Origin of the sequence: Gelidibacter algens (genome assembly GCF_001678675.1) — a bacterium.
GTDB classification, from domain to species: Bacteria; Bacteroidota; Bacteroidia; order Flavobacteriales; family Flavobacteriaceae; genus Gelidibacter; species Gelidibacter algens.
Window position 1 is genome coordinate 1 of record NZ_LZRN01000012.1, and the last position, 57,671, is coordinate 57,671.

A 57,671-nucleotide genomic window follows, 5' to 3' on the forward strand; every position below is an offset into this window, starting at 1 on the left:
GATTTAATTTGTATTCTTCCATAAAGACAAATAATAGGTTGATAATTAGAAACAGAATTACAAAAAGTTATTGGTTTATTTTTGAAGATTTACAATTCGAAGAATCAACATTGAGTTTTCGATTTAATTATTATATTAATAATTTATTCTTCTTTAAAATATATAATACACTAGAAAAGGTTTCACCACAGCCTAGTTGGCTAATAGATTTTTCAGAATTTGGAATACATAAGAACTTTAATGATGAAATTATTCCTAACGACCTCGATGGTGATTTAATGGGTTTTGAAGATTCACTTTATGTACCATTACAAGGAGGGCAGTTATTGTGTTTAGATGTTAATACTGGAGAAAAAAAATGGATTCAAGAGTATAATGGAAGATCCGGTTTTTATTCATTAAATAATGATAAAATATACAAACATGATGGGCTTTCATTATTTGAAATTGACGCTAAAATGGGACTAGCGTTAAGATCAAAAATGTTTTCTGAAAGTGATGAGGCTGAATTACAAAAATTTTATGCATTAAATGGATTTTGGACTTATGAAGATGTAATAATTCTTTATGGATTGGACAATACCGTTGTAATGCTAAACAAAAATAATTTCTCTTTATTAGGTTTTATCAGTTTGCCTGCGCCAATTTCTACAGATAAAAACAATGTTATTTGGGATAAAAATAAATTGTATGTACTTGATTTAAACAACACCTTACATATTTTTGAAAAGGAAAAACTACCTCACTAGGTATGTGGCTACCCAAAGTCCTGCTCTTATAGAGGTACATAGTTTTGAGAAATCAAGAACATGAAATTTTACAAGTAGAAAAAGATAACAATTCGCATAAATAATGGAATTTTAAAAAATTGAATTCTAAATGTTTTTAAGAAAAAACCACCTCCGAGTCTTAAAATCGAACCGAAGACCAAAACACAAGTAACAAAATTAATGACCAATTAACTAAAATTATGATAACGCCCCTTAAAATCGCATTAATGCTATGCGTAACAAGTATATTCGGTCAAAATGTTAAAGTAAAGAAAGACATTCTATCGATTGATAAAACTGAAGTCTGCAAATTTTCAAGTTCTGAGCGTAACCATTACGAAATACAAGATTTAGAAGGAAACTCTATAATGAATGTAGAGTATGCCACAGAAGATGTTCAAACCCTTTGTGGTAATGAACAATTTAGGTATTTAAAATTCACTAAACAAAATAGTGATGAAGTGTATTATAGTGATTTTGATGTGAGTACTTTTAAGATATCACTTAGTGGTACTAAAAACATAGCGAGACAACTCATAGTAAACGACGAGTTTTTAAGTGAAGCTGGCATCAACTATGACAAGATAAATGCTTTTTTCTCATAACCCCAACCACGTAGTAAAGAGTTAGACGACAAAATCGCCCTATATAAGGCCGGTGTAGAGATCATTGAAGCTTTTAATTTGAAAATAAAAAACAATAGCATTTATAAAGTTGGCGAAAAGGACACTTTAATAGGGACTTATAAAACGGAAGCTATACCCAATTATAGCGCCACACGAATTAGAGTGTATGATGCCCAAAATTTTCTTACCGCAACGTATGAGCTCGGCACGATTTTGTTTTTTGATAGTAATAAAATTAAATTTTCTGCCGAAAAAAGCAGCTTAATTGGAAATGCCGAAAATGTTGCTGATAATGCCAAGAATGTTATTGGACGTATGATTATTGCAGGTTATACCTTAGGCGATATGCAAGCTGTTAAAGCGGATATTAGAAGAGAAAATCATAAGGAGGCTGTAAAGGCTGAAATGAAGACATCGGTTAATATTTACAAACAACTGGGAACCATTACCGATGGAGAAGGCAAGGAGATTAAAGGAGAAATAACCGTAGAATTTGAAGAATTAAAATCAACAAAATCAGGCATGGCTAGCCTTGATAATTATGGCGGAGTTGCAACCTTAAAGACGGTTAATGAAAAAGGTAAATTTACATATACGGATTATAAAGCCAGAAATGGCGTAAAATTCTGTATTGATGCCACTAACAAATGCTATTTAGGCATGCGTGCCAATGATGCCTTTGCCGCTAAGTTTAATGAAGAAATAGAGGTGACAGATAATTTAAGTCTTTATAAATCGCACTTTTTGAACAATGTCTATTATTTTAAAAAAAGCGATAAAGATAAAGCGTTAAAGATTGTGACCTCAAGTCTCCTCAATACTGATACTTCAGAAAAGATGTTTGAGAAGATCTTTGAGTATTTAAAGGACTGCCCTGATTTAAAAAGCACTGTAAATACTTCAGAAATAGATTTAAAAAATGAAACTGATTTAAAAGCTATTGTTACAGCCTTTACCAGTTTTAAATAAAATGAGTTTTACCATTTTGAATAATAAAGAGTCGAAAGTCTTGGCCCCAAATCCAACATCGAATAACCTATAGCCTATTGCAACGACATCTATTTAATTTTATAACCATAAGCATATGGCTATTATGTCTAATATGTTCAGGCGCCGCTTTTTCTCAAGACCTTGAAAATATAGGCAGCAAAACTGTGGAGAAACTAAAAAACAGTCCTTTAAAAATACAAGGGGGGATTTCTGCAAATGGCGTGTACTATAACTCTAATGGACGAAATTCTCGTGAACCGTTCACGTATTTTTTGCAAGGTAATTTAAACATGAGCTGGCTTACTTTTAGCATGCCGTTAAGTTATAGCTTTTCCAACCAAGGTAGTAATTTGGGCTATCAAACCCCATTTAAATTTAACAGGTTAAGTATTCACCCTAAGTACAAATGGATACAAGCCCATATAGGGGATGTGGCCATGACTTTTTCTCCATATACGTTAAGTGGACATCAGTTTACGGGAGGTGGGGTGGAGCTCACACCAGAAGGTGATTTTAGCATCAGTGCCATGGCAGGGCGCTTGTTAAAAGCTACGGAAGATGACGGCCAACAACAAACCCTACCCGCATTTAGGCGGATGGGTTATGGTACAAAGCTAGGGTGGCACAAAGACCGTTATAAAATGGGACTGACAGGTTTTTATGCCAAAGATGATATTCATTCAATCACAGCCATACCTGATGATAGAAATATAGCACCAAAGGAGAATTTGGTTGTTGCTCTGGATGGTGAAGTAACCATTGCAGAACATTATACTTTTAAAGCCGAATATGCTTCAACAGCCATCACTAAAGATTTACGTGCTCAGACCACCGATGAGAAAGGTAGTGGCTTAGCCGCCCAGTTATTTAATAGCAGAGGATCAACGGAGTATTATGATGCATTTAAAGCAGGTCTGGATATGCAGGTCGACAACATGAAGGTGGGTGTGGCGTATGAGCGTATAGATCCGGGTTATGAAACGCTTGGGGCATACTTTTTTAATAATGATTTTGAAAATATTACGCTCAATGCATCACGACCATTATTTAATAACAAACTAAACCTAGCATTCGATATTGGTTACCAACGCGATAATTTAGACAATCAAAAGGCACAAGCTACTAATAGGTTTGTAGGTGCGCTGAATGCTACATTAAGAGCCACTAATAAAATTACTATTACAGGATCCTACTCTAACTTTTCTACTCATACTAACCAACGTTTAAACCAGTTTGATGCTATTAATGATAATGACCTTACCGATGATGCATTGCAAGCCTTGGAATTTAAGCAACTTTCTCAAAATGCCAATGCCAATTTAAATTGGGTGCTTAAGGAAGGAGAACTCAATAGTCAGAATATAAATCTAAACTATAGTCTGGCATCTTCAGCAAACGAACAAGCGGGGATTATCCGCGTCGGCCAAGCCAATAATTTTCATAATGCCAATGCCGTTTATACCATAGGATTTCCAAAGAATAGTTTAAACATTTCAACGTCTCTAAATTATAATTACAGCGATATTGGTAGAGACGATAGTAATGCCTACGGTGGTGGTTTGGATATTAATAAAAAACTTTTTGGGAATAAATTGAATACTACTTTTGGTGTGGCTTATAATACAAATAACAATAAGGAAAATATTACCAATGTTCTCAATTTCCGTGTAAACGGGTCAATGCTTGTTGCCGAAAAACATCATTTTAGTTTAAATGCCATACAATTATTTCGTAGTATCACTGCCCAAGATGCCCTGAATGAAATAACGGTAACCTTTGGCTATGCATATGCGTTTGATATTGGCAAACCAAAACTGAAAATAATAACAAAAGAAAAGGCATTTTCATTTTCTTATAAATTGCACACATTTACCGGAGATCATGAGCTTATCAGTAGAGAAATTACCAGTCTTATACATAGTCAGGAATTTAATGCAATACAAGATATTGATGGAATTAGGCTTGAATTGTCAAAATTGGAAAATGATCTAAAAGCCAGCGAAAATAGTTCTGATCAAGTTTATAAAAATGCGGGTATTGCTTATTTGAAATTAGTATACAGTCATAAAGATTTTTTAAATACCTATCATAATCTGGTTTTTAAAGGACTTAAACGTCTTTCTGTAGAGGCTTCCAATTTTGATTATTCTCTAGAGAAAGATTACTTGGATCAATTGGCAATAATGAACACTGCAAAAGCAAGCGGTAAAAAAATCAGCGAAATTGATACGAAAAACTTAGCTGTTAAAGAGCGAAAACACCAAGCTCATACATGGATGCAGGCGCAGTTAAACGTGTTGACTTTAGGAGATGTTCTAAACGATCAAGAGCCATTAAAGGAATTTAGAAGTAAGTATTTGTCTAAAGTTTTTAAAATGTTAGAAAATAAGAAAACTAATGATGAGGTGGAGTTATACTTGGTAGGTCAATTGGCAGATTTCTATCATAAAAAATCGATTGAATTTCAAGATTAAGAATAATAAAAGATTGTCGGAAGGGGGTAAGGGGCAGGGAATTGAAATTAAGATTAAAATAATTCTGATTTATAGAAAACGGAGTCCGTATGGAACGAAATAAAATAAAGAATTAAATGTAACCCAATATGGGTTTAAAGTATCGTATCATATAACAATGTAGGAATCTGTGCAACATCACTTTAAGTCTTGTGCTAAGAAAAGAGATAGTGAAGTTATCAATTGCGAACCACTCAACCCATTCCCCTATATTCCGCGCTCGCCGGATGGGCAGGAAAAGCTCGATTTTGGGAAAAGCTACTCCTTAAAAAAGTCTTAGACAGAATTCCCGATTTCCATTCCTCATGACTCGCTCCGACCTGGGAAGGTCAGGAAGCGGTCGTATTTTTATGTTAATGATTGGTGTGTTTACAACGAATAACTATATTTTCGCCTTTTAAATAAAATTTAAATCTTATGAAAGAACTTATTGAAAACATGCAAAACACTTTTGAGTCATTTGAAAGTGATGCTAAATTGCAATTAGAAAGTGGAAACAAAGCTGCAGGAACAAGGGCAAGACAATCCTCATTAGCCTTGGAGAAATTATTAAAAGAATTCCGTAAAGTTTCGATTGCTGAGTCTAAGAAATAAACAAAGAAATCATCTCATTAACTAAAAATGAGATGATTTTTTTTTGCCATTATGTATTGAGGGATGATCTTAAAAAGTGGGTTAGTTCAAAATAACTCTTAATCTGAGTCGGTCGTTAGCAGATATATCACTCAGCCCATTGCCACTCCATTCCGCAAAAGCTCCATTACGGGCAAAGCGCTTCATTAAAAAGTCTTGGACCCAACTCTAAAGCTTTCAATTTCCATTACACTTGCCCGCTCATTCCCGAAAAAAGTCAGGAAGCGGTCAAACTCCATTGCAATCTACACCTTTAAAGTTGCGTCCGCTTAACCCCGTCTAAACGAGAACAATCCGTTTTCATAACACGAGAAGCACATTCCCCTACATTTCGTAAAAAACTCCATTACGGGAAAAGAGCTTCTCTAAAAAGTCTTGGACACAATCCCCAATTTTAGCTTTCCATTCCGTTAACCCTTCCCGCTTCGCTGGGCAGGAACACTTCATTCCTTATCTAAAATTGGAAATGGCGTCCGCCAAATCAGAATTCCATTTAATGATTTGATGCCACTTCCTATGTTTTTATACTTCACATAAGCCTTTAGATCTACATCCTCACCCTCGCCGTTATACCCTTTTTTTGAAAGCAAAATACCAACATTTGGAACTTGACCGGACTGCATAAACCAGGCTCGTACCTCGCTCTTTTTTATAAGTCCTCATCAATTCCAAATATTGAAACTGTATCGGCAACAAAAAAAGGTAACAGCGAGGGCGCTATGGGAAGTAAATCTAAAATGAAGCTTATGAAATCTTACAAAAACATCAAAAAGGAAGCGGCACCAACAAAAGCAAAAAAGGAAAACGCTCCAGATATAATAAGTAAATCACTTCAAAAAGTTTAACCACAAACTGCCTAAAGGGTTTAGGTAGTATTTTAATTAATTTTTAAATATTTTATTATGAGCACTTTAAGAAATCATGTACAGTTAATTGGAAATGTTGGGCAAGAACCAACCATTACGAACCTTGAAAGCGGTAAAAAAGTAGCGCGCTTTTCATTGGCGACGAACGAATATTACAAGGATGCCAAAGACGAAAGAACACAGACCACAGATTGGCACACAGTTGTGGCATGGGGGAAAACTGCCGAAATTATCGAAAAATATGTGGATAAGGGCAAAGAAATAGGAGTCTCTGGGAAAATAAGAACGCGAACCTATACCACTGATGATGGCAGTCAGCGCTATGTAACGGAAGTCGAGGCGAGGGAAATTCTTTTGCTAGGAGCTAAAAATGATCAATAACTTTTAAGATTAAAGAGGGCGTACTACACGAAAGTTGCGCCCTCTTATTCATTATTCACTTAAATAAGACCAAAAATGAAATCGAAGATTCACGAATACCAAAACAAGTATTTACCTATGAGTAAAGCACAAGTTAACGAAATCAAAGAAGGATTGCAACATTTTCGCGGGACGGAGATGTTCTATTCAATTCCATTAATAAAAACACGATTTACTGATGGACTTAAATATCTAGCCAATGTAGCAGATTGTTTTTGGCTTATTACGGACACTTCGGTAATTGCAAAAAGTCTGATGAATCGTAGCGAATTTATTTCAATAGAATTTAAAAGGTTGTCCAAGGAAAAACAGGAAGTCACAGGTTATGAAGCTGAAATTATTTACACCGATGGCAACGATACTGTTTTAGAAAAACAAGGATATCGTGCAACCGATTTTCCATTGGATGAACTGCGGTTATTTTTTGTAAATGATACGCTGATGTTACCTGGCGAATACTGAAATATTGGATCATGGTATATCTTAATTTTACGGACTTGAGCGAAGAGGCTCAAAACCGACTTTTAGAACTCTCAAAAAAAGATGTGGAACGAAAATTTGGCGACAGTATTCGCAAATACGTAAGAGAAAATTATACCAGTTTTGAAACGACGGTAGAGGAAGAAGCAATAAGAAATCTATATTCCTATAAGTTCATATTCAACATCTAATTTTCTAAACTTAATAATCACACCTCTAAATTTTGGAGGTGTTTTTTCTGTTCAAGTAATTCCAGTTCAAGAAAAAAACGTATCTTTATTTCGCTGAAATTCAGCACACATAATTTATATAGCTATCCCATTTTTGACTTTCGCTGATAGCTGTATCCATCTATATTTTACATATAGGAATTTCCGAATTCCTAAAAGGGCAATTGGCTTTTTAGCCAGATTGTATGAAATTTTTGTCACGCTTTGGCGTGACGAAAAGGAATAGCAAGAGGGTAACGGGCAGAGCCGCGTTACACATTCCTTTTACTTTTTAAATTATTGATTTTCAACTACTTGAAAATAAATTAATTTATTAGATTTCATCGATTTGCGTCAAATGCCTCGAAACAGCCAGTAAAATGGGATGGATTTGCGTCAAATGCATAAAAAAGCGAAATAAATGGACTCTTTCATCACCATCAGGTTTAAGCGGGATACCGCCAAACGTTTTCAGGAATTTTCAAAAACACACTTCAAATCGCATACCGAGGCAATGGCCGCAATACTCGATTTTTTTCTTTATAATGAGATCTCACCAAAGGAAAAGTTTGGTCCATCGGGACGAACTTTGGAGGCTAATTTAAAAAAGAGGATGAATGCGATTATTGCCATTATGAGAGATATTGAAAAGACCCAAACCAAACCGACTGTGGCAATGTTGGAATCACTTTTTCAAACCGAAGAACCCAAAAACAAACCCTTGATTTTAGAGAAGAAATTTATCGAAGAAAAGAAAGCGGTGCATTTTCAGGAGAAACGACATGCGACGCACGAACCGTAAATTTTTGAGCTATGTATATAACCATTACACCCCAAAAAATGGGCGGGAACTATTCCAAAAGTTCAGCGGATTTTGTAAGCTATCTGGAGAAGGAAAATCTAAGTTTTAACCAAGAAGATTTGGAGGATGGACACCTAGGTATTGAGCATTTTTTCAACCAATATGATGATGAGATTGCAGCAGCAGAAGTGATTAAGGAAATCGATGGCAACACCGCAAAATTGGAAAAGACGGAACCTAGATTCTATTCCATAACGGTCAGTCCCTCTAAATATGAATTGGGAAAATTACAGGACAACAGTATAGATCTAAAAAAATATACCCGCGAGCTGATGAAGGATTATGTAGCCTCGTTTAATCGGGAAATAAACGGTCGTCCGCTTACTATTGATGATATAAAATACTATGCGAAAATTGAGCATCAACGCGCATTTAAAGGATCTGATATACAGGTTCGCGAAAACCAACCTTTTGCCACTAAAATTCTGCAGCTCAAAACGGATATTCGAAAAATTGAAAACGGCACGATGGAAGGCAATATTAAGGGTAAAGCGAAAGAAATAGCAAAATTGGAACGAGAGGCCCCACACCAACAGGACGGGAGACGGATCGTCCAGGGAATGCAGAAGGAGGGAAGCCAAGGTCATATTCATATCATCGTGAGCCGAAAGGATGCTTCCAATAGATTTAGTCTGTCTCCTGGAAGTAAATATAAAGCGTCCAATGTTGAATTGAACGGAAAAGAAATCAAGCGCGGTTTTGATCGGAATAGTTTTTTTGAGAAAGCTGAAAAAACATTTGATAAGACCTTCGGCTACCATAGAAATTTTGCCGAGACCTACCAAGCTAGAAAGGATTTTATCAAGGATCCAAAGATTTATTTTGCAGCGCTGATGAAATTGCCGACCAATGAAAAAGCATTAGCCTTCAAATTGATGGGCAAAGCAGGCGTACCAATGATGCCAAGCATTCCTGTGACACAGGGACAATTAGCAATGAAAATATTTAAGGGACTGAGACGTGGGGTGGAAGTCGCTATCAAATCAAGTTCCATCGGCATCTAATTTTATAACTATGCACCTTGAAAATTTCTTATCAACGCTTTTAATTTTTGGTTTGACCAGTAGTATTTTCTATGGCATGTTTCGGATAAGCAGATATGCTTTTATGATTAATTTTCTGATACTTGGTGTTTTTGTGTTTTATCTAATGGAAGAAACCCAACTCGTTTTATTAGCGCTGTATGTAATTTGTCCTCTAGCATTAATTAATGTAGGGATGTATGTATTCCTGCATAAAACCGACGAGCCCATCAATGGCAACCTCCAATATCAGGTCAACTTTGCCACGGATAAAGGAAATTTCAAACTCGATAACATTAAACGTGGGGCATCAATTATTGGTTCTGCGGGGAGTGGTAAAACGGAAAGCGTTGTCTATGGTTTTCTAAAGCATTTCCGGAAAGAGGGCTTTTGTGGCATCATCCACGATTATAAAGATTTTGAATTGACGGAAATGGCGTACCCTCTTTTCAAGAATGGCAACATCCCATTTAAGATCATTTCCTTTGATAAAATCATCCATAGGGTAAATCCTATTGCGCCACGTTATCTGGAGAACGAGGAGAGCGTCAACGAGGTGTCACGGGTATTGATTGAAAATCTTTTGGAGCAGAGGGAATCTGGAACTTCGGGAACGACCAAGTTTTTTAATGATGCTGCGGAAGGACTAATAGGCGGATTGATTTGGAAATTAAAAACCGACTATCCCGAATTCTGCACGCTGCCTCATTTGATTGCTATATATCAGCACCTAGATACGAATAGCCTTATCAAGTTTTTGGAAACCAATACCACATCAAGAGCAATGGCAGATGCCTTTATCAGTGGTAAGGATTCTGAACGGCAGACTGCAGGCGTAAAAAGCACCTTGGCCAATGCACTGAAACGAATTAGTACACAGCGAATTTTTATGGCATTGTCAGCAGATGAAGTGCCATTGAATATCAATAGTGAGGATAATCCCGCCATCATTTCCATAGTGAACAATCCAAAATTCGAGACTTCCTATTCACCAGTTATCGCTACGATCATCCACACCATCACCAAGCAAATGAGCGTTCGCAATAGCAAACCTTCATTTATTCTGATGGAGGAAGCGCCTACCATTCGTTTATTGAATATGCACCGTATTCCAGCAACATTGAGGAGTTACAACATTTCTACGATCTATGTGATGCAGGACAAGATCCAGAACGATATGATGTATGGCGATAAAGCAAGTAAGGCAATTTTGAGCAACCTTTCATACCAGTTTTTTGGAAAGGTCAACGACCCGGACACCGCTAAATATTACGAACGTTTCTTTGAAATCGTCAAAGATCCGACTAAAAGTGTGAGTCGTGGTTATAATCTGGATTTTGACACGCGAGTAACTACGGGAGAAAAGGAAATACCAAAAATTAGAGCTGATGTTTTCTTTCGGTTGAAGCAGGGGGAGTTTATAACTTATGCGGATGGGAAGGATAAGAGTGTCCAGTTTAAATTGCAGAAGATACAGAGGGAGTTTCCAACAGGCATTAAGGAGTTTTCTAATGCAGATTTAGAAGCTAATTTTGAAAGGATCTATGAAGAGGTGAGGTCATTATTTAATTAACTACAATAAAAACAGAAGCTCAAATAAGTAGGCTTAATATCCTCCCTCTAATTTTGATCGCAAACGCGTGAAGAACTTTAAAGAAAACTGAAAAATTGGACTCAATATCAACGTATAGATAAAGGTTGCCCAAAAGACCGGACCGCCAAGAAGAAATCCAATAGCCAGCACGATGCCTTCCACCATGATTCTTGCTTTAGCTACAGATAACCCCGTTCGTTCTGAAATGGAAAGCATGAATCCGTCACGCGGTCCAGCACCTACACCTCCAGATACATAAAGACCGCCCCCTAAGCCAATCAGCAAAATGCCCAGAAATAGCAGAAGGTAATCTGTCCAAGTATTACTAGCATCTGGCAAGATATCTAACCACAAAAATAAGTCCATAATAGGACCAATTAGCAAGGCATTTAGAAATTTCCCGATATTCACATATTTTTTTCTGACCAGCAATGATATGCTGATGAGAAACAAACCCACGATAATACTCCACGTGCCGATGCTAAGACCAAAATGTTCAAATAATGCTACATTAAGAACATCCCATGGGTGTAATCCCAAATACTTAACCTTAACAGAAACAGCCACTCCCAGTCCAAAGCATATCAGACCGATAAAGAAAAATGTATAACGAATAATATTAAAGTGTAAGATTTTTGCGCTATGAACTTTAATTTAACAGCTTTGGAGAATAAACGTGCAAACTACGAAAAATGAGGTTTTAAAGAAAGGGACTACCATTTTGCATTCATCTAGAATGATAGCCCCTGACCTGATTTGACTTTCGTTCTACAAATTTGTTGGATATTGTTGATAGATCATCAATAGTCAGCCCCAAGGTGGGATATTTTTATGGAAATAAAATTTGTATCTTTTTGGTATGGGAAAGAGAAGAAACACAAGGTTTTTAACTCCAAATGATATAAAAGTAAATGGGAGATGAAAGGGATTTGGGATTCCCAAGTTGGACTTACCTATGGGTTATCCGTCTGAATTTTCAAACCTTTTAATTAGGGAATCCGTTAGTTTGTTCATGAATTTGGTTTTGCTGGATTTCCTCGCCCTGATTTCTATAAAAGTATGGTAATAGTTGCCAAGTTCAATGTTGAACAATTGCTCAAATACGGAGGCCAGCTCTTTAATGTCAGCCGTACCACTGTTTATTGCCCCACTACTATGAAGAGCGTAGATGAGCTCAATTAATTCCGTTTTGTTTCCAGTCCAAAAAAGTTTTGAAGATGAATTTTTCATTGCGTTTTGGTAAGCATTGTTATTTGATTCTAATTTTTCAATTTCCTGTTGTAAATATACGATGAGCATATCGTATGCCATGATCATCGCAACAGTAGTGTCTTGAGAAGTAGCGAATTGATCATCGACAAAAAAATGATACGATTCGGTGGGCGATCGAAGATCGGTCTTGCCCCGAATGAAATATTCTTCATCAAGCGTAGTAGCTCCTCTTCTGTAATAATGGTAAAAATCTAAATTGTCATTGAAATATATCTGCAATTTATTGATGTGGCCATTAAGATATTTGATCTGGAATTTGGAGCTGCTCCGTGGCCGTTTACTTTCAATATTAAACAATTTGACATAGTAGATGAGTTTGCTGAAAATTTGGGGCTTAATATGCTTAAAAAAACAGATCTCCTCCTCTGTACTCTTAAATCCCATTTCCAACACCTTTTGGCGCAAGAGCTTGATACTATTTTTCAGTTTTGGTAATCCCATTTTCGGCCTTGTAAAGGACATCCTCATTTTTAGATTCCAGATGCTCCAACTGGGTCTCGAATTCAGATATCAACTTTTGATATTTCATCTGCAAAGGATTAATCGTTTGATAAAATTTGCCCAGATTTCGATTGAAAACATGGCCAATTATTTTTATGGGATAGAAATTAATATGTTTTGGTATAATTTAACCTCAATTATCCATTATAATCCCGATTGGTCAAATCTTTTTACATTTTAGTCAACTACTAATTCCTATTGTTCAACTTGTTATCCGTTAAAGTCAACTTTTTCTGATGTTAATTTCTTAATTTTGTTAATGCCAATTTTCAAATACTCTACCATGCCCTTTCAGAATGACTTTGCGACTTATGAATTTAATGATGGGATTCTACACGTCAGGTATAAGCACATTGTTTTGGAACATAATGCAGCCCTATGCATTGTCAGGGATAGGCTGGAGATCCAAAAGGGACTGGGCATGCCGGTACTTTGTGATATCAGGGCGGTCAGGGAAATAACGAAATCTGCCCGCTCCTATTTCTCGTTTGAAGGTTCAACCCTTCTGACGGCCGTCGCCTTTGTGGTAGGGCCACCTGTATCAAAAAGCCTCTCCTCATACTATCTTCATACGAACCCTCATGCGGTACCTTCCAAAATCTTTGTGGATATCGATACCGCAGTGAAATTTCTTAAAACGTTTATACAGGACTAAAAACTATGATTAATTTTTTACAATATGGACCGTGAAAGCAGACTTAGAATAGGCTCCATCCATCAGATCTTGTTGCAATTGGCCACTGGCAATTTCCAATATCGGATAGAACGCTCCGAGCGGAACGACGAAATCGAGGGGTTGGTCGTGACCCTGAACATGCTGGCAGAAGAGCTTGGAGATTCCATTGTACATCATGGACGCGACAACAGGGATTCAGAAATACTGGAAATCGTACAAATGAGTTTCATCCTTGACCAAAATGGTCTGATTAGGCATACAAACCAAAAGGGACTGGAGATCTTGGGCATGGATTGGATAGCTGAGGATAAGATGGCATTTGTGGAATTTCTGGACAGCAGGTCGAAGAAAATTTGGAAAAAAATATGGAGCACTTCGGAAGAAAATTTACTTGATGTTGATGTGGAGCTGTCGTTCAAAACCAACTCAAAACTGCTATTGCCAAAGAAAGTGCATGTTGCCCGAATGGTCGGCAATAGGGATAATGGGACGCTTACCTTGGTCACACTTGTCCACCATACAACCAATCAAAAAAAATTACAGGATGACGTGAGGGACAAGGTCATTAAGTCAAAGAAACTAATGGTGAGACAAATTGAGAGCACCAAATTTGGAAATCCAAAAAGACGCGTCACATTGGACCACATCAAGCGTAATCCCAATGTCAGAGACATTGGGATTTTTGTTTGCGGAAAACACCAAGCCGTAGGCTTAAGCGTTTTCCGCAAACAAAAATCAGAAGTGCTTTTTTGCACTTTGGGAGTACATTTGCAGGAGTGGTTTCTATTGGATCAACAGAGTCAATCCAAAAGGGAGATTAAATTTTGATAGTACTCTTAACCGTAGGCTTAAGCGTTTTCCGCAAACAAAAATCAGAAGTGCTTTTTTGCACTTTGGGATTACATTTGCAGGAGTGGTTTCTATTGGATCAACAGAGTTAATCCAAAAGGGAGATTAAATTTTGATAGTACTCTTAACCGCAGGCTTAGGCGTTTTCGGATCAAGTCAAAAAGTTATGGGATTTTATGTTCAATCATGCTTCACACAGCTTTTAGTTTGTGGACTTCTTATTTTTCTCATCTTTGATGAAGGGTTGAAGAAGAAGCCTTTTTTTTAAGTATATAAAAAATTGTGATATCATCTTTTAAAAATTCTACCATGCCAAAACCTAAAGGTCAAAAAAACACTAAGAATAAAGCTAAACACACCAAGCTCCTCGACAGAAAAATAAATAAACAAAAATCTGATCAAGCGCTTCGGAAAGAACGACTCAAAGCTATCATCAAAAAAGCGAAGGAGCAGTAGGCTGCTTATCGCTAAGAACCATCATGGTTGCTAGAATGGCTTTCCGTAAGTTTTGAGCGTTGCCCTTGTTAAATCGGAAATGTGCGGCAGATTTTGAAAGGAAAAACTATTCGAAGGCAATTTACAAAAGCTCCAATATCCGCTCCAAGGCCATACCACGAGATCCTTTTATCAATAGGTATGAATTTTGAATAGAATGATTCTCAAGGTGTGATTTGAGAGCTTCAAAATCTTTAAATTTCTGAATACTTTCGCTCTTTACAATCGTGTTATTAAAATTTCGGCCGACTAAATAGACTTGTCCTACCTTGTTTTTCTCAAGATAATCGACAATAAATTGATGCTCGCTTTCGGCAGTTTGGCCCAATTCAAACATATCTCCTAAAAACAACAGTTTACCATCTTGATGCAGTTGCTTAAAATTTTCTAAAGCCGCTAACATACTTGTTGGATTGGCGTTATAGGCATCCATAATAATCTTGTTGCTGCCTTTTTCTAAAATTTGAGACCGGTTATTTGTTGGTGTATACTCTTCAATGGCTGTTATAATATTTTTAGGCTCCACGTTAAAATAGGTTCCAACTGCAATGGCGACTGAAATATTGTTGAAATTATAGGCACCCGCGAGCTTTGAGTGTATACTTTGTCCGTGATAAGTGATTTTGACGAAAGGTTGTGTACTTTCTAACTCAATAGTCGAATTGGCATTTTGTGCAGTGCCAAATTGGTAGAGATTGGAATAGTGCTGTGATTGTTTGAGTTGTATGGCGTCATTTTCATTTACAAAAATGAGCTTGTTATGCATTTTTAAATGTTCGTACAACTCTGATTTTCCTTGGATAACCCCCTCAACACTTCCAAATCCTTCAATATGAGCTTTGCCAAAATTGGTAATTAGGCCATAATCAGGAAATGCAATATTGCACAAAAACTCAATTTCATTAATGTGGTTGGCGCCCATTTCAACAACACCAATATCCGTAGCAGCGTTCATACGTAATAAGGTCAAAGGTACCCCAATATGATTGTTGAGATTACCTTGTGTTGCCGAGGTATTGTATTTTTTGGACAAAACAGCGTTGATCAATTCTTTGGTGGTGGTTTTCCCGTTGCTGCCTGTAAGTGCAATTATAGGGATCTTCAATTGGTTTCTATGGTACGTGGCCAGCTGCTGTAAAGTTTCCAAAACGTTTTCCACCACTATGTAGCGATTATCTCGTGCATGTTCTTTCTCATCTACAACGCAATACTTAGCTCCCGATTCTAATGCATCACTCGCAAATTCATTCCCATTAAAATTGTCGCCCTTCAGAGCAAAGAAAAGGGAATCTTTTTCAATCTTTCGAGTGTCAGTACAAGCTGAGGAGCATTGTAAAAAGTACTCATAAAGTGTTTCTATAGTCATAAAATAAATGTAATAAAAAAGTCCTAACGCAGCGTTAGGACTTTTTAATAATTTTATAGGAAAAAATTACTGTCTTGTTTTGTTGCCTCCTTGAGATTTTGAACCAACTCTTGACATCGCACATCTAAATCCGATATAGTCTGTAGCCATATCTTGTGGAAAATAACGACGTTGCGCTGGATCAAGCCAATAAGCTCGGTCTTTCCATGAACCCCCTTTATAAACTCTGACTTTGTCATTGATCAAAGATGTTCGGTTATTAGATTTATCCAATGTTTTAACCAACTCACCTGTGGAGTCAATAACTACCTGATGTTTTGGAGAATTGTACATCTGTCTCGTATCAGAGATATCTTCATCTTCATTAAAATTGTCACTGTAGTTACGTGATGATCTTTTATCACCGTCCCTGTAGTTTATATTGTCGCTCTCTGAAAAATTTGTTCTCAAGTAAGTATCGTCTGTTGTGATAGGAACTTGTAAAATTTCACCTGGTAAATTACGAGGAACAATTTTACCATTACTCAACGTGTCATAAACAATGTCTTCACTGGTCACAATTTTCACGGTGCCATCTTCATTTATCGCATTTTTGGTATATACGTTACCACGATAGTAGTTGAAATCATTGAATTCATCATCAACAATAGGTCTGTAAACATCAGCGACCCATTCTGCAACGTTACCCGCCATATCATAAATTCCAAAATCATTTGGCATATAAGATTTTACGGCATTTGTAATATCAGCCCCGTCATCAGACCAGCCTGCGATTCCGCCATAGTCACCTTTGCCTTGTTTAAAGTTAGCCAATTGGTCACCTCTTGTTTTTCTTTTACCAGAACGTGTGTATTGACCACTCCAAGGGTATTTTTTTCTACCACGAATAGTGTTGTAGTTTCTCAATTCATTCAAACCAAGTGCAGCATATTCCCATTCTACCTCAGAGGGTAAGCGATACTCTGGAGATACAATTCCTGATTCTCTTTTTGCATAAACGTTAATTGGGTTGCCTTCGGCGTCTGTTTGCTGTCTTCTCTTACCGCCATCAAGCACATCTGCGTTACCACCATAAGTAGAGCTAGGGCTATTGATATAGGTATCGGTATTAAAATTGGCATCAGCGTTGACATCCGTTAAACGTGCATCTCTCTTTAAATAACCAGCCTCTTCAAGATACAGTTCATTGACCCTGTCAGTGCGCCAATTGGCAAACTCAACAGCTTGAATCCAACTTACTCCCACAACAGGATAATCACCATAACCTGGGTGACGCAAGTAGTTTTCTGTCATCATATCGCTATAGCCAAGACGGTTTCTCCAAACTAAAGTATCTGGTAAGGCACCCTGGTAAATCAACTTGAAATTAGGATCATCTGGCGGATACACACGTTTTATCCAATCCAAATACTCCAAATACATTTTGTTGGTCACCTCAGTTTCATCCATATAAAAAGATTGAATGTGCTGTTGACTAGGCGTGTTGTTCCAGTCGTGCATAGGATCATCTTGCACTTTACCCATGGTGAAGGTTCCACCTTCTACAAAGACTAAACCTGGGGATGTTTCTTGTTCTTTAAAATTGGTGTTGTATTGAAAGCCTCCATTCTTATCATTAATTTTCCATCCAGTGGCTCTGGACTCGTTTGATGATGAAGATCTTTTACACCCAACCATTGTCAAAGAGAGCATTAGGGCAAATGCAATCCTTATGTTAATGATGTTTTTCATATCCATACTTTTTAAGTAAGCTGATTAAATTTAGTGACGCAATATAGCAATTAAAGAGAAAGTAACAACTCTTTTTATCAAATAGATTAAAAAAATGTTGCATTTCATCCCTTTTTTTGAGCACAACATCGGACTTTTGGTGATTTTATCGATGTATTTTGTGTTTCAATAACGCCGTAGAAAAGTTATTATTGTTGTAATTTTAAAGAAAAATTGAAGACCTAATACTAACCTACGGTGGCAAACGTTATTCTTTCTGCGCCATTAACTGTTTCAGTTGGATGAAATAACATTAAATTGCAACCACTTTTTGTAAAAGAATCCTACAGACTAATGAGAATAAAATTACGCTTACTTTTTATTTTGATGTCCTGCCTTGGTTTTTCCCAAGAAAAGCGTTTCGACATTACATGGAACGGAACGACGGTTTTGGAAACGGCATATTCTATCATCACAGTACCGTCTTTTGATAAAGATCATTTTAGTTTTGATACCCACACAGGTATCAAGTTTTTTGCCCAATGGCCCTCAAATGCAATTATCAACAAAGGTTCGGTAACGCTTACCAATGTTTCCTATACGATCATTTCTGCTGATGAACTGAAATCAATTCCTCTTGAAACAATACCCACAGCTCCAAAACTGCATTTTGAAAATACAATTGCGAGAGATAAGGCCTCTGCGTACATTGAATTGACACCTATTATTAACGACAATGGTATTTATAAAAAGATAACTTCTTTTAGCATAACCTATAATACTGCAGCAAATAGAGGTTCAAGTCCCTCTGGCAAAAAACCTTCTGGTATAAGCAATTCTGTTCTCAATTCTGGAAGTTGGTACCGCTTTTACGTGGACAAGTCGGGCGTTTTTAAATTGACCAAGGGCTTTTTGAACAGTCTTGGTGTAAATACAAATTCTGTAGATCCTCGCAATATAAAAATTTACGGGAATGGTGGTGCGATGCTGCCATTGCCAAATGCAGAAGCCTATCCATTAGATCTTACGGAAAACGCTATAAAATTTGTTGGCGAGGAAGATGGAGAATTCAATACTAATGATTACATTTTGTTATATGCAGAAGGGCCGGTGGGATATAATGCCGATAGCAACACCAATTATAATGTATTTACAGATAAAAGCTATTATTTCGTAAATGTGGGCGGTGGCGCAGGTAAACGAATGCAAACCATGACGCAGCCCGAGGGAGCGTCAACGTATATGTTGAACACCTTTCAGGAGTATCAGTTTCATGAAGTGGATGAACTTAATATTGTGCGCGTAGGCCGGCGTTGGTTTGGAGATAAGTTTGATATTGAAAACGAAAAGCAGTTTGAATTTAAGTTTCCTAATCTCGTAACTACAGAACCTGCACGTGTTAAGGTTTATGCAGCATCCACTTCTGAAGTGCCCACGTCAATGGAGATTAAAATTAATAACAGTGTCGTATCCACGCTAGGGTTTGCCCCCATTAACACCCCAGTACTAGCAAATGGAAGGTTTTTTAATAACACTATCACCCTAAACTCACCAGATGTCAATGTGACTTTGACATATAATAATTCAGGTAACCCTACTTCTCATGGGTATTTAGATTATATCTCTATTGAGGCCACGCGCGGTTTGGTGTTTGAGGGAAGTCAGTTGATGTTCACAAACAATCAGGTGGCCAATACACCTGGAATTGTAGAGTATAACATGACCAACGCATCTGAGGTTTCAGAAATTTGGGATATTACCAGTAAATATGACGTGAGTACCCTGGCGAATGCTGATACCAATTCATTGTTCAGTTTTAAAGCGGTATCCGGAATTGCCAAAAAATATGTGGCCGTAACTCCTTCTGATTATTATGAGCCATTGAGAGATAGTAAAGCGAGTGTGGCCAATCAAAATATAAAAGGCAGTATTTTTAAGGATGAGCAAGGTGAATTTAAAGATGTAGACTACATTATAATAGCACCCAACAATTTAGTCTCTCAGGCTGAACGATTGGCGCAAATTAATAGAGACCAAAACAATCTCAATGTGAAGGTGGTGACTTTAAATGAGATTTATACGGAGTTTAGTTCAGGAAATCAGGACGTTGCTGCCATTAGAAACTTAGTCAGTTATGTGTACCATAATGCGAGTGCTCCGGAAAAGCGGTTGAAATATTTATGCTTGTTTGGTGATGCCTCCTTTGACTATAAGGATAGAATTCCCAATAACACCAATATTGTCCCCTCGTGGCATTCAGTAGATAGTTTTAGTCTGACAAATGCTTTTGTCTCTGATGATTTTTATGGCATGATGGATAGCAATGAAGGCGATATGAGTTCTTCAAATAAGCTCGATATAGCCATTGGAAGAATGTTGGTGGAGACGCCACAACGCGCCAAGGCTATGGTAGATAAAATTGAGCTGTACTATAAAGATGCCTCTTACGGGAGTTGGAGAAACAACGTCGTAATGATCTCTGATGATGTAGATATAGCTTGGGAACGTATATTACAGGAAACTACTGATGAGATTGGAAGCACCATTACCGCCGAAAAACCATTTTTAAATGTAGTCAAGATCCATTCAGATGCGTATCAACAGCAAGCCTCAGCCAGCGGAGAACGGTATCCGGCCGTGAATAAGTCGGTTAAAGATGCTATTGAAGTAGGAGCGCTGGTGGTCAATTATTTTGGTCATGGGGGTGAAGATGGATTAGCTTCTGAGCGTATTTTTGACAAAAATGACTCGCAGGAAATAAGAAACACCTGTAAGTTTCACTGCTTTGTAACAGTTACGTGTGAATATACCCGCTTTGACAACCCGTTCCGTCCCACTGCTGGAGAATATACCTATTGGAATACTCAAGGAGGTGCCATTGGATTGATCACTTCCACACGTCAAATTTTTGTTAGCGTAGGGGTCACGTTCAATGTCAAATTGGAAAAGTACCTTTTTGGGTATGGCCCCAACGCTTATCCAACGATGGCAGAAGCTTTGCGTCTCACAAAAAATGATCCTGCTATTTCTGGAGTCACCCAAAAGCGTTTGATGTTTTTTATAGGTGATCCGGCCATGAAGCTTGCCTTCGCAAAACCTAACATTCAGCTTACAAAAATTAACGATGTGCCCTTAGGTCAAATCAATGACACTTTAAAGGCATTGAGCAAAATTAAAATGTCAGGAGAGGTTTTGGATCCGTCGGGTAATTTAATGACAAGCTACAATGGTGTTCTTACCGCTACTATTTTTGATAAAGACATTGAACGTCAAACATTGGCCAATAATAATATTAGTCAGAACGGGCAACTGATTAAAATGGACTTCAAAACTCTGGGCGAGAAATTATTTATAGGCCAGGCTACCGTTAACAATGGTGTATTTGATTTTGAATTTGTGGTTCCAAGAGATATTGGTGTGCCTGTAGGTAGAGGTAAAGTGAGTTTTTATGCGCAAACAGAGGCGCCTTTAGAAGACCAAGCGGGTGCAAATTTTGATATTTTGGTGGGTGGTATCAACAAAAATGCAGAAACAGATAACACAGGACCCGTTGTTAAGATTTATATGAATGACGAAAACTTTGTGTCTGGAGGCATTACCAATGAAGCGCCCACCCTCTTGGTGAAATTGGAGGATAGCAATGGAATCAATACAGCAAGTGGCATTGGTCATGATATCATCGCTATTATTGATGGTGATGAAACCAACCCGTTTGTACTTAATGATTATTACAAAGCGCAAGTGGACGATTATACACGCGGTGAAGTGGCCTACGCCTTCCGGGATCTCGAACCAGGACTCCATACGTTGACGCTCAAAGCTTGGGATGTTTATAACAACTCAGGCATTTCTGAAATTCAATTTATAGTATTTGATAGAGACGAAGAGTTGAAGATTGAAAACGTCCTCAATTACCCTAATCCGTTCATTAATTACACAGAATTTTGGTTCAATCACAATAGTTCGCAACCTTTAGACGTTTCTATACAGATATTCACCATTTCAGGTAAATTAGTTAAAACCTTAAATAGTCAAACCAATGCAGGTGGATGTTGTAATGAAGGTGCATCGTCACTGTCAAGAGATATTGTTTGGGATGGCCGTGATGATTTTGGAGATAAAATTGGAAAAGGTGTCTATGTCTATAAACTCAAAGTGCGTTCAAATCAATTGAATAAGCAAGTTGAGAAGATTCAAAAACTTGTAATACTATAATAATAATTTATATTTGCTAAACAAGGTGCCTATGTGCCTAACAGAACACTTAAGATCTTATGAAAAAATACGTACTAGCGCTTATCACGTTGACCATTTATAATTTTTCTTCAGCACAGGAGGTTGTCATTATTCAGCCAGATGCCAGTAGAGTGATCACCACCGGAACACCATTTTTACTTATTGCATCAGATGCACGCGCTGCGGGTATGGGAGATATTGGGGTTGCCACTTCTGTAGATGCGTATTCGCAACAATGGAACCAATCCAAATATGCGTTTTCTGAATCAAAATCAGGAATAGGTGTGAGTTATACGCCCTATTTAAGCAAATTGGTCAATGACATTTTCTTAGGAAATGTAACTTATTTTAATAGACTTAATGAAAATAGTGCTTTTGCTGCAAGTTTCAAATACTTCAGTTTAGGAGAAATTGAATTGGTTCAGGATGAATTTTCTGAAGCCATCATCGCAAAACCAAATGAGTTAACTATTGATGCCTCTTACGCTTTAAGATTGGGTTCTCAATTTTCAATGGCTGTTGGCATGCGTTATCTGCGTTCCGATTTGAAAATACAAGCGTTGGACAATACAGCAAATGCTGCAAGTTCAGTTGCTGTTGATATTTCTGGATATTATCAAAGTGAAGAAGAGGCTTATGACAGCTTTAACGGAAGAACCCGATTAGGCTTTGCTATTCAAAATTTAGGTCCAAAAATCAGGTATGATGATGGTGGTCGTGAAAACTTTTTACCAACCAACTTGAGATTGGGCGGTGGTTTTGACTTTATTTTTGATGATTACAATACCTTGAGTGTCACTGCTGAGGTTACTAAATTATTGGTGCCAACACCTCCGGTCATTGGTTATGAAGACACTAATGCAAATGGAAGACAGGACGGCAATGAACCAACATTTATCGTAAGAGGCCAATCTCAAGATGTGGGCTTTCTTCAAGGCGTCTTCCAATCTTTTGGAGATGCACCAGATGGATTTAGTGAAGAGCTGAAAGAATTTACTTGGGCTTTAGGTACTGAATACAAGTACCAGGACGCTTTTGCGTTTAGATTAGGATACTTTAACGAAAGCGAAGATAAAGGGGCGCGTAAGTTTTTTGCTTTAGGAGCAGGTTTTAAATACACCACCATCAATATTGACATGTCTTATTTGTTCTCGGCTTCAAAGGTTCAGAGTCCGTTGGAAAATACCTTGCGTTTTTCCTTGACGTTCAACTTTGGAGATGGCGAGTATCGTGAATATTAGTAACGATTTATAACTACCGGATTACAAAAACAAACTATTGTTAATTAAAAGACAATAGTTTTTTTGTCTAAAAAAGCGTCGTATTTTTAAGAATAGATATAAAACCTATGAAGGAAATTAAAATTGAATCCCTACTTACTGTTTATGATAGTTTAGATGAACTTCCAAAAGATGTGGTTTCCTTAATGGAAAAGGCTATGGAAGCACGGGAAAAATCCTATTCACCCTACTCAAACTTTAGTGTTGGCGCAGCCATTCTTCTAGAAAATAATGAGATTGTAACGGGTAGCAATCAAGAAAATGCATCTTATCCGTCAGGTCTATGTGCAGAACGGACGGCAATCTTTTATGCCGGAGCCCAATATCCTGATGTGCCCATGGTTAGAATGGCAATTATTGCTGGATCAAAAATGAAAGTTACTGATGCTCCAGTTCCGCCTTGTGGCGCCTGCCGTCAGTCTATTGCCGAATATGAGGTAAAGCAAAACAGGCCTATTGAACTCTATTTTATGGGAGAGAAGGGGAAAGTTGTAAAATCACATTCTTTGGAAAATCTGCTGCCTTTAGTATTTGGTAAAGCATTTCTATAACGATTTCGTACAAAATTTACGATTTTCAGTTTTTTCATTACTGCTTAAAGTGTTACTTTTGCTATTCGTTTAGTGAAGTACAACTTTTGATAGTTTGAAAAAACAAACCAAAACTTTGTAGTTGAACTAATCTCGCATCTGGCGGGATCTTCAGTTCTCTAAACCCTAATGATTAATGTATTTAATTTTTTAGAAATTATTTCGAATGCAAAAAATAACGAAAGAGGTTTACCTTAAATGGTATGAAGACATGTTGTTCTGGAGAAAGTTTGAAGACAAGCTTGCTGCAGTCTATATTCAACAAAAAGTAAGAGGTTTTCTTCACTTGTACAATGGGCAGGAAGCTGTTTTGGCTGGTGCTTTGCACGCCATGGACCTTACTAAAGATAAAATGATCACGGCCTATCGTAACCACGTTCAGCCTATTGGCATGGGTGTAGACCCAAAGCGTGTTATGGCTGAGTTATATGGGAAGGCCACAGGAACTTCTCAAGGTCTTGGGGGCTCCATGCATATCTTTTCTAAAGAACATCGTTTTTATGGAGGTCACGGGATTGTAGGTGGTCAAATTCCGTTGGGCGCTGGAATTGCTTTTGGCGATCAGTACCATGGTATTGATGCGGTAACCATCTGTTGTTTTGGTGATGGTGCGGCACGTCAAGGCTCATTACATGAATCGTTCAACTTGGCCATGCTATGGAAATTGCCGGTGGTATTTGTTTGTGAAAACAACGGATATGCCATGGGGACTTCAGTAGCACGAACTGCCAACCATACAGATATTTGGAAACTTGGTTTGGGTTATGAAATGCCTTGCGGACCGGTTGATGGGATGAATCCTGTAAAAGTGGCGGAAGCATTTGATGAAGCTATTCAACGCGCAAGACGTGGTGACGGCCCAACATTTCTGGAGTTAAAAACATACCGATACAGAGGACATTCCATGAGTGATGCTCAGCATTACAGAACAAAGGATGAAGTTAAAGAATACCAAAAAATCGACCCTATAACACAAGTCAAAGACATTATACTTGAAGAGAAATACGCTTCTGAGGATGATCTTAAAAAAATTGATAAACGTGTGAAGGAGCAAGTTGCGGAATGTGAAAAATTCGCTGACGAGTCTCCATATCCTGAAAAAAGCCTCATGTATGATGCGGTTTATGAGCAGGAAGATTATCCATTTATACAACATAAAATATAAGCTATGGCAGAAGTAATAAATATGCCGCGTTTGAGTGATACCATGGAAGAAGGAACTGTGGCAACGTGGTTAAAGAAGGTAGGGGATAAGATTGAGGAAGGCGATATTTTGGCTGAAATTGAAACAGATAAAGCCACTATGGACTTCGAATCTTTTCATGAAGGCACATTGCTTTATATTGGCATTAAAGAAGGAGAAACTACTAAGGTTGATAAATTGTTGGCTATTATTGGTGAAGAAGGTGAAGACATTTCTGACCTGATTGATGGTGGATCATCTGATAAAAAAGAAGAAAAGTCAGCGGACAAATCTTCTGAAAAGGAAGCTAAGGAACCTTCTGAAAAATCTGATTCTGATAAAAAAGAGGATTCCAAATCTGAAAAAGAAGAGGATTCAAAAGATGACGCTGATGACGAACAGGACTCTGAAAATGAGGATAGTTCTGATGAGTTGCCAGAAGGCGTTACGGTTGTGACCATGCCACGTTTGAGTGATACCATGGAAGAGGGCACTGTAGCAACTTGGATTAAAAAAGAAGGCGATACTGTTGAAGAAGGCGATATCCTTGCTGAAATTGAAACCGATAAGGCTACAATGGAATTTGAATCCTTCCAATCTGGAACCTTACTTTATATAGGATTACAAGAAGGCGAATCAGCAAAAGTAGATTCACTGTTGGCCATCATTGGTCCTAAAGGAACTGACGCTGCTGCTATCGCCAAAAACTTTAAGACAGCAGGTTCTGAGAAAAAAGAAGCTGCTCCTAAAAAGGAAAGCGCCGACTCTAATAAAAAAGAAACCGCTAAGGCACCTGCAAAAGAAGAAAAAAAAGAAGCTTCAAGTTCAAGTTCAAGTTCAACTTCAGACTCTAGTCGTGTATTCGTATCGCCTTTGGCCAAAAAAATGGCTGAAGAAAAAGGTATTAATATCTCAGAAGTAAAAGGTTCTGGAGAAAATGGACGCGTCATTAAGCGCGATATTGAAAACTTTACGCCTAGTGCCAGCTCTCCAGCTACGGTTGGTAAATTTGTACCATCAGGTCAAGAAGATTTTGATGAAAAACCAAACTCGCAAATGCGTAAAGTGATTGCAAAACGTTTGGTAGAATCTAAGTTCACGGCACCACATTACTATTTAAACGTAGAGTTTGATATGGCCAACGCCCTGGCTTTTAGAGAACAATTCAATTCTATTCCTGATACTAAAATTTCATTCAATGATATGATTGTTAAGGCTTGTGCCTTGGCATTGAAACAGCATCCACAAGTCAATTCTCAATGGTTTGCTGACAAAATGAGATTGAACAACCATGTTCACATTGGCGTGGCGGTTGCAGTTGAAGATGGCTTGGTTGTGCCAGTTGTAAAATTTGCTAACGAGCAAAGCTTACCTCAAATTGGGGCCGCAGTTAAGGATTTCGCAGCACGCTCAAGAAACAAAAAATTAACTCCTCAAGAGATGGAAGGCAGTACTTTTACGGTTTCTAACTTGGGTATGTTTGGGATTGAGAGTTTCACATCAATCATTAACCAACCAAATTCCGCAATTTTATCAGTGGGTACTATTGTTGAAAAGCCAGTTGTAAAAAATGGACAAATTGTTGTAGGCCATACTATGAAACTTTCTTTGGCATGTGATCATAGAACGGTTGATGGTGCTACTGGAGCACAATTCCTTCAAACGTTAAAAGGATTTATTGAAAATCCGGTAACGATGTTAGTATAGCTTAAAATTATTTTTTAGCTTCTGTTCTTAGATCAGAGTGCTAAAAAAAGTTTTTATAATAGAAGAAAATCCTGATTCTCCTGATGCCTATCGGGTTTGAAGCAGGATTTTTTTTATCTTTAAAATTAAATAAAAAATCAAATGAAACATATACTTTTTATCACTGTTCTTTTAGCCATGGTGTCTTGTAAAACCAAGATTCAGGAGTCTCCGGAAACCAACACCATAAATCTGGCAATGACTGAGCAAATACCAGCAAACAAAACCTTAGAGTTCGTTACAAGTGCTGAGCTTAAAGAAAGCGTTTCTTATTTAGCTAGTGATGACTTGCAAGGTCGAGCTACAGGTTCAGCAGGTATTGAAAAAGCAGCCGTTTATATTGAAAATAAATTGAAATCTTACAATGTAAAACCATACTTTGAAACGTATCGGGACTTCTATAAAGCAAAGGGCATGGAAGCCTACAATGTGGTTGGTTTTATAGAGGGGAACGATCCCGAACTCAAAAAAGAAATCATTATTATTGGTGCACATTATGACCATATCGGTTTTGGAGAAGAAGTTGATGGTGATACGATTGCCAATGGTGCCAATGATGATGCTACAGGAGTGGCAGCGGTGTTGGCAATGGCGCGTTATTTTGCCACTAAAAAGAACAACAAACGCAGTATTCTCTTTACCCTATATTCTGGTGAAGAAATGGGCCTATTGGGATCAAAACATTTGGCTGCACGTTTAAAAGAACAAGATATTAACCTCTACACCATGATCAATTTTGAGATGATTGGTGTGCCCATGGTTGATAAAGAGTATGATGCCTATTTTACAGGCTTTGACCTTTCTAATATGGCGCCAAAAATGAATGACTACGTCGATTATAATCTTTTAGGATTACTGCCAAAAGCCAAGGAGTTCCAGTTATTTTACCGTTCTGATAATTATCCTTTTTATAAAGCCTTTAACAAGCCTTCCCATGCTATTTCTACTTTTGATTTTACTAATTTTGACCATTACCATAAAGTAGGCGATGAAGCCGATAAAATGGACTATGAATTTATGGCCGATTTGGTAAACAGGCTAATTCCTGCCTTTGAAACTATGAGTAATACAGCAACCCAAGAAATTAAAATGAATGAGTAAACATATCATCATCACAGGTACTAGCAGAGGTATAGGCTATGAATTGGTAAAATTATTTGCAAAGCAAGGACATCAGGTTTTGGCATTGTCCAGAAACGATGGTCCTGTAAAAGCCTTAAAATTGCCAAATGTATCCGCATTTTGTTTTGATTTAGGAGATCCTGAAGCCTATCAAAAAGTGGAGAACCATATCTCTGAACATTGGGAACACGTGGATGTGTTGATCAATAACGCAGGCCTATTGCTCAACAAACCTTTTGCAACTACGACAACCACCGATTTTGAAGAGGTGTATCGCACCAACGTTTATGGTATGGCAGAGTTGACAAGGGTTCTCATTCCATATCTGGCAAAAAACAGTCATGTGGTAACCATGAGCTCTATGGGAGGCGTTCAAGGGAGCATGAAGTTTCCGGGACTTGCAACCTACAGTTCTAGCAAAGCGGCAGTGATTACCTTAACAGAATTGCTTGCAGAAGAATATAAAGATTCTGGGATTTCATTTAATGTCTTGGCTCTTGGTGCTGTACAAACTGAAATGTTGGAAGAAGCTTTTCCAGGATACAAAGCCCCAACGACTCCAGAAGAAATAGCAGATTACATTGTCGATTTCTCACTAAAGGGACAGAAATTTTACAACGGAAAACTGCTTCAAGTTTCCAATTCAACGCCTTAGTGATGTCTAAGTACAAATGTATTATTTTTGATTGTGATGGCGTTTTAGTAGATAGTGAGACCATCTCCAACCAAGTGTTGGTAGAAATGGCAAATGAACTTGGCGCCGCTATTGATTTGGACTACGCTTTGAGACATTTTAAGGGTGATTCCATACAGAATTGTCATGATAAAATTTCAGAATTGGTCACTCAGGCGCTTCCTCAAGGTTTTATTGCAAACTTCAGGGAACGAAGTTTTGATTCGTTTAAAAAAAATATTAAAGCTGTAGAAGGTATTCAAGAAGTTTTAGATCAGTTGAGTATTCCATTTTGTGTTGCTTCCAGTGGTCCTGAAAACAAGATCAGGCTTAATTTAGAGCTTACTGGGCTATTGCCTTATTTTGAGAATAAAATATTTAGCTGTCACGAAATTGAAAAGTGGAAACCCGATCCTGCCGTTTTTTTATGGGCAGCAAAAACCATGGGATTCACGCCACAGGAGTGTGTGGTGATTGAAGATAGTGTTACCGGCGTTACCGCTGCTAAAAGGGGCGGATTTGATGTGTTCGGTTTTACGGCGCATGATTATAATAATGAACTTGAAGGAAAAGCGACGGTAACCTTCAAGACTATGCCTGAAGTTTTAAACCTTCTCCGTTAACTGTTTAACGGTTTACACCTTGTGTAGTGAATGAAATGCCTTGTTGACCAGAAGTGGAAATCATTACGGCGTCAAAAGTAGGGCCATAACGTTCTTTTTTATGGGCCCATTCAAATATAAAATTGGCACCACTGCCGCCATGCGTGTCTTTTTCATTAATGACAATTTCAATAGTCTCTAAGGGTTTTAGAAAGATAGGATGATCAACATAGGTTCTGATCAAATCGCCTGCGGTATTAAAGTAATTGGCGCTTTCCACATAGATAGTATCTGTGGAGCTGACGTTTCTTATGCTCGCCGTTACGGTCAAATTGATGCTTCTATGCTCTGTAATACTGTAGATTTCTGAATAAACTGATAGGTAACTACTACCTCTAATTAGGCTGTCGCTTTCTTTTAAATTTGCGAGGTGTTTCTCCCAATTAACAGGTGTAAAGCTATCGATGCTTTTCTCTTCGTTCTCACACCCTGACAACACAAAAACGATACTGCATAGTAATAGAACTTTTCTCATTGGATAAAAATATGAAAAATTCGAAGAGGTTTTTTATAAAAGTATTATTTAAAATAGATCAGAAGAATATACGAATTTTTAAAAGAAGGCTTAAAACTTTTAGCACCGTACCAGTGATTTTATAAAGCATTAATTTTTTTGAGAAATAGTATCAACACTCTTTTATTATCAGATCAAAATTGATTTGGATTTCCTTTGAAACGACGATAAGACCAAGCATTTTTTTAGGTGCTTTGAGGCCAAAATCCTTTATGTTCAATTTTAATTGACCAGAAATATGCCAATCTTCTTTCTGATGGAATTCTGTTTCCATGTGATAAGTATGTGTCAAACCGGCTATTTCAATCTCAATTTGGGCATCAGCTGTATGTTCCTTATTTGGTTTTAAATTGATTTGTTTTAATCTGAGAATTATTCTAGGATATTCATCTGACTTTAATAAACCGTGAAAATCTCTATTGATTCCTTTTCCGCCACAATCAAAGCCATTGTTTTCTAAAATGAGCATGGAGTTCTCAAATCTTATAACATCATTTAGCTTTTCATAATGAACACGGATGGGCTCATCAAGGTTTTGTATGTTGTATTGACATGTAAAGTCAGAAACGTTACTGGTACCTTTAATGTGCAATTCACTTTGAGGAGTGATAAGGACCGATGTACTGGTTTTTGCTGGGTTTATCTTAGAAAAAGAAACCAAAACAAGAAACGGTAAAATAAAAAGTAATCTTTTCATGGTACTAGGTATTATAGGATTACAATATATTCTTAAAAAAACAAACCTCAATTATTTAGTGGACTACTAAAAAATTGAGGTTCGCCAATAGTAACAATACTCTTTATTAGAAACTAATTACAGCCTCAGCCACTAGTCCATTAAACTTGCCATCTGCGAAGTTGCTTGTAGCCTTGTACCCATCATACTTTTGGCTTACGTATTCAACTTTCATAAGAATATTTTTTGTCATGAACCAACCTCCAGCGACCTGAAATCTTGAAATCTCCACATCATCTCCGCTCGCTTCTTCAGAATCAACTTTGTTATAGCGACTTCCAATGTAGAAGTTTTCGTTATTACCAAATCGGTAAATGAGCTCACCCGAAAACTGATTGGCTGTTCGTTCTTCTACTTCTGAAGCACCTTTGCCATTAGCTGTTTCGATAGTTCCAAAGAACTCAAGTCCTTTGTATTTTATGAATGGATTGATCATGATGGCAGTAATCTGATTTCTTAAATTAGGATTGTATCTACCTGATCTAAAGTCATCACCTGATGCCGTTGCAGGAATCATCACCCCATAGTATCGAGAACCAGCTCTATCTGCAGAATACAGATATGAATTTGGAACATAGCCTGTGTTATAGATCGATCCAGTTAATCGGAATCTTAAATCTTCATTAATCTGTTTGTCATATCCAAGTTTTGCCAAAAATGAAGCACCTCCTGTAGTTCCGTTAGCTGATTTGTTGATAGATTGATTCAATTTACCATTAGCCATTCCTATCATTCCGATAAAACCATTTTTTCTCAATAACAATTCTGCTCCAACCTCAGTTGTGAAAGCATCCATAATTAAATTCCCTACAAATGGATTATAAATGGCTTGTGCATTATCACTTCTTCTAAAGTGTGCATCACCGTAATTATTCTCCATATGCCCAATTTTAATAGTAGCATATTTCATGAAGTTTTCTAAAAATCCTTCTTTGATAAATTCTAGTTTATCAATTTGAAAATACCCTCCTTTAACATAAGGTTCTGGATGGTGACGAGATGATAAATAGGTGCGTAAGTGCATTCTAACACCGTCATAAAGTGCTACATCCAAGTCTAAATTTGCGGTAGCCAAATTAAAGTTATAGCCAATTTCCTTAAGTTGATAAGGATTTGTAGGCGCCCCTTCAACAATAATGGTAGGGTTTGTATTGCTGTGATCTATTGCTTGGTACTGGAGTGTTGAAGAACCTCCAATTCTTACTTTGACATTGTCAAAAGTGGAAATCGTGTCTTTAGGGCTTTCAAAAACATTGATGCCGTTTTTGTCAGGCTCTCTATAATTGTCAATACTTCTGTCGTTTTTTTGGGCATACGTACTAACTCCTGCAAGAAGTACTAATGCGATTGCTGAGTTTTTAATTAGTGCATTCATGGTCTTATGATTTTTTTAATTTTTGGTTGTTAACTTATTTGATTATTTATTTAGAATGGTATCGAATGTTATAGTAATGTCATCTCCGGTAGTAATAGTTCCAAAAAGCGCTTTAGGAGGTTTTATGCCGAAATCAGTCATTTTAAAGGACTTGTTGCCTTTTAAAGTCACCTTATTGGAAGTGACTAGCATGTCTAAATGTAAACTGGTTTTTTTGGTCACTCCGGCTACGGTTAAATTTCCAGCAACCTCAACTTTATAGCTGTCAGTTCCTGAAGCCTTAATTTCTTTCACATCGGTTAGTTGGAAGGCGATGGATTTGTGTTTATTTGTATTTAAGGCCTTATAAGTGTTTTTATCCATGCCGCCTTTACCACTCTTTAAGCTTTCGGCAATAACGTCAAGAGTCAATTTTTCTATCTTCAATTCATTGGCCATGTTCAAGACAATTTGACCTTTTTGTTGTTCGACATCAATATCCCAATCATGTAAACTGGAGGTTCCAGAGATCGTAAGTTTTGACGCTGAATTATTCAGGTCATACGTTTGTGAAAAAACTTGTGGAGTTGATAAGATGAGCAAAACTAGGAAGCTCAAAAGGGGTTTGGCAATATTTTTAGTAATACTCATAATAGTCTATTTTTAATATTATGATACAAAGTTGGGTAATAAATAGAGTTTAAGAAATGATAAATATCATATCGAAGCAGGATTATTGTAATCTCCCAAATGAGGGTAATTTATATGTACTCAACTCAAATAGAAGAAAAATCACAAGAGATGGATGTTGCTTAGTTTCATAATACGTCAAATAGGGATAGCATGTATTGAGAAATTGTGTGGGGTTAGTTTACTATAGAAACTAAGACGTTAAACACGTTACGGCCACAACTGTTACTTGTTTTTTTAAGAATTGATTTCTTGGAGAGATGTTTTGAAACTGCAATGTTTATGGATAAGGTTTGGAAATCAACCCAACCATATATGTTAATGATCTAGAGCGCGTTAATGGCTTGTGAAGATTATAATCTTTAGGATAGCGAATTTCAAGTAAATTCCTTTTGGAGTTTACTCCTCAAAAATCCGTAATCTGTTTTTTGTAGCAACCAATTCCTCCTGCAGATCATTAATTTTTTCCAAGAGATTCAATACCGTATCAATGCCTTCAAAATTAATGTCCAAATCGTGATGTAATCGTATCATTGCTTCCAGACCCTTAATGTTATTTTTATGGACGCACGGTGATTGTTCAACGCTGGTTATTTCAATCAGTCCATACTCATTTAAACCTTGAAAGAAAGAAGTTTCCACCTTGTAATGGGAGCACAGGGTCTTTATTGGGATATAGATTTCTGTAGTCATGATTTTAAATTTTTAAGTTCATTGAACAGTTCTTTTTCTTTGTCAGAAAGCTTGGTCGGCATTTCAATGTCATAGGTAATATAAAGATCGCCAAAATGTCCTTCCTTTTTATAAATAGGGAAGCCTTTACCTTTGAGTTTAACTTTGGTGCCGCTTTGCGTTTCAGGTTTGACTTTTAATTTGACTTTACCATCAAAAGTGTCAACGGTAACCTCCCCGCCTAAAATTGCGGTATAGAGATCAATAGCTTCTGTAGCATACAAATTGGATCCATCTCTCTTAAATTTTGTGCTATTTCCAATGTTGAATTGAATCAGTAAATCGCCGTTTGGTCCACCATTGGCGCCAGGGCCTCCTTTGCCAGGTATTTTGATAACCTGGCCGTTGTCAACACCAGCAGGAATGGTCAATCTGATATTTTTTCCATTAACGGTCAATACTCTTTTCTGTGTTTCGTAAACCTCCTTCAGGTCGAGCTGCAATTCTGCATTGAAATCCTGACCCCTAAATCCGGCAGTTCTACCACGACCTTGTGAGGTGCCACCACCTCCTCCAAACATCGACTCAAAGAAATCTGAAAAATCGCCTCCAGAGAAATTACCGCCACCATAGTTGCCGCCACCGTAATCTTGTTGTTGATATTGACGTTGTGATTGTTGTTGGCGCTGCGCTTGCTCATAAGCATCACCATGTTGCCAATCTTTACCGTACTTGTCGTATTTTTTGCGATTTTCGGTGTCACTCAATACTTCATTGGCTTCATTTATTTCCTTGAACTTCTGTTCTGAAGTTTTATCATTTGGGTTGACATCAGGATGGTACTTGCGCGCCAATTTCCGGTAGGCTTTCTTGATTTCGGCGGTGGTGGCCGATTTATTAATGCCCAAAATTTTGTAATAATCTATAAATGCCATGGAGTATCAGTTGTTATTTATAAGATTTGAGTTGTTTCAAGTCTCATTTGCGTCTCTTAATGCGATCAACCCTCGTAAAATTTTGCGTCAGATTGCAGAAACTAAAGATAAACATTGAGGAATAGCTATCTTTAATTTTATGGTAAACTTTTGTTACCTAAAATTACAAAAATCTTTAAACTTTCTGCCCAAATCTCTTATTTTTGCCTTTATGCACAATACGCTTCAAGAATACATTCCCTATCAGGCAATTCCTGATGTTATAGAACTTTTAAGGCATGATAATCTGGTAGTAAAAATCAAGAATGAACGCAAAACACGTCATGGAGATTACAGAAAATTGCCAAACAACAAGCATCAAATCACCATAAATTCCTAATTTAAACCACTATCGGTTTTTGGTGACTTTGATTCATGAAATTGCGCATTTTGAGGCTTTCAATAGTTATGGCCGATACATCAAGCCACATGGTAAAGAATGGAAACATACCTTTCAAATATTGATGTTGCCATTTTTGAATCCACGGGTATTTCCAAATGAACTGCTGCCCCTTTTGGCGCGGCATTTTAAAAACCCGAAGGCAAGTAGTGATACGGATGTCAAATTAGCCTTAGCATTGAAACAATTTGATCCGCCTAATGATAAAACCTATATTTTTGAAGTGCCTTTGGGTGGTGAGTTTAAACTTTACAACGGACGGGTTTTTAGAAAGGGGGTCAAAAGACGCACCAGATATGAAGGTGTTGAGGTTGCATCAGGAAAGTTGTATCTTTTCAACCAGAATGCGGAGGTTGAATTAGTCGACGGTTAGAAGTATTAAGTCGGAAGTCAGAGTCAAAAGTAACATTTGAAGATAGCATTCTTCTTCTAATGCTCAATTAAAATAGTGTCCCCTTTGGGAAATCGAAGATTCAACGAAACATAAATAGAGAATAGACTCGGAAGAGTTAGAATGTCAAAAAGACAATGGAAAAAAATAAAAATTATTATGCCATATTAATGGCAGGCGGCGTAGGATCACGGTTTTGGCCTGTAAGCACTCAGGATTTTCCAAAGCAATTTCATGATATGTTGGGAACTGGAGACACGCTCATTCAGAAGACTTTTCAAAGATTGTCACTACTAATTCCAACGGAGAACATTTTTATTCTCACCAACGCTATGTATAAAGACCTGGTATTTCAGCAATTGCCAGAAGTCACCGAGCGTCAGGTGTTGCTAGAACCTGCTATGCGAAACACAGCACCTTGCATTTTGTATGCCTCTCTAAAAATTCAGAAGGAAAATCCCGACGCGGTGATGATTGTTGCGCCAAGTGATCATTGGATTGAGGACGAAGAAAAATTTACCCAAAACGTACAGCAAGCATTTGATTTTTGCGAAACTAATGATGCGTTAATGACTTTGGGCATCCAGCCAACATTTCCTAATACAGGCTATGGATATATTGAATATGACAAATCTTCAAACGCTTCCATTAAACCGGTACAGCAGTTCAGGGAAAAACCAGATTATGAAACGGCAAAATCCTTTATCAGTCAGGGCAACTTTTTATGGAACGCAGGCATTTTTATGTGGAGTGTGAAAAGTGTCGTGAAGGCGTTTCAGTTTCATCAACCGCAATTATTTGACTTATTTGAAAAAGGAATCAATATCTATAACACAGATGATGAAGCTCTTTTTATAGCAGAAAATTACGGAAATTCTGAAAACATTTCAGTGGATTACGCCATTATGGAAAGCTCAGAAAATGTGTACGTATTGCCGGCGGAGTTTGATTGGAATGACTTGGGTACTTGGGGCAGTTTATACGATAAACTTGAGAAAGACCAAAACCAGAATGCAGTGGTCAATGCCAGAACATTGGTGGACGATGCTTCAGGAAACATGATCAGGACCAAAGGCGATAAAATTGTGGTGGTTGACGGTCTTAAAGATTATATCATTATTGATAAAGACGAAGTTTTGCTTATATTTCCTAAGTCAAAAGAACAAGATATCAAGCAAGTGCTTCAAAAAGTAAAAAATAAATTTGGTGATCATAATGGTTAATAACTGAATTGATGGAAGAAAACAAGTTCAATTTTTCAGAGGAAGAAAAATCTAAAGAACAGGATAACGCGGCTGAATCGACTAAGGACGCCGTAAAAAAAGATGCTCAAGGATTGTGGGTAAGCATCAAAAGATTTTTCAGTGAGCTTCTAGATTTCCGTGAAGATACGGATAGAGACGCCACTTTGGCGGCCATTAAAGGTGATATTCCTTTTAAAGGGGCAACGGCCTGGATTCTTATCTGTTCCATTTTTGTAGCTTCCATTGGGTTGAATGCCAATTCTGCCGCAGTGGTTATTGGTGCCATGTTAATCTCTCCCTTAATGGGGCCAATTTTAGGCGTTGGTCTGTCTATTGCCATCAATGACATTGATACGCTCAAACGGTCGTTGATCAATTTGGTCATAATGATTGTGTTGAGTTTAACAACGGCTTTTTTATTCTTCAAATTTTTTCCGTTAAGTGAAGATACTTCTGAATTATTAGGACGGGTAAAACCAGATATTCGTGACGTGCTGATAGCCTTTTTTGGTGGTTTGGCATTAATAATTGCCAGAACCAAAAAAGGAACAATAGCCTCCGTAATTTTTGGGGTGGCCATAGCAACCGCATTAATGCCGCCGCTATGTACAGCTGGCTACGGATTGGCGAAAGGTAATTTTCCATACTTTTTTGGAGCCATGTATCTGTTTACCATCAATACAATTTTCATAGCCTTGGCAACTTTTATTGTAGTCAAAATATTAGGGTTTCCGATGCTTAAATATGCCAATTCTGCAAAACGAAAACGAACATCAAGAATTGCAACCTTGGTGGCCGTCGTTGTGATGATACCGGCTATGATTACCTTTATTGATGTATGGCGACAAAGCAAGTTTGAAAATGCAGCGCAAGCATTTATTAATAAGGAGTTGGAAGGTTTGCCACATGCCGATTATATAAAATCTAATGCTGGTTTTAAATATTCGGGGGTTAAAGACACGCCATCTGTTTTAGAGTTCAACAGTTTTGGATTGGATCAAATCCCGGAAAATACAATTGCAATTTTGAGAAGTCGGATGAAAGATTATCCTGCACTTGTGAATGCAAAACTGGAATTTAACCAAAATCGATCCAAGAATCTGGATAATCTGAGGTACATGTCCCAATTGCGTTATCGTGATTCTTTAGATTTATTGACCCAAAATCAAAAGATTGTATTTCTGGAAGATAAGGTGCGTAAATTGGCCAAATATGAAGCGCTTCAAATTCCGTTTGAAGAATTGACCAAAGAGGTCAATATTAACTATGAGAATATTGACAGGCTATCTTATTCAAGTGTGATTTCTTCCAACTTCAAGCAACTAGATACCATATCTGAATTTACGGTAAAATGGAAGGAGAATGTTAATGAAGCTGTTATTGCCAAAGAACAACAACGACTGAAACGCTGGCTACAACAAAAATATAAGATGGATTCTTTGGTTGTAAGACGTCAAAAGTAAATGATGTATCTGTTGGTATTTATTTAATCAAAAATTTAGTCCCAACCGTAAAATTGAACTAGGCACTGTCAACTGAACACTGAATACTGCTAGCTGAAGGCTGTCAACTGAGGACTGCCAACTGAAGACTGAAAACTCTCTACTGATCCTCCTCCAAATACATTTTTTGCACCCGCTGAAACAAATCAGAAGAGTAGACAAAGTTGGTGACCGCTTCATTATCGGTTTTAAAGATATTTTTGTTGGAACCTTCCCATTCTTTAATGCCATCTTTTAAGAACACGATTTTCTCACCAATTTCCATTACTGAGTTCATGTCATGCGTATTGATCACTGTTGTGATATCATATTCTTGGGTAATTTCTTGAATTAAATTGTCAATTACCGTTGCAGTTCTTGGATCCAATCCAGAATTGGGCTCATCACAAAACAAATACTTTGGTTGATTGACAATAGCCCTTGCAATGGCTACACGTTTTTGCATCCCACCAGAAGCTTCACTAGGTAATTTGTTGTGGGCATCATCAAGATTGACCCTTTTTAAAACAATATTGACCCGATCATTCATCTCACTTTTATTTTGCTTGGTGAACATTCGCAATGGAAATTTCACGTTTTCAGCAATAGTCATAGAATCGAAGAGCGCACTTCCTTGAAAGACCATTCCCATTTCTGCTCTTAATTCACTTTTCTGGTCGGGAGATAATTTAGAATATATTTTTCCATCATACGAAATAGAACCTTGTTCAGGAATGAACAAGCCCAATAACGTTTTTAAAAAAACAGTCTTTCCAGAGCCACTTTGTCCAATGATCAGGTTGGTTTTTCCTTTCTCGAAAACAGTGGAGATGCCTTTTAAAATTTCAGAATCACCAAAAGATTTATGGATATCATTGACTTCTATCATGAGCTTAACAACATTTGGGTTAATATATAGTTAAAAAGGATAATCATCACGCTGGTCCACACAAAAGAAGTCGTACTTGCTTTGCCAACTTCTAACGCGCCACCTTTCATGTAATACCCATAATAAGAAGGAATAGTTGCCAATAAAAAGGCAAACACGAATGTTTTTATAAAGGCATACACCATATGAAACGGTATAAAATCCATTTGAATTCCCGCAATATAATCATCTACAGAGCTGAAACCACCATAAAAACAGGCCGCCATGCCTCCAATAATTCCCAAAAACATAGCTATAGATATTAAGAAAGGATAGAGCATTAGAGCGATAAATTTAGGAAATACCAAATAATTGATGGCATTAATCCCCATAACTTCCAACGCATCAATCTGTTCAGTAACACGCATGGTGCCAATACTGGATGTAATAAAAGAGCCAACTTTTCCTGCCATAATTATGGAAATAAATGTAGGTGCAAACTCTAAAATGACCGATTGCCTTGTTGCGAACCCTACCAAAGATTTTGGGATAAGTGGATTGGTCATGTTCAACGCCGTTTGAATGGTGACAACACCTCCAACAAAAAATGCTATAAAGGATACAATACCTATTGAGTTAATAATCAAATCATCAATATCCTTCAAAATGAGATGCCGCATCACAGACCATTTGGTAGGTTTACGAAAAATTTGCTTAATCATCAAAAAATATTGACCAATATTATGTAGGTAGCTCATATTAAATTTTATTACTGCTAAAGTAAAAAAAACAGCGACGTAATTAACCTTAATTTAAATTATTGATGTTTTAAAAAGCTGTATTTTTGATACTCGAATCCAACTTTATTGACATGAAAAATTTAACTTGTAGCGTTATCATTACTTTGCTTTTTGTATTTACAATTCAGGCACAACAGCAGAATTCTAAAAACAAGACCAACAAAGATAACACTATTCAAACGCAACCAAAATTAATTGTAGGCATTGTTGTAGATCAAATGCGCTATGATTATTTAACCCGTTTCTACAATAAATATAGTAACGGTGGCTTTAAACGTATGATGGACGAGGGCTTTAATTGTAAAAATAATCATTTTAATTATGTGCCTACCTATACCGCTCCTGGGCATGCTTCTGTATACACCGGTACCACTCCTAATTATCATGGTATTATAGGAAATAACTGGTATGATAAAGAAATAAATAAAACTGTCTATTGCACCGATGATGATAGTGTGCAATCCATAGGAACCACTGATGATGCCGGTAAAATGTCACCCACCCGAATGAAGACCACCACATTTGCTGACGAAAACAGACTCTACACACAGTTGCGCGGTAAAACCATTGGCATCGCACTTAAGGATAGAGGCGCCATCCTTCCTGCTGGCCATACTGCAAATGCTGCCTATTGGTTCCATGGTGCAGATGAAGGCCGTTGGATCTCAAGCACTTTTTATATGAAGCAGTTGCCGCAATGGGTTCAAAATTTTAATGCGTCAAATCAAATCAAATCCTATTTAAAGGAATGGAATACATTATATGATATTGCCACCTATACTGAAAGTGGTCCAGATGCGAATACTTTTGAAGGCGGATTTAATGGTAAGGACGCTGCAACTTTTCCTTATGACTTGATGGCTTTGAAAGATAAAAATTCAGGTTTTGATATTTTAAAGGCTACACCTTACGGCAATAGTATAACTGCTGATTTTGCCTTGGCAGCAATAGATGGTGAAGCTTTGGGGAAAGATGAGTTTACAGATGTTTTGGCCGTTAGTTTTTCTAGTCCTGACTACGTAGGTCATAATTTTGGGGTCAACTCCAAGGAAATTCAGGACACCTATTTACGTCTTGACAAAGATTTGGAGCGTTTATTAAATGGTTTGGATGCTAAAGTTGGAAAAGGAAATTACACCGTGTTTTTGACCGCAGACCATGCGGCAATTGAAGTGCCTTCTTACTTGAAGAGCTTGAATATTCCAGCTGGGTATTTTGATGGGAGGGCGTTTAAAGAAAAACTGTCTGTTTTTATGAAAGCCAGGTTCAATGCTGAAGATCTGGTAGAAAATATCAGCAACAATCAAATTTTCTTAAACAGATCAAAATTATTAGAAATGGATTTGAAGCTTGATGATGTTCAGGAAGCTATCGTCAATGAAATTATTGCTTATGATCATATTGATAAAGCGTATACGGGAATGTCAATGATACAGACATCATTTACCAAGGGAGTTGAAGAACTGATTCAAAACGGTTACAATCAAAAGCGGTCAGGAGATGTGATTTATGTGCTTGATCCTGCGGTCATTTCCTATGGTTTGACAGGTTCAACTCATGGTTCTTCGTTTAATTATGACACGCATGTGCCATTATTATTTTATGGTCACGGCATAAAGCAAGGACATACTTACAAAAAAACACACATCACTGATATTGCACCTACCATGTCAGCCATTCTTGGTATCGGGTTTCCCAACGCTGCAACGGGGCAACCTTTGGAATTTGTATTTGATTAGTGGTTTTGAGGAACAGGCATCTGTATAGCCTTATCGCTATTCTCATTTTATTGGGAGTTTACGGGTATGAGTATTTCTTAACAGAATTGGATTCTGCTGAGTTAGTAAAAGAGGAAGCGCGTGTAAAGACTGAAACAAATACATTCTTTTTACCTACAAGTACAACAGGACAAATCATCCATCATAAGGGGTATTCGTTATCCTATAGCGAACCTCATGAACAGGCAGAGTGGGTAGCCTATGAGCTTAAGAAATCACATCTTGCCACCACCAATTTTAAACGTCCTTATTTTGAAATTGACCACGCCGTAAAAACAGGTGCTGCTAGTTGGCGCAACTATAAGAACTCTGGTTATGACCGTGGGCACTTGGTTCCTGCAGGAGATAAAAACTACAGCCAACAGGCGCATGACGAAACATTTTTAACGAGCAATATCAGTCCGCAACGGCACGCCTTTAATGCAGGGATCTGGAATGCTTTGGAACAAAAAGTACGTTACTGGGCCAGTAAATATGATGGGGTCTTTGTGGTAACCGGTGGTGTTTTAACAAGTGGTTTAACGACCATTGGTACTGAAAAAGTAGCTGTTCCAGATGCGTTTTACAAAGTTGTGTTTGATGCCGATCACAACAAAATGATTGCTTTTTTGATGCCACATAAAAATTCAGCTGAACCTCTATATAATTTTGTGGTCTCGGTGGATTCTGTTGAGGTGATCACCGGAATTGATTTTTTTCCAGAACTGGAAGACGATCTTGAAAATCAATTGGAGGCAACAACTGATTATAGTGGTTGGAGCTTTTGATCCTTTATTTGTAAATGTCCAAAAACTCCTTGTCTGCTTTATGTTGATAAAGGTCTAGCAATTTTTTCTTACCGTTTGAACCTAGTTGTCCTCTTAGCGCCTCATTTGCGATTAAACTTTTAATTGCAGATTTAAACTCGTCTTTGGTTTCATATAGTAATCCACATGCAGCGCTCTGTATAAGCTCCTGTTGTGCCTTACATTTTGTTGCTACAATCGGAATTTCGCCATACATATACTGAAACAGTTTATTGGCAACGCCTGAATCATGTTGGGCATTGACTTGAAACGGCGCTAAGCCAATCGTTATTTTTTTCAGGTAAGCCGGCAGATAGTTCACATTTGCCCAAGGAATATAGGTCAGCTTATCTTTCAAAACAGGATGATGGATATAGCCCTGAAATACAGTCTTATCCGCTTTGTCTGTGGGGCCAATGATCAACGTATGAAATTGGTTTCCTTCTTCCAATAGTTCGATAATCCATGGCAGAATGTCCAAAATTCCCCGACGTTTGGCCACTACGCCAAAATAAAATAGGGTTGGCAGGTCTGAGTGAAATTCTACCGCATAATCAGTCTTTTCAAAAGCCTCGAAACTGTCAAAATCAGGCATATTGGGATGCGGATAAATATGCTCTGATTTTAAAAAGGGAAACCGTTTCATTAAATCCTGTTTAAAAGAGTCGCTCAAGACGATGATGTAGTCGGCATAGTTGAGGTAGTAGCCTTCTTTTTTATACCACCTTTGAGGTTGTACCACATATTTTCTCCAGCCCTGAATGGCCCATTGATAAGAGTTTATCGCAGCAGGATAATTTTCGTGAAGATCTAAAGTTAACGGCAAGTTACGCTTTGATTGTTTTATGCCCTGTTTAGCAGCTTTGGCTAAATACAAATCATGAACATGCAGTGCATCTAACTTGTGTGTGGAAATAAACTTGGCTATATGATATTGCCATAGAGCTTCATAAAACTTAAAATTGGTACTCAAGAGCACCAATAGATCTCTGAGCTTTCTAGGGATGATGATCCTGTTTACAATAAAATCCGGATAATCTTTATATGTCTTTTTGAAACCAAAGCAGAGGACAAAAACAGTATGGCCATCATCCCGTAACAAACGTATTTCTTTTTGAACACGATGGTCATGGTCAAATTCATTATCTACAACAACGCCAATATTCATTTTAGTATTGATAAACTATCGTATTGACATGCATGCCTCCACCAACGCTGGCAAACATGATGATATCGCCTTTACTTAGGCTATGGTTTTCTAGTTTATTATTTCTGACCAAATCGAAAAGAGTAGGAATTGTAGCCACAGAACTATTGCCTAATTCGCGGATGCTCATGGGCATAATCCCGTCAGGAATTTCGATATCGTAAAGTTTGTAAAAACGTTTGAGGATGGCTTCATCCATCTTTTCATTAGCTTGGTGAATGAATATTTTTTTCACATCCTTAATGTCAACTCCGCTTTTATCCAAACAAGTTTTCATGGCCAGAGGCACGTGTTTAAGCGCAAATTCATAAATTTTACGGCCATCCATTTTGATGTATCGCGTATCAGGACATAGATCCTTATTATTACTATTGCCAAAATACAAGTAATACGCCTCATCATAGGTAAAGCTTCCAGTTTCATGAGCCAGAATACCACCTTCTTCATCAGTTTCCTGAACAATGGTTGCGCCTGCACCGTCACTATAAATCATGGAATCGCGATCATGTTTGTCAACAACGCGTGATAAAGTTTCAGAACCTATTACCAAGCATTTTTTAGCGATTCCTGCCTTTATAAAAGCATTGGCTTGAATAACGCCCTCAATCCAACCTGGACAGCCAAAAAGAATGTCATAAGCCACACATTTCGGATTCTTGATGCGCAGGCTATGCTTGACACGAGAAGCTAAACACGGCAATGCATCCGTTTGGATAGTATTGTGCTTGACGTCACCAAAATTATGAGCCATAATAATATAATCCAACTCTTCAGGATCAATTTTGGCATCGGCTATGGCTTTTTCTGCAGCAAAAAACGCTAGGTCAGAGGATGTTAAATGGTCAAAAGCATAGCGGCGTTCATCAATTCCTGTAATCGCTTTAAATTTTTCAATAATTACCGAATTTGGGTGTGTTAAACTCGAACCATCGACGTTTAAAAAATGATGCTCATGAAAGTTTTCATTTTTTTCGATGCTACTTGGGATGTAGCTACCGGAGCCAGTAATCTTTATTGCCATTTGTTTTGAAGTTTGTTCAATTTACTAATGTACTTAATATTCGTTTTGGTTGCTGCCAATTGCATTGTTTTTTGGTGATTTTTGCCAAATCTGTAAAAATATCGATTGCATGTAAGGAAATCAATAAAAAAAGCGCTCTTTTAAAATTTTAAGGAGCGCTTCATATTATTGTATTCCAAAAATTAAGCTTCCATATATTCTTCAATAGGGGCACAGGTACAAATCAAATTCCTATCGCCATAAGCATCATCAACACGTCTTACGGTAGGCCAAAATTTATTCTCCTGAATATAATCCAATGGATATGCTGCCATTTCTCTTGAATATGGGAAATTCCAATGATCAGCCGTAAGCATGGCCAGGGTATGGGGTGCGTTTTTTAGCACATTGTTGCTATCGTCTTTAGAAGCGCTGTCAATTTCTTTTTTGATAGAAATCATCGCATCGCAAAAACGATCCATCTCTTCTTTACTTTCACTTTCGGTTGGTTCAATCATCAAGGTTCCTGCCACAGGGAAGGATACCGTTGGTGCATGAAAGCCATAATCCATCAAGCGTTTTGCAATATCAGTTACTTCAATGCCGTGTTCTTTAAATGGGCGACAGTCAACAATCATTTCGTGGGCTGCACGTCCGCGTTCTCCTGAATAAAGCGTATCAAATTGCCCTTGTAAACGTTCTTTGATGTAATTGGCATTTAAGATCGCCATTTTTGTAGCATGTGTCAGTCCTTCAGCACCCAACATTTTGATGTAGCCGTATGAAATTAAACAGACCAACGAAGATCCAAATGGCGCTGCAGAAATAGCCGTAATTGCTTTGTCTCCGCCAGTTTTGATTATCGGGTTGCCTGGTAAAAATGGGACCAATTGTTCGGCCACACAAATTGGACCAACACCTGGGCCACCGCCTCCATGAGGAATTGCAAAAGTTTTATGTAAATTAAGATGGCATACATCTGCCCCAATATTTCCAGGATTGGTCAATCCCACTTGTGCGTTCATATTGGCACCGTCCATATAAACTTGACCGCCATTATCATGAATAATTTGGGTGATATCCTTAATTGCCGATTCGTAAACGCCGTGCGTTGATGGATACGTCACCATCAAACACGATAGATTGTCTTTATGTTCTAGCGCTTTTTCACGTAAATCGTCTATATCAATATTGCCCTCTTCTGTAGATTTTGTGACCACCACTTTCATGCCCGCCATGACCGCACTTGCGGGATTGGTGCCATGTGCAGAGGAAGGAATTAAGCAAATGTTACGGTGGGCATCATTGCGAGATTCATGATAGGCCTTAATGACCATCAATCCTGCATATTCTCCTTGAGCACCAGAATTAGGTTGCAGCGAAGTACCGGCAAAACCCGTAATTTCAGTCAATTGTTCTTCTAAAGCTTTCAAAACAATGTGATAGCCTTCTGCTTGTTCTATTGGGCAAAATGGATGAATGCTTCCCCAGTTTGGCCAGCTTAATGGCAACATTTCTGCGGCAGCGTTAAGTTTCATGGTACAAGAACCTAGAGCAATCATAGAGTGGTTCAAGGACAAATCTTTCCGCTCCAACATTTTGATATAACGCATCAATTCGGTTTCAGAATGATGCTTGTTGAAGACGGCAAGAGTTAAAAAATCTGATTGACGCTGTAAATCTTCAGTGATGCAGTTGGCATTTTCTATTTGCTTCAAGGTAATGGTGTCTTTCTGACGGTTTTCAGCAAAAATTGCAATGATCTCATTGGCATCTTTTAAAGATGTGGTTTCATTGATGGAGATTGTTACAGTGTCTGCATTTGGGTAGTAGAAATTCACTTCATGACGTTCCGCTATTTTTTTGATGTTATCAGCATTGGCATCAATTTTAATAGTATCAAAGAACGATGCGTTTTTTTGCTTATAGCCTAATTGTGTCAAAGCTTTGGCTACAGCTGAGGCTGTATTGTGAACCTTGTCAGCTATAAATTTCAAGCCTTTAGGCCCATGATACACAGCATACATGCCTGCCATAACGGCTAAAAGCACTTGCGCTGTACAGATATTTGAAGTAGCTTTGTCACGTTTAATGTGCTGCTCACGTGTTTGTAACGCCATACGCAGCGCTCTGTTGCCGTTCATGTCTTTAGTCACGCCAATAATACGCCCAGGTAAATCACGTTTGTAAGCTTCTTTGGTTGCAAAAAAAGCAGCATGAGGTCCACCATAACCCATAGGCACTCCAAAACGCTGTGTTGTTCCAACAACTACGTCAGCGCCAAATTTGCCTGGAGCTTCCAATTTTATAAGGCTCAATATATCTGCAGCAACCGCTACTTTAATTTGGTTGTCATTTGCTTTTTCTATAAACGATTTGATATCACTCACCAAACCGTCTTTTCCTGGATACTGCAAAATAGCACCGAAAAATTCAGATGAAAAACTAAAATCGTCTTCATTGCCAACAACCAACTCAATGCCAATAGGTGTAGATCTTGTTTGTAATAAGGATAGGGTTTGAGGTAAAATGGCGTCAGAAACGAAAAATTTATTAACGTTATTTTTCTTTTGGTCACGCTCGCGAACAGCAAACAATAAGCTCATGGCTTCTGCAGCAGCAGTACTTTCATCAAGTAATGATGCATTGGCAATTTCCATTCCTGTCAGGTCCGTAACCATGGTTTGGAAGTTCAAAAGGGCCTCCAATCTACCTTGGGCAATTTCAGCCTGATAAGGTGTGTATGCGGTGTACCAACCTGGATTTTCGAGAACGTTGCGCTGAATAACAGCAGGAACAATAGTGGGATGGTAGCCTAAACCAATATAAGATTTGAAAATTTTGTTCTTTTTTGAAAGTTCAAGAACGTGGTTCAAATACTCATATTCTGTCATTGGCTCGTCAAGATTTAATCCGTTTTTCAATCGGATATCGTCTGGAAGAGTTTCATAAATAAGTTGATCTAAACTCTCAACTCCAATGGTTTTGAGCATCTGATTTTGGTCGTTTTCATCCGGACCAATATGGCGAAGTGCAAAAGCGTTTGTATTCATTAAAATGTAGTTGTGTTTTGAAGCGCAAAATTACGGAAATAAAGCCCATTTTTAGTTAACGAAATCTAAAGTTTTTAACCATTTGGAAGTCTTATTAACACATTGCTTATTTTTGTAAAATGACGCAGTTAAAGCCTTTGTTTGACTTTTATATCAATAGTAGCATTCACGTGGCTTTAGCTGTACTTGCAATGACTTATGTGACACTTTTGGAACTCAATTTACCAACAGATTGGAGTCTGCTTTTGTTTATCTTTTTCTCTTCAATAACGGGTTATAATTTTGTAAAGTATTTCGGGCTGGCAAAGTTTCACCATCGGCATTTGGCAACCTGGTTGAAAGTTATTCAGGTATTTTCATTGGCTTGCTTTCTGTTGATGCTTTGGTTTGCGTTACAACTAAGGCTTCAAACCTTACTTTTTATTGCGGTTTTTGCCATAGTCACATTTTTATATGCAATTCCTTTTTTGCCGAGTCATCTTTTTATGGACCAACAAAAAAATCTTAGGAACATTGGAGGTTTAAAGGTGTATGTGATTGCGCTGGTCTGGGCGGGAGTAACCGTTTTATTGCCGGTATTGAATAACAATCTTGGTTTTTCTCTTGATGTTTGGATCATGGCCGGACAACGGTTTATTTTGGTGATGCTATTAATGTTGCCTTTTGAAATTAGGGATTTGCAATATGACAGTCTCAAATTGGCGACAATTCCTCAAAAAATAGGGGTGAAGAACACAAAAATTATGGGACTTCTAATGGGCATTCTCTTTTTGATGCTAGAATTTTTAAAAGACGAATATAGTTACAAACTGATTTTAATGACCATGGCAGTAACACTTACGATTTTTACTTTTTATTGCGTTTTCAAAATAAAAACAGAAGTGATTATTATAGCTCTTTTTGGGTAGAAAGTGTACCGATACTATGGCTGGTTTTACACTTGTATTTTTTAACTGTTTTTTCAATTGACTGTCGAGTAGTTGACGCTCGCTAGCATTCAGACATTCCAGATTTGAGGTTTTTATTGCTTTGGTCAATTTGTTGTTGCGGTTAACATAAAGCCGTGTGGTTCGGCACCATAAGTATCGAAAAGTCAGTTTGACCTTTTCCCACAGCGTAGATTCACGATATTGTGATTTATCACAGATATGAAACGCTTCTTCCTTTGAAATTAAAAATAATTTTGACATTGCTATGATTATAACCAGTTTTTCTCCATGCATTCTGCCATGGCAGTACGTGCACGATGAATTATGACCCATAAGTTAGACGCAGTGATATTTAATTCATTACAAATAGTTTCTGTTTCATAATTTAAAATTGTTTTCATTTTAAAAACGGTAGCTTGCTTTTCTGACAACTTATCCATGCAATTATAGATGGCATCGCCAAGTTCAGTGTTTTCAAGCGATTCTTGAGCATTTAAGTACCCCTCATCTTCTACCCGTTCTTCGAGCCAGTCGCCTTCATTTTCTTCCATATTATAAGTCATTCGAACTTCAGCCTGGCCTTTCTTGGAGTTAATTTTTCTGTAATAATCGATTATTTTTCTTTTCAAGATAGAAATAAGCCACGTCCGTTCGCTAGCTTCGCCTTTAAAATTTTTCATAGACTTTAGGCCTGCAAAGAAGGTGTCCTGAATTAAATCTTTTGCAATTTCGCGGTCATTGACCCTCGTAATTGTATAATTAAAGAGATAATCGGAATAAAGTTCAATCCACTTATTTGGGTTGATTTGATGATCTGACATCTGTTTTTATAGCAATTTGTATCAAAAATAGGCAAATTAATCCTAATTATGGAGCAAATTCATTAAAGCGTTTTCAATGCATTTAAATTTGAATTTAAAACCATTATCCAACAAACGTTTTGGTATGACGTTTCTGCTTTTAAGGATGAGTTCAGTTTCTGTGCCGATGAGTTTGGCACCCATTTTTAAGAGCTAATTTGGATGCGAAATGCCAATGAAATTAATCACTGGCAGTTTCGGATGGCAGCCGGCATTGAACACTCCTTTATGACCTTACTTTTTTTTGTATGGCATTGTCTAAAAATTTCATCTCGAACACATTTGAAAATTCTACGAAATATCCAATGGCTATCTGTTCATTTTCAAAAGCCCTCAAACTGACAAAACCCAAACCAACTAAAACCGATTATTTTTCAATAAGACCGGCCCGTTTTAATAAAGCGTCTGGTTTTGGTTCTTGACCTCTAAAGCGTTTATAAAGTACCATGGGGTCTTCAATACCACCTTGAGAAAGCACATGCTCTTTAAATTTTGTGGCCACGTTTTTATCAAAAATACCCTTTTCCGTAAAAAATTCGAATGCGTCTGCATCCAATACTTCAGCCCATTTGTAGCTGTAGTACCCTGAAGAATATCCGCCTTGAAAAATATGTGAAAACGACGTGCTCATGCAATTTTCCTTGACATCTGGGAATAACTGTGTGCCCTCAAAAGCGTTTAACTCATGCGTTTTGACATCTGTAATTGGCGTTGGGTCAATGCCATGCCAACTCATGTCCAAAAGACCAAAGCTCAGCTGGCGTAAGGTCTGCATGCCTTCATGAAAAGCAGAGGAATCCTTAATTTTTTGCACCAAATCCATTGGGATCAGTTCGCCGGTTTGATAGTGTGTGGCAAATAGCTCTAACGCTTCTTTTTCATAACACCAGTTTTCAAACACCTGACTTGGCAATTCCACAAAATCCCAAAACACGCTGGTACCCGATAAACTTGGATACGTTGTATTGGCCAGCATCCCATGGAGTGCATGCCCAAATTCATGAAACAAAGTAGTAACTTCATTAAACGTCAATAGTGAAGGCTTGGTTTTTGTAGGTTTTGTAAAATTGCACACAATGGAAATGTGTGGGCGCTCGTTTTTATGCTCTTTCACAAATTGAGGTTTGTAAATGGTCATCCATGCCCCATTGCGTTTTCCTGTTCTTGGAAAGAAATCGGCGTAAAAAATGGAAACCATTTCACCATTGGCATCGGTTACTTTGTAAGTAAGGACTTCATCGTGATATTTGTCAATGCTAGTGATTTCTTCAAATTCGAGTCCATATAATTTTTGTGCGACTTTAAAAGCCCCGTTGATGACATTTTCAAGCTTAAAATATGGTTTTAACTTTTCATCGTCCAAATCAAATCGTTGCTGCTTCAGCTTTTCAGCATAATAGGCAGAATCCCATTTTTCTAGTGTGCTGATGCCGTCTAGGGTATTGGCAAATTCTTGAAGTTCCTGAAATTCACGCAAGGCGGCAGGTTTTGCCTTTACCAAAAGTTCTTCCAAAAAGGCCTCAACTTTTTGAGGCGTTTTTGCCATCCGTTCTTCAAGCACAAAATGGGCATGTGTTTTATACCCTAGTAATTGTGCACGTTCAAAGCGCAATGTTGCAATTTGTAAGACGTTGTTTTGATTATCCAACGCGTCTCCTTTAAATGCTTTTTTTCCGGCAGCTATGGCTAATTTCTCTCTCAGCGCTCTATTGTCTGCATAGGTCAAAAATGGAATATAGCTCGGGTAATCCAAAGTAAATAGCCAACCTTCTTGATCTTTACTTTCTGCCAATTGCTTTGCTGCTTCCAAGACACCTTCTGGTAATCCTGAAAGTTCCTCTTCATTGAGAACCAGCATTTCAAAGTTGTTGGTTTCTGCTAAAACATTCTCACCAAATTTTAATTGGAGTTGGCTCAATTGTTTGTCAATAGCTCTAAGTTTTTGTTTTTTGTCTTCGGAAAGATTAGCACCATTACGTGCAAAGCTCTTGTACTGTTTATCCAGAAGCGTTTGTTGCTCAACAGTTAAATCTAAAGTGTCTTTGCTATCATAAACGGCTTTGACCCTTTTAAATAAATCTTCGTTCAAAGTAATGTCATTACCAAATTCTGATAGCAAAGGCGAAACGTCTTGAGCGATTTTTTGAATGGTATCGTTGGTTTCGGCCGAATTCAAATTGAAAAAGATACTGGAAATCCGATCTAATTGCTGTCCAGAAAACTCTAAGGCTTCCGTGGTGTTCTCAAAAGTTGGTGCTGCTTCAGAAGCGGTGATGGCATTAATCTCAGCCCTAGCGTCTTCAATCGCAATTTTGAACGCGGGCAAAAAATCGGCGTCCGTTATTTGAGAAAAGGGTGCAGTGTTATAGGTAGTATCGAAAGGTGTATTTAAAATAGTCATAACTAATTTTTTCTGATGAGTAAATGTTCTGTGAATGGCTCCCCAATAAAATGTTGAGGGTCCGATTATTAACTTAATATTTTGGTTTTAGAAAGATTATAGTTTTACCTTTGCAAAACAATTTTAAAGAAGTTTTTTAAAAATTCTTTATGATCGTTGATTAATAGCAAGAAATCCCCGGCCTAGGTCGGGGTTTTCTATGTTAATATTCCAAGGTTTTGGACGATTCTAAAACTTTAGCTTTTAAGTCTTCTTTATAGGCTATAATTTTTTCCTGAACCTGAGCATCAGAACTTCCTATAATTTGAGCCGCCAAAATGCCTGCATTTTTAGCACCATTAAGCGCCACAGTAGCTACAGGGACACCTCCTGGCATTTGAAGAATAGAGAGGATAGAATCCCACCCGTCAATGGAATTGCTGCTTTTTACGGGAACACCAATTACTGGCAGTGGCGATAAAGAAGCGATCATTCCCGGTAAATGCGCGGCACCTCCTGCACCTGCGATGATCACCGAAAATCCGCGCGTATGTGCATTTTTTCCATAATCGAATAATTTTTCCGGTGTTCTATGTGCTGAAACAATATCAACTTCGATATCTATATTAAATTGGTTTAAGATGTCAATAGCCTCCTGCATAACTGGCAGATCGCTTTTGCTTCCCATGATGATTCCTATTTTGCTCATATTTTTTAAATTATAAATAATCAAAATTCCAAGTTTGCTTCGGATTTATTGACTGATGACCTTAATTAAATTTTTGACGTCTTCCGCAATTTGCCGCGCTGTGTTCAAGTCTTCATTGACAATCGTGACGTGCCCCATTTTTCGGAAAGGTCGTGTTTGTTTTTTACCATAGATGTGCGGGGTAACACCTTCCATAGCCATAATTTCAGATATATGTTCATAGTGTACATCTCCCGAATAACCTTCAGCTCCAACCAGATTCACCATCACACCTGCAACTTTATAATCTGTTTTACCCAATGGCAAATTTAAAATGGCTCTGATGTGCTGTTCAAATTGCGAGGTGTAACCAGATTCTATGGTATGGTGACCAGAATTATGAGGTCTTGGTGCAACTTCATTGACCAAAATCTCATCGTTTTGAGTCTGAAACATTTCAACAGCCAATAAGCCTACATGATTAAAAGCCTGAGACACTTTAAGTGCAGTTTCCTTTGCTTTTAGGGCTACTGCAGCACTGATTCTCGCAGGACAAATGACATATTCCACTTGGTTGGCCTCTGGGTGAAATTCCATTTCTACCACGGGGTATGTTTTAACATCTCCATCTACATTTCTGCTCACAATAACCGCAAGTTCATTTTTAAACGGAATCATGGTTTCTGCAATACATTCGCCATCTTTCAGCGTTTTCAGATCGGCTTTGCTTCGCACTACTTTTACGCCGTTGCCATCATATCCAAACTGAGCAGCTTTCCAAACAAACGGTAATTGGAGTCCGCCATTATCAATTGCGTCTTCAATTTCAGAGACATAGGCAAATCTTGCAAATTCTGCCGTTGCAATATTATGGTCCACATAAAATAGTTTTTGAGTGGCCTTATTCTGAATAATTTTTAGGGTTTTTGAGGAAGGAAACACTTTTACACCTTGTTTTTCCAAAGTTTCTAAAGCATTGACATTAACATTTTCAATCTCTATGGTCAGTACGTCTACGTTTTTGCCGAAATTGACTACGGTCTCATAATCCATCAAGTCGCCTTGGGTAAATTCATTACAGGCAATTTTAGAAGGCGCTTCTGCACTAGGATCAAGAACACAAGTATAAATATCAAATTTTCGAGTTTCTGTAAGCAGCATTTTGCCCAACTGGCCTCCACCAAGAATACCTAGTTTAAATTTAGAAGAAAAATAATTCATGTTTAAGGTTCTTACAGAGAAAAATCATTTAATTTTAGCTCATTAATATCGCAAAAATACGTCTAAACTCTGAAAGGTGTGGATCAAATCTGGAAATTTCAAGAGTAAATTTTAAATCAAAAGCCTATCTTTGCATCTTCTAAAAACCGAAAACATTGATCAAACTTCACGATTTATATTTTAAGCCCTTTATTTCTGAAAAAGAAATTGACTCCACCGTACAGAGAATGGTGGATGAGGTTGCGGCCGATATAAAAGAAGAGGTTCCTGTGTTTGTGGGTGTTTTAAACGGATCATTCATGTTTGTGAGTGATTTTGTAAAAAAATATCCAAAACCTTGTGAAGTTACCTTTATTAAATTAGCGTCATATGAAGGCGTAAAATCTACTGAAGATATTGAGCGTTTGATTGGATTGACCCAGGATTTGACTGGTAGAATTGTGGTGATTCTTGAAGATATTATCGACACTGGTAATACATTGGAAGAAATTCATCGTATTTTTGAAAATGAAAACGTCAAGGAATTAAAAATAGCCACCCTATTTCACAAACCCGAAGCTTACAAAAAAGACTTTAAACTACATTATATTGGTATTGATATTCCCAAAAAATTCATTGTTGGATATGGATTGGACTACGACGGATTGGGAAGGGATTTGCCTGAAGTATATCAATTAAAAACAACACAACACATGACCAATTTTGTCCTCTTTGGACCTCCAGGTGCTGGAAAAGGAACCCAGGCCAATTTTTTGAAGGAGACTTATAACCTTGTACATATTTCCACTGGTGATGTGTTTAGAAATAATATCAAAAATGAAACCGCTTTGGGCATGCTTGCCAAGTCTTTTATGGATAAAGGCGAGTTAGTGCCAGATCAAGTCACTATTGATATGTTAAATGCCGAAGTTGAGAAAAATGCTGGCGCCAATGGTTTTATTTTTGATGGTTTTCCAAGAACAAATGCCCAGGCTAAAGCATTGGATGAACTGATGGACAACAAAGATTCGCAAATTAATGCCATGATTGCTCTTGAAGTTGATGATGAGGTTTTGGTAACGCGTTTGTTAGACCGCGGGAAAACCAGCGGAAGACCAGATGATGCTGATGAGCAAATTATCAGAAACCGTATTAAGGAGTACTACAAAAAAACAGCTATATTAAAAGAGTATTATATGGCCCAAGATAAATATTGCGGGGTAGATGGTGTTGGTAGTATCTCTGAAATCACAGAGCGGTTGATTAAGGTGATTGACAGATTATAAAATATTCCTGAGCTGGTCAACCCCTAAATTTTCGGTATTATAATTTTTTGTAGAATAATGGATTCTGACCTTTCTTAACAGATCGTATTTAAATTCATTGAATAAAATCCCACACTGGTGGGAAGTGAACATGACTGAAGGAAATTTTGTTGATTATGTAAAAATGAATGTGCAATCCGGAAACGGAGGTAAGGGCTCTATGCACTTGCACCGCGAGAAATTTATCACTAAAGGAGGCCCTGATGGTGGTGATGGAGGTCGTGGTGGGCATGTCATTATTAGAGGTAATGAAAACCAATGGACGTTATTTCATTTAAAATTTAAAAAGCATATTAGGGCCGGCCATGGTGGGCATGGTAGTGGCTCTAGAAGTTCAGGTGCTGATGGTGAGGATGTTTATATTGACGTGCCGTTGGGAACGGTAGTAAGAGATTTTGAAACCAATGAGATCATTTTTGAAATCACTGAAGACGGTGAAGAGAAAATTATTGTTGAAGGTGGAAAAGGCGGGCTCGGAAACTGGCATTTTAAAACGTCAACCAATCAAACGCCCCGCTATTCACAACCCGGTATTCCTTTAGAGGAGCGCGACATCTTGATGGAACTTAAACTTTTGGCAGACGTTGGCCTTGTAGGCTTTCCCAATGCTGGAAAATCGACCTTATTGTCTGTGATTACATCGGCAAAACCAAAGATTGCTGATTATGAGTTTACGACACTTAAGCCCAATTTAGGCATCGTTGAATATCGTGATTTTCAATCTTTTGTAATGGCGGATATTCCCGGTATTATTGAAGGCGCTGCAGAAGGCAAAGGTCTTGGGCACTATTTTCTGAGACATATAGAACGTAATTCCATACTACTATTTCTGGTTCCTGCCGATGCCAAGGACATTCATAAACAATACGAAATTCTCTTGGATGAATTGCGTCGCTACAATCCTGAAATGTTGGACAAGGAACGCTTCATAGTCATTTCAAAAAGTGATATGCTAGATGCTGAACTTGAAGCCGAACTCAAAAAAGAACTTGACAAAACCTTACCAATAGATTATATGTTCATTTCCTCTGTGGCCCAAAAAGGAATCACGGAATTGAAAGATAAACTATGGAAAATGCTGAATGACTAAACAGTACATTTTATAAGGTTTGGTGTCTATAAGTACAAAAAAAGTAAAACCTAAAGATATGCCTGTTATTGTATGGCTTTAAGGTCTACAACCAATCAATAAAAGGCATGCATCTGTCAGTACGGCAAATCGAATAGGCGGTTTCATTTCCATTAACATTCAAATATTAATCTTGGCTGTGGTCATGTATCCCCAATTTCTGTTGGCAGGAAGGTATTATATTTTTCATTCTGATTATAGGTTTGGCCAACGTGTCCATTCCACCAGCGATTATTTGTTCTGCAATAACCAACTCTGTTGATAACACTTAACCACACAACCAGAAGAGAGCTAAGAGCATTAACGCTCCAAAGTTTTAATACAATTTTAGTACTTCTAATCAAGCCTATTTTTTATCGTTTCGTAACTTTGGGTAAAACCATAAAAAATGAAAGATTTAAAAGATAAAGTGGCCTTAATTACAGGCGGGACAAAAGGGATAGGATATGGCGTAGCATTAAGCTTGATGAATGAAGGCGTCAATGTGGCCATAACGAGTAGGGATGAGGCGCGTGCTAAAGAAGCGGCTGAAAGTCTCGAAAAAGCTTCCAAAACTTCAGCAAAAGCACTTGGGGTAATGGCTGATGTCAGAACCTATGAGAGCCAACAAAAGGCTGTTGAACACGTACTATCAAAATTTGGTCAGTTGGATATTGTTGTGGCCAATGCAGGTCTGGGACACTTCGGGTCTATTGAAGACTTGACGCCAGAGCAATGGCAGGAAACGATAGATACCAACTTATCAGGAGTGTTCTACTCCATAAAATCGAGTGTAGAGGCTTTAAAAAAATCCAAAGGATATTTCATCAGTATTTCCAGCTTGGCGGGGACGAATTTTTTTGCAGGTGGCTCCGCATACAATGCCAGTAAATTTGGAGTAACCGGATTCACACAATCCGTAATGTTAGATTTAAGACAGCACAATATTAAGGTGAGTACCATCATGCCAGGATCTGTAGCTACACATTTTAATGGAAATGAACCAGATAACAGTGATGCGTGGAAAATTCAGATTGAAGATATGGGAGAATTGGTCGTTGATATTATCAAAATGAATGAGCGCACCTTACCTAGTAAAATTGAGGTAAGACCAACCATGCCACCAAGTAAATAAAAGAAACACCTAACTTTTTTAATACAATAGTCTTGTTGATGTCGCTCTAGTTTCAGAGCGGTCAGTGAGGCTTAATTTTGACTATCTTTAAAACAAAAAATCATGAAAAAAATAACTGATTATCTCGAGTATTTGTCTTTTTGTTTTATCCTGTGCATCCGTTCGTGTTAACTACGATTATGAGAAAACGACCGATTTTAATGCCTATACAACTTATAATTATTATGGGACGATGGATATGGGGATGAGTGAATTGGATTCAGCAAGACTCTTAGACGCCTTAGACCTAGGTTTGCAAGCCAAAGGATTAAGCTTATCAGATGCGCCAGATTTTTTGATCAATATTAAAAGCAGTGAATTTCAAGAATCCCAACGCAATAATGTGGGTGTTGGAGTTGGCGGAGGTGGTGGTAGCGTTGGGGGCGGAATCTCCATTGGAATCCCGGTTGGTCAAGCAAAAATTAACAGGGAAATTGTTTTCGAATTTGTAGACGAAAATAAATCGGGTTTGTTTTGGCAGGCCATAAGTGAAAGTGCCTATCACCCCAATGCAACCCCACAAGCTAGAGAAACTCAATTCAAGGCAATTGTTGCAAAGGTACTAGCAGCATATCCTCCAAATTCTAAAAAATAAGTGGCACATTGATCATCATAGTGTGATAGGGTTTTTGTTAAAACTATTACAAATTGTCTTTAAAGTTTATAAATCAATATAAATCATACTATTAATCGAATAGTTAATTGCAGTTTTGC

General features: G+C 37.7%; 52 protein-coding genes and 1 pseudogene. 32 read left to right on the top strand and 21 right to left on the bottom strand.

Going from position 1 to position 57,671, the window contains the following annotated elements:
* From A9996_RS07600 to A9996_RS07620, 5 genes are all read left to right on the top strand, one after another.
* Window positions 1–749, top strand: a 749-nt coding sequence (locus A9996_RS07600; RefSeq protein WP_083993889.1) for a PQQ-binding-like beta-propeller repeat protein, incomplete at its 5' end; no start/stop codon positions are given.
* A 248-nt stretch (window positions 750–997) separates the two neighbouring features.
* On the top strand, window positions 998–1,375 hold the full coding sequence (locus A9996_RS07605; RefSeq protein WP_066432860.1) for a hypothetical protein: 378 nt from the start codon (window positions 998–1,000) through the stop codon (window positions 1,373–1,375).
* A 78-nt stretch (window positions 1,376–1,453) separates the two neighbouring features.
* A complete protein-coding gene (locus A9996_RS07610; RefSeq protein ID WP_066432862.1) occupies window positions 1,454–2,365 on the top strand; it encodes a hypothetical protein in 912 nt (303 codons plus the stop codon).
* A gap of 185 nt (window positions 2,366–2,550) precedes the next feature.
* The gene (locus tag A9996_RS07615; protein WP_245905362.1) at window positions 2,551–4,860 is read left to right on the top strand and encodes a hypothetical protein; all 2,310 of its coding nucleotides are present in this window, start codon (window positions 2,551–2,553) and stop codon (window positions 4,858–4,860) included.
* 456 nt (window positions 4,861–5,316) lie between these two features.
* A complete protein-coding gene (locus A9996_RS07620; RefSeq protein ID WP_066432866.1) occupies window positions 5,317–5,493 on the top strand; it encodes a histone H1 in 177 nt (58 codons plus the stop codon).
* 482 nt (window positions 5,494–5,975) lie between these two features.
* Here A9996_RS07620 and A9996_RS07625 read toward each other — a convergent pair whose 3' ends face one another.
* Window positions 5,976–6,122, bottom strand: a complete 147-nt coding sequence (locus A9996_RS07625; RefSeq protein ID WP_157487194.1) for a hypothetical protein — start codon at window positions 6,120–6,122, stop codon at window positions 5,976–5,978.
* Between the two features lie 312 nt (window positions 6,123–6,434).
* Between A9996_RS07625 and A9996_RS07635 the strand changes: the two genes are divergently transcribed.
* From A9996_RS07635 to A9996_RS07660, 6 genes are all read left to right on the top strand, one after another.
* On the top strand, window positions 6,435–6,779 hold the full coding sequence (locus A9996_RS07635) for a single-stranded DNA-binding protein (protein WP_066432877.1): 345 nt from the start codon (window positions 6,435–6,437) through the stop codon (window positions 6,777–6,779).
* Between the two features lie 75 nt (window positions 6,780–6,854).
* Complete coding sequence (locus A9996_RS07640; protein ID WP_245905361.1) at window positions 6,855–7,280, top strand: DUF6876 family protein; 426 nt, start codon at window positions 6,855–6,857, stop codon at window positions 7,278–7,280.
* An 11-nt stretch (window positions 7,281–7,291) separates the two neighbouring features.
* Window positions 7,292–7,489 carry a hypothetical protein gene (locus A9996_RS07645; RefSeq protein ID WP_066432881.1) on the top strand — a complete coding sequence of 66 codons (198 nt, stop codon included), beginning with the start codon at window positions 7,292–7,294 and terminating at the stop codon, window positions 7,487–7,489.
* A 439-nt stretch (window positions 7,490–7,928) separates the two neighbouring features.
* Window positions 7,929–8,309 carry a BfmA/BtgA family mobilization protein gene (locus A9996_RS07650; protein ID WP_066432883.1) on the top strand — a complete coding sequence of 127 codons (381 nt, stop codon included), beginning with the start codon at window positions 7,929–7,931 and terminating at the stop codon, window positions 8,307–8,309.
* Window positions 8,310–8,320: 11 nt separating this feature from the next.
* Window positions 8,321–9,373 carry a MobB family relaxase gene (mobB, locus tag A9996_RS07655; protein WP_066432888.1) on the top strand — a complete coding sequence of 351 codons (1,053 nt, stop codon included), beginning with the start codon at window positions 8,321–8,323 and terminating at the stop codon, window positions 9,371–9,373.
* Window positions 9,374–9,383: 10 nt separating this feature from the next.
* Window positions 9,384–10,964 carry a type IV secretory system conjugative DNA transfer family protein gene (locus tag A9996_RS07660; protein WP_066432889.1) on the top strand — a complete coding sequence of 527 codons (1,581 nt, stop codon included), beginning with the start codon at window positions 9,384–9,386 and terminating at the stop codon, window positions 10,962–10,964.
* 33 nt (window positions 10,965–10,997) lie between these two features.
* Here A9996_RS07660 and A9996_RS07665 read toward each other — a convergent pair whose 3' ends face one another.
* Window positions 10,998–11,639 (bottom strand): DUF6198 family protein, encoded by a 642-nt coding sequence (locus A9996_RS07665; protein ID WP_211272642.1) that lies wholly within the window; start codon window positions 11,637–11,639, stop codon window positions 10,998–11,000.
* Between the two features lie 306 nt (window positions 11,640–11,945).
* On the bottom strand, window positions 11,946–12,698 hold the full coding sequence (locus tag A9996_RS07670) for an RteC domain-containing protein (RefSeq protein WP_248912327.1): 753 nt from the start codon (window positions 12,696–12,698) through the stop codon (window positions 11,946–11,948).
* A gap of 343 nt (window positions 12,699–13,041) precedes the next feature.
* On the opposite strand from A9996_RS07670, the gene A9996_RS21120 reads away from it, so the two are divergent.
* From A9996_RS21120 to A9996_RS20095, 3 genes are all read left to right on the top strand, one after another.
* Window positions 13,042–13,413, top strand: coding sequence for a DUF7793 family protein (locus A9996_RS21120; RefSeq protein WP_066432891.1), 372 nt, complete (start codon window positions 13,042–13,044; stop codon window positions 13,411–13,413).
* Between the two features lie 24 nt (window positions 13,414–13,437).
* The gene (locus A9996_RS07680; protein WP_066432893.1) at window positions 13,438–14,262 is read left to right on the top strand and encodes a hypothetical protein; all 825 of its coding nucleotides are present in this window, start codon (window positions 13,438–13,440) and stop codon (window positions 14,260–14,262) included.
* Between the two features lie 330 nt (window positions 14,263–14,592).
* Window positions 14,593–14,739 (top strand): hypothetical protein, encoded by a 147-nt coding sequence (locus A9996_RS20095; RefSeq protein ID WP_169817243.1) that lies wholly within the window; start codon window positions 14,593–14,595, stop codon window positions 14,737–14,739.
* A gap of 121 nt (window positions 14,740–14,860) precedes the next feature.
* Here the strand turns inward: A9996_RS20095 and A9996_RS07685 are convergent, their stop codons facing one another.
* A complete protein-coding gene (locus tag A9996_RS07685; RefSeq protein WP_066432894.1) occupies window positions 14,861–16,144 on the bottom strand; it encodes a UDP-N-acetylmuramoyl-tripeptide--D-alanyl-D-alanine ligase in 1,284 nt (427 codons plus the stop codon).
* A gap of 66 nt (window positions 16,145–16,210) precedes the next feature.
* Window positions 16,211–17,881: a gliding motility lipoprotein GldJ gene (gldJ, locus tag A9996_RS07690; protein ID WP_066432896.1), complete on the bottom strand. Its 1,671-nt coding sequence runs from the start codon at window positions 17,879–17,881 to the stop codon at window positions 16,211–16,213.
* A gap of 327 nt (window positions 17,882–18,208) precedes the next feature.
* Here gldJ and porU point away from each other — a divergent pair, with 327 nt between their 5' ends.
* From porU to A9996_RS07730, 8 genes are all read left to right on the top strand, one after another.
* Window positions 18,209–22,069: a type IX secretion system sortase PorU gene (gene porU, locus A9996_RS07695; protein ID WP_066432898.1), complete on the top strand. Its 3,861-nt coding sequence runs from the start codon at window positions 18,209–18,211 to the stop codon at window positions 22,067–22,069.
* Window positions 22,070–22,128: 59 nt separating this feature from the next.
* Window positions 22,129–23,331, top strand: coding sequence for a type IX secretion system outer membrane channel protein PorV (gene porV, locus A9996_RS07700; RefSeq protein ID WP_066432901.1), 1,203 nt, complete (start codon window positions 22,129–22,131; stop codon window positions 23,329–23,331).
* Between the two features lie 107 nt (window positions 23,332–23,438).
* Window positions 23,439–23,921 (top strand): cytidine deaminase, encoded by a 483-nt coding sequence (cdd, locus tag A9996_RS07705; RefSeq protein WP_066432902.1) that lies wholly within the window; start codon window positions 23,439–23,441, stop codon window positions 23,919–23,921.
* A 205-nt stretch (window positions 23,922–24,126) separates the two neighbouring features.
* Window positions 24,127–25,125 carry a pyruvate dehydrogenase (acetyl-transferring) E1 component subunit alpha gene (gene pdhA / locus A9996_RS07710; RefSeq protein ID WP_066432903.1) on the top strand — a complete coding sequence of 333 codons (999 nt, stop codon included), beginning with the start codon at window positions 24,127–24,129 and terminating at the stop codon, window positions 25,123–25,125.
* 3 nt (window positions 25,126–25,128) lie between these two features.
* A complete protein-coding gene (locus tag A9996_RS07715) occupies window positions 25,129–26,850 on the top strand; it encodes a pyruvate dehydrogenase complex dihydrolipoamide acetyltransferase (protein WP_066432908.1) in 1,722 nt (573 codons plus the stop codon).
* A 141-nt stretch (window positions 26,851–26,991) separates the two neighbouring features.
* Window positions 26,992–27,990, top strand: coding sequence for a M28 family metallopeptidase (locus A9996_RS07720; protein ID WP_066432910.1), 999 nt, complete (start codon window positions 26,992–26,994; stop codon window positions 27,988–27,990).
* Window positions 27,983–28,666, top strand: a complete 684-nt coding sequence (locus A9996_RS07725; protein WP_066432911.1) for an SDR family NAD(P)-dependent oxidoreductase — start codon at window positions 27,983–27,985, stop codon at window positions 28,664–28,666. Before A9996_RS07720 ends, A9996_RS07725 begins: the two co-directional genes overlap by 8 nt.
* 2 nt (window positions 28,667–28,668) lie before the next feature.
* Window positions 28,669–29,307, top strand: a complete 639-nt coding sequence (locus A9996_RS07730; RefSeq protein ID WP_066432913.1) for an HAD family hydrolase — start codon at window positions 28,669–28,671, stop codon at window positions 29,305–29,307.
* A gap of 4 nt (window positions 29,308–29,311) precedes the next feature.
* Here A9996_RS07730 and A9996_RS07735 read toward each other — a convergent pair whose 3' ends face one another.
* The 6 genes from A9996_RS07735 to A9996_RS07760 all read right to left on the bottom strand — a co-directional run bounded on the left by A9996_RS07735 (window position 29,312) and on the right by A9996_RS07760 (window position 34,247).
* Window positions 29,312–29,821: a DUF3124 domain-containing protein gene (locus A9996_RS07735; RefSeq protein WP_066432918.1), complete on the bottom strand. Its 510-nt coding sequence runs from the start codon at window positions 29,819–29,821 to the stop codon at window positions 29,312–29,314.
* A gap of 151 nt (window positions 29,822–29,972) precedes the next feature.
* Complete coding sequence (locus A9996_RS07740; protein WP_066432921.1) at window positions 29,973–30,557, bottom strand: YceI family protein; 585 nt, start codon at window positions 30,555–30,557, stop codon at window positions 29,973–29,975.
* A gap of 106 nt (window positions 30,558–30,663) precedes the next feature.
* Window positions 30,664–31,971, bottom strand: coding sequence for a hypothetical protein (locus tag A9996_RS07745; RefSeq protein WP_066432922.1), 1,308 nt, complete (start codon window positions 31,969–31,971; stop codon window positions 30,664–30,666).
* Window positions 31,972–32,013: 42 nt separating this feature from the next.
* Complete coding sequence (locus A9996_RS07750) at window positions 32,014–32,601, bottom strand: YceI family protein (protein ID WP_066432923.1); 588 nt, start codon at window positions 32,599–32,601, stop codon at window positions 32,014–32,016.
* 438 nt (window positions 32,602–33,039) lie between these two features.
* A complete protein-coding gene (locus A9996_RS07755) occupies window positions 33,040–33,333 on the bottom strand; it encodes a chaperone modulator CbpM (protein WP_111626037.1) in 294 nt (97 codons plus the stop codon).
* The gene (locus tag A9996_RS07760; protein ID WP_066432928.1) at window positions 33,330–34,247 is read right to left on the bottom strand and encodes a DnaJ C-terminal domain-containing protein; all 918 of its coding nucleotides are present in this window, start codon (window positions 34,245–34,247) and stop codon (window positions 33,330–33,332) included. The genes A9996_RS07755 and A9996_RS07760 overlap by 4 nt, the downstream gene beginning before the upstream one ends.
* 211 nt (window positions 34,248–34,458) lie before the next feature.
* On the opposite strand from A9996_RS07760, the pseudogene A9996_RS07765 reads away from it, so the two are divergent.
* The 3 genes and pseudogenes from A9996_RS07765 to A9996_RS07775 all read left to right on the top strand — a co-directional run bounded on the left by A9996_RS07765 (window position 34,459) and on the right by A9996_RS07775 (window position 37,784).
* Window positions 34,459–35,059 (top strand): annotated as a pseudogene (locus tag A9996_RS07765) (SprT-like domain-containing protein).
* Window positions 35,060–35,214: 155 nt separating this feature from the next.
* Window positions 35,215–36,300: a mannose-1-phosphate guanylyltransferase gene (locus tag A9996_RS07770; protein WP_066432930.1), complete on the top strand. Its 1,086-nt coding sequence runs from the start codon at window positions 35,215–35,217 to the stop codon at window positions 36,298–36,300.
* Between the two features lie 11 nt (window positions 36,301–36,311).
* Complete coding sequence (locus A9996_RS07775) at window positions 36,312–37,784, top strand: DUF389 domain-containing protein (RefSeq protein WP_066432935.1); 1,473 nt, start codon at window positions 36,312–36,314, stop codon at window positions 37,782–37,784.
* Between the two features lie 139 nt (window positions 37,785–37,923).
* Here the strand turns inward: A9996_RS07775 and A9996_RS07780 are convergent, their stop codons facing one another.
* Window positions 37,924–38,691: an ABC transporter ATP-binding protein gene (locus tag A9996_RS07780; RefSeq protein ID WP_066432937.1), complete on the bottom strand. Its 768-nt coding sequence runs from the start codon at window positions 38,689–38,691 to the stop codon at window positions 37,924–37,926.
* Complete coding sequence (locus A9996_RS07785; protein WP_066432939.1) at window positions 38,688–39,428, bottom strand: MlaE family ABC transporter permease; 741 nt, start codon at window positions 39,426–39,428, stop codon at window positions 38,688–38,690. Before A9996_RS07785 ends, A9996_RS07780 begins: the two co-directional genes overlap by 4 nt.
* Window positions 39,429–39,541: 113 nt before the next feature.
* Here A9996_RS07785 and pafA point away from each other — a divergent pair, with 113 nt between their 5' ends.
* Entirely contained in the window at window positions 39,542–41,209 is a 1,668-nt protein-coding gene (gene pafA / locus A9996_RS07790) for an alkaline phosphatase PafA (RefSeq protein WP_066432941.1), read from the top strand.
* Window positions 41,210–41,214: 5 nt separating this feature from the next.
* The gene (locus A9996_RS07795; protein WP_066433049.1) at window positions 41,215–42,015 is read left to right on the top strand and encodes a DNA/RNA non-specific endonuclease; all 801 of its coding nucleotides are present in this window, start codon (window positions 41,215–41,217) and stop codon (window positions 42,013–42,015) included.
* A 4-nt stretch (window positions 42,016–42,019) separates the two neighbouring features.
* Here A9996_RS07795 and A9996_RS07800 read toward each other — a convergent pair whose 3' ends face one another.
* The 3 genes from A9996_RS07800 to gcvP all read right to left on the bottom strand — a co-directional run bounded on the left by A9996_RS07800 (window position 42,020) and on the right by gcvP (window position 47,293).
* Window positions 42,020–43,201 (bottom strand): glycosyltransferase family 4 protein, encoded by a 1,182-nt coding sequence (locus A9996_RS07800; RefSeq protein WP_066432942.1) that lies wholly within the window; start codon window positions 43,199–43,201, stop codon window positions 42,020–42,022.
* Window position 43,202: 1 nt separating this feature from the next.
* The gene (locus tag A9996_RS07805) at window positions 43,203–44,261 is read right to left on the bottom strand and encodes a 3-oxoacyl-ACP synthase III family protein (protein WP_066432943.1); all 1,059 of its coding nucleotides are present in this window, start codon (window positions 44,259–44,261) and stop codon (window positions 43,203–43,205) included.
* 182 nt (window positions 44,262–44,443) lie between these two features.
* Window positions 44,444–47,293: an aminomethyl-transferring glycine dehydrogenase gene (gene gcvP / locus A9996_RS07810; protein WP_066432944.1), complete on the bottom strand. Its 2,850-nt coding sequence runs from the start codon at window positions 47,291–47,293 to the stop codon at window positions 44,444–44,446.
* Window positions 47,294–47,412: 119 nt separating this feature from the next.
* On the opposite strand from gcvP, the gene A9996_RS07815 reads away from it, so the two are divergent.
* The gene (locus A9996_RS07815) at window positions 47,413–48,201 is read left to right on the top strand and encodes a UbiA prenyltransferase family protein (protein WP_248912328.1); all 789 of its coding nucleotides are present in this window, start codon (window positions 47,413–47,415) and stop codon (window positions 48,199–48,201) included.
* A gap of 290 nt (window positions 48,202–48,491) precedes the next feature.
* Here A9996_RS07815 and A9996_RS07820 read toward each other — a convergent pair whose 3' ends face one another.
* The 5 genes from A9996_RS07820 to A9996_RS07835 all read right to left on the bottom strand — a co-directional run bounded on the left by A9996_RS07820 (window position 48,492) and on the right by A9996_RS07835 (window position 53,371).
* Window positions 48,492–49,043: a sigma-70 family RNA polymerase sigma factor gene (locus tag A9996_RS07820; RefSeq protein ID WP_066432947.1), complete on the bottom strand. Its 552-nt coding sequence runs from the start codon at window positions 49,041–49,043 to the stop codon at window positions 48,492–48,494.
* A gap of 42 nt (window positions 49,044–49,085) precedes the next feature.
* Complete coding sequence (locus A9996_RS19565; RefSeq protein ID WP_083993890.1) at window positions 49,086–49,226, bottom strand: DUF1731 domain-containing protein; 141 nt, start codon at window positions 49,224–49,226, stop codon at window positions 49,086–49,088.
* Window positions 49,227–49,449: 223 nt separating this feature from the next.
* Window positions 49,450–51,483, bottom strand: a complete 2,034-nt coding sequence (locus A9996_RS07825) for a M3 family metallopeptidase (RefSeq protein ID WP_066432949.1) — start codon at window positions 51,481–51,483, stop codon at window positions 49,450–49,452.
* A 202-nt stretch (window positions 51,484–51,685) separates the two neighbouring features.
* On the bottom strand, window positions 51,686–52,171 hold the full coding sequence (gene purE / locus A9996_RS07830) for a 5-(carboxyamino)imidazole ribonucleotide mutase (protein ID WP_066432951.1): 486 nt from the start codon (window positions 52,169–52,171) through the stop codon (window positions 51,686–51,688).
* Window positions 52,172–52,216: 45 nt separating this feature from the next.
* Window positions 52,217–53,371, bottom strand: a complete 1,155-nt coding sequence (locus A9996_RS07835; protein WP_066432952.1) for a 5-(carboxyamino)imidazole ribonucleotide synthase — start codon at window positions 53,369–53,371, stop codon at window positions 52,217–52,219.
* Window positions 53,372–53,526: 155 nt separating this feature from the next.
* Between A9996_RS07835 and A9996_RS19570 the strand changes: the two genes are divergently transcribed.
* From A9996_RS19570 to A9996_RS07855, 4 genes are all read left to right on the top strand, one after another.
* Window positions 53,527–54,636: an adenylate kinase gene (locus A9996_RS19570; RefSeq protein WP_083993891.1), complete on the top strand. Its 1,110-nt coding sequence runs from the start codon at window positions 53,527–53,529 to the stop codon at window positions 54,634–54,636.
* Window positions 54,637–54,766: 130 nt separating this feature from the next.
* On the top strand, window positions 54,767–55,765 hold the full coding sequence (gene obgE, locus A9996_RS07845; RefSeq protein ID WP_066432954.1) for a GTPase ObgE: 999 nt from the start codon (window positions 54,767–54,769) through the stop codon (window positions 55,763–55,765).
* A gap of 427 nt (window positions 55,766–56,192) precedes the next feature.
* Complete coding sequence (locus A9996_RS07850; RefSeq protein ID WP_066432955.1) at window positions 56,193–56,918, top strand: SDR family oxidoreductase; 726 nt, start codon at window positions 56,193–56,195, stop codon at window positions 56,916–56,918.
* 130 nt (window positions 56,919–57,048) lie between these two features.
* On the top strand, window positions 57,049–57,552 hold the full coding sequence (locus tag A9996_RS07855) for a DUF4136 domain-containing protein (protein WP_346210592.1): 504 nt from the start codon (window positions 57,049–57,051) through the stop codon (window positions 57,550–57,552).
* Window positions 57,553–57,671: the final 119 nt, after the last annotated feature.

Excerpts from the sequence above, each read along its gene's own strand:
- A9996_RS07605 (WP_066432860.1), top strand. The coding sequence starts at position 998 with ATGCTATGCGTAACAAGTATATTCGGTCAAAATGTTAAAGTAAAGAAA.
- A9996_RS07620 (WP_066432866.1), top strand. The coding sequence starts at position 5,317 with ATGAAAGAACTTATTGAAAACATGCAAAACACTTTTGAGTCATTTGAA.
- A9996_RS07635 (WP_066432877.1), top strand. The coding sequence starts at position 6,435 with ATGAGCACTTTAAGAAATCATGTACAGTTAATTGGAAATGTTGGGCAA.
- A9996_RS07640 (WP_245905361.1), top strand. The coding sequence starts at position 6,855 with ATGAAATCGAAGATTCACGAATACCAAAACAAGTATTTACCTATGAGT.
- A9996_RS07645 (WP_066432881.1), top strand. The coding sequence starts at position 7,292 with ATGGTATATCTTAATTTTACGGACTTGAGCGAAGAGGCTCAAAACCGA.
- A9996_RS07650 (WP_066432883.1), top strand. The coding sequence starts at position 7,929 with ATGGACTCTTTCATCACCATCAGGTTTAAGCGGGATACCGCCAAACGT.
- mobB (WP_066432888.1), top strand. The coding sequence starts at position 8,321 with ATGTATATAACCATTACACCCCAAAAAATGGGCGGGAACTATTCCAAA.
- A9996_RS07660 (WP_066432889.1), top strand. The coding sequence starts at position 9,384 with ATGCACCTTGAAAATTTCTTATCAACGCTTTTAATTTTTGGTTTGACC.
- A9996_RS07670 (WP_248912327.1), bottom strand. The coding sequence starts at position 12,698 with ATGGGATTACCAAAACTGAAAAATAGTATCAAGCTCTTGCGCCAAAAG.
- A9996_RS21120 (WP_066432891.1), top strand. The coding sequence starts at position 13,042 with ATGCCCTTTCAGAATGACTTTGCGACTTATGAATTTAATGATGGGATT.
- A9996_RS07680 (WP_066432893.1), top strand. The coding sequence starts at position 13,438 with ATGGACCGTGAAAGCAGACTTAGAATAGGCTCCATCCATCAGATCTTG.
- A9996_RS20095 (WP_169817243.1), top strand. The coding sequence starts at position 14,593 with ATGCCAAAACCTAAAGGTCAAAAAAACACTAAGAATAAAGCTAAACAC.
- A9996_RS07685 (WP_066432894.1), bottom strand. The coding sequence starts at position 16,144 with ATGACTATAGAAACACTTTATGAGTACTTTTTACAATGCTCCTCAGCT.
- gldJ (WP_066432896.1), bottom strand. The coding sequence starts at position 17,881 with ATGGATATGAAAAACATCATTAACATAAGGATTGCATTTGCCCTAATG.
- porU (WP_066432898.1), top strand. The coding sequence starts at position 18,209 with ATGAGAATAAAATTACGCTTACTTTTTATTTTGATGTCCTGCCTTGGT.
- porV (WP_066432901.1), top strand. The coding sequence starts at position 22,129 with ATGAAAAAATACGTACTAGCGCTTATCACGTTGACCATTTATAATTTT.
- cdd (WP_066432902.1), top strand. The coding sequence starts at position 23,439 with ATGAAGGAAATTAAAATTGAATCCCTACTTACTGTTTATGATAGTTTA.
- pdhA (WP_066432903.1), top strand. The coding sequence starts at position 24,127 with ATGCAAAAAATAACGAAAGAGGTTTACCTTAAATGGTATGAAGACATG.
- A9996_RS07715 (WP_066432908.1), top strand. The coding sequence starts at position 25,129 with ATGGCAGAAGTAATAAATATGCCGCGTTTGAGTGATACCATGGAAGAA.
- A9996_RS07720 (WP_066432910.1), top strand. The coding sequence starts at position 26,992 with ATGAAACATATACTTTTTATCACTGTTCTTTTAGCCATGGTGTCTTGT.
- A9996_RS07725 (WP_066432911.1), top strand. The coding sequence starts at position 27,983 with ATGAGTAAACATATCATCATCACAGGTACTAGCAGAGGTATAGGCTAT.
- A9996_RS07730 (WP_066432913.1), top strand. The coding sequence starts at position 28,669 with ATGTCTAAGTACAAATGTATTATTTTTGATTGTGATGGCGTTTTAGTA.
- A9996_RS07735 (WP_066432918.1), bottom strand. The coding sequence starts at position 29,821 with ATGAGAAAAGTTCTATTACTATGCAGTATCGTTTTTGTGTTGTCAGGG.
- A9996_RS07740 (WP_066432921.1), bottom strand. The coding sequence starts at position 30,557 with ATGAAAAGATTACTTTTTATTTTACCGTTTCTTGTTTTGGTTTCTTTT.
- A9996_RS07745 (WP_066432922.1), bottom strand. The coding sequence starts at position 31,971 with ATGAATGCACTAATTAAAAACTCAGCAATCGCATTAGTACTTCTTGCA.
- A9996_RS07750 (WP_066432923.1), bottom strand. The coding sequence starts at position 32,601 with ATGAGTATTACTAAAAATATTGCCAAACCCCTTTTGAGCTTCCTAGTT.
- A9996_RS07755 (WP_111626037.1), bottom strand. The coding sequence starts at position 33,333 with ATGACTACAGAAATCTATATCCCAATAAAGACCCTGTGCTCCCATTAC.
- A9996_RS07760 (WP_066432928.1), bottom strand. The coding sequence starts at position 34,247 with ATGGCATTTATAGATTATTACAAAATTTTGGGCATTAATAAATCGGCC.
- A9996_RS07770 (WP_066432930.1), top strand. The coding sequence starts at position 35,215 with ATGGAAAAAAATAAAAATTATTATGCCATATTAATGGCAGGCGGCGTA.
- A9996_RS07775 (WP_066432935.1), top strand. The coding sequence starts at position 36,312 with ATGGAAGAAAACAAGTTCAATTTTTCAGAGGAAGAAAAATCTAAAGAA.
- A9996_RS07780 (WP_066432937.1), bottom strand. The coding sequence starts at position 38,691 with ATGATAGAAGTCAATGATATCCATAAATCTTTTGGTGATTCTGAAATT.
- A9996_RS07785 (WP_066432939.1), bottom strand. The coding sequence starts at position 39,428 with ATGAGCTACCTACATAATATTGGTCAATATTTTTTGATGATTAAGCAA.
- pafA (WP_066432941.1), top strand. The coding sequence starts at position 39,542 with ATGAAAAATTTAACTTGTAGCGTTATCATTACTTTGCTTTTTGTATTT.
- A9996_RS07800 (WP_066432942.1), bottom strand. The coding sequence starts at position 43,201 with ATGAATATTGGCGTTGTTGTAGATAATGAATTTGACCATGACCATCGT.
- A9996_RS07805 (WP_066432943.1), bottom strand. The coding sequence starts at position 44,261 with ATGGCAATAAAGATTACTGGCTCCGGTAGCTACATCCCAAGTAGCATC.
- gcvP (WP_066432944.1), bottom strand. The coding sequence starts at position 47,293 with ATGAATACAAACGCTTTTGCACTTCGCCATATTGGTCCGGATGAAAAC.
- A9996_RS07815 (WP_248912328.1), top strand. The coding sequence starts at position 47,413 with ATGACGCAGTTAAAGCCTTTGTTTGACTTTTATATCAATAGTAGCATT.
- A9996_RS07820 (WP_066432947.1), bottom strand. The coding sequence starts at position 49,043 with ATGTCAGATCATCAAATCAACCCAAATAAGTGGATTGAACTTTATTCC.
- A9996_RS19565 (WP_083993890.1), bottom strand. The coding sequence starts at position 49,226 with ATGGGTGCCAAACTCATCGGCACAGAAACTGAACTCATCCTTAAAAGC.
- A9996_RS07825 (WP_066432949.1), bottom strand. The coding sequence starts at position 51,483 with ATGACTATTTTAAATACACCTTTCGATACTACCTATAACACTGCACCC.
- purE (WP_066432951.1), bottom strand. The coding sequence starts at position 52,171 with ATGAGCAAAATAGGAATCATCATGGGAAGCAAAAGCGATCTGCCAGTT.
- A9996_RS07835 (WP_066432952.1), bottom strand. The coding sequence starts at position 53,371 with ATGAATTATTTTTCTTCTAAATTTAAACTAGGTATTCTTGGTGGAGGC.
- obgE (WP_066432954.1), top strand. The coding sequence starts at position 54,767 with ATGACTGAAGGAAATTTTGTTGATTATGTAAAAATGAATGTGCAATCC.
- A9996_RS07850 (WP_066432955.1), top strand. The coding sequence starts at position 56,193 with ATGAAAGATTTAAAAGATAAAGTGGCCTTAATTACAGGCGGGACAAAA.